Consider the following 54863-nt stretch of genomic DNA (forward strand, 5'->3'; position numbering starts at 1 on the left):
GGACTGTGCCCCACCGGGTCGAAACCCGGTGGGGCACAGTCCTTCGCGGCTCCCGGAAAGGTCCGTTGAGGTACTACTACGCTCAGCCGTCGATGTACTGGCGCATCCCGGGGATGTTCAGGTTGCCGCCGAACTGGGCTGCCTGGACCACCTTGACGTTGGTCATGTAGATGAACGGGATGTTCAGCGGCGGCGGGCTGTCGGGGGTGAACGTCACCGGGAGCAGGCCCAGCAGGTTGCCCGAGATACTCTCGGTGTACATCGTGGTCTTGCCGCCGGTGATCTTCGAGGTCGATCCCTTGGCCGCCTGCACGTGGTAGGTCTTGCCCGACTGCTTGTCCTTCACCGTCTGGTGCAGGTCGCCGATGTCGGTACCGTCGGAGATGACGTACTTGAGCACCTTCTTCGTGGCCCCGCTGGCCGTCCTCACCTCGACGATGCCCTGGTAGTCGGCGCCCTTCAGCGTCAGCGAGCTGGCGTCCAGGTACCAGGGGTCGTCCGGAACCAGAACGTGGTTGTCGACGCCGCCGGTCTTGTCGGTGGCCGCCGGGCAGTCGTCCGGGGACGTGCTGGAACTGGCGGACGGATCGGGCGTGGCCGACGCGGTCGCGTCCTTGGCCGCCTCGGTGGCGTCCCCGGCCGTCTTGGTCGCCTTGTCGGTGGTGTCCTTCACGGTGTCCGTGACCGTCTTGGCCGCCTTGGAAGCGGTGTCCTTGACGGTGTCGGTGGCGCTGCCCTTGTCGGCGGAGCCGGACGAGGAGGACGTACCCGAGGAGGTCGAGGCGGCCGGCGACGACGACTGGGACGCGGAGGGCGTCGGGCTCGCGGACGTGCCGGAGTCCTTCGTACCGCCGGTGAGGACGTCCCCGATCGTGTCACCGATGGTGTCCAGCAGGCCGCCACCGCTGCTCTGGGAGGCCGACGGGGTGGGGGTGGGCGTGGCGGCCGTGTCGCCGCTGCCGGAGCCCGAGTCGGAGGAGCCTGAGGTCGCGGTCGGCTTGGGCGTGGCCTTGTCGTCGGTACCTGAATCCGACGAAGAGGTCTTGCCCGTGTCCTTGCCGGTGTCCTTGGTGCTGTCCTTGCCGGCGTCGGCGGAGGCCGAGGGGGCCGGCGTCGCCGTGCCGGTGGACTCGCTCGCCGACGGCGACGGCGACGCCGAGGCGTCCTTGGAGTCGTCGAGCGCCTTGACGCAGTCCTTGTACTCCGCGGCCTTCTGGCTGTTGGACGTGCCGGCACTGTCCGCGATGGCGAGCGAGGACGTCACGCCCAAGCCCATGAGCACCGCGGTCGGCATCGCCACGGTGGCTATCGCCTTGCCGGCCGGCATGTGGAACCTGGTGAACAGCGGCTTCCTTGGTGCCGCGTGGCGGGGCCCGGTTCTCGCGCGGGACCCGTCCACATCGGTCCCGTGGGTCGCCTCGTCAGCCGGCACTGTGCCTCCCGTTCGCCCCGTTGGCCGGGCTCGTTCCTGTCAGGTCGTTCGGTCCGTGCACTCCGTCCGCCGCGGTGTCGAACGCGGTCTCGGGAGCACCACCGTCTTCCATCCCGGTCTCCTCAGCGGTCTCCGGCTGCGGTGGCGTACCCGGTGCCCAGGCGACACCCATCGCCCCACCGATGAGCGCGAGCAGGAAGCCGACCACGAAGCCCCCGAAGTTGGAGACGGGGATGGACACCAGCCCCAGCAGGATTGCGGCGACGCCCGCGAAGACGTTGATGTGCTTCTGCAGCCAGAGGCTGAAGCCCAGGACGACCAGCAGCACGCCGATGATCAGAGAGCCGGCGCCCGCGGTAGTGGACATCGCCAGCGTCAGGTGGCCGACTTGGAGATGCGCGTACGGGAAGTACATGATCGGAAGGCCAGCGAGCATGACGAACAGACCGGCCCAGAACGGCCGCGTGCCTCGCCAGGCGCGGAACTGCAGCCTCCGGCGGGTGAACTGGCCGGATTCGGCAGCAGGAGTCTCGGCGCTCATGGAAAACAGCTCCCTGGTGCGGCGTTGCTGTGGTGAGGGTGTGTTGCGTTGGGAATGTGGGGGGGCAGTGAAAGGGCGGCCGTATACCGGACAGGCGGGGGGCGCCTTCGGCTCCCCCCGCCCGCTACCGAGTGCCTAGTAGCACTCGACGCCCTCACCGCTGCCCTTGTGCAGCGACATGTGCAGCCCGGGGAGCTTGAAGGTGCCAGCGGTGGTCGCCCACGCCGTCTGCTTCACGCCGGTGAGCTTCGCCGTCTCGGCCTGCTGGCCGAAGCCCGACGGGTTGGCGGCTTCCTTGCCGCCCTTCATGCCGGGGCCCGTGCCGCCCTTGGCCTTGCCCATGCTGCCGGCGGCCACACCGATGTCGATGTTGCCGAACTCAGCGCTCGTCGTGCCGAGGTCGTCGACGTCGATGTACAGGTTCTTGGCGTAGACCTGCCCGTCCTTGTTGCTGCTGTCGCCGGCCTTGAGCGTCAGCGTGACGGTGCCGACCAGCGGCAGGTTCGGTGTCACGACGGACTGGCACATCTTCTGGATGTGCGCTTCGTCGAACGCCGAGACCGCGACGGCGTGACCCGTCTTCTCCCCGCTGAGGGTGTAGCCGGTGTCGAGGGCACCGTACTGGTTGAAGCCCGTGCCCTCGAGCGAGTCCGCGGTGACCTTGAACTCCTGCCCCGACACACTGAACGACGCGGCAAGGGCACCCTGCGCAAGGGCGACACCTATCGCGGCCGTAGCGGCGACGCTGGGCACCATGACCACAGCGAACCGCTTCCATCTGGTCCCGCCACGCACCTGGGACTCCATATTTCCTCCTTCTCGGACGTACATCTCCTGGCCCTCGTTCGCCGCCGATTCGGCGGCTCAGCCGGGCAGGGATGGGAGAAGTGCTACGTCCTCGGGAAGGGGAGCGCCCGATCTCGGTGGCGCGAACCGCGACCGAATCACCGGCGATCACCCCCGAGCGACAACCACTGGTCGCGCCTGACACGCATCACGCACAACCTTGCTGGACAGGCTTCGCCGTACGGCGAAGACCCCCCTGTCCTAGAGCCGGCGCCACTGCCGCCGACTCTGCTCGGTGGGGACCCAGATTGCCTCGTTGACCCGACCGGCTGTCGGGGTACGGGAATGGACCGAGCGTCGCCGATCGTGGTGCATTCTCGCCGCCCGCACAAGGGGGTTCGTTACTGGCTAGTAACGGCCGGATAACCGAAGAACGACCCGGCGGTCTCGGAGTGCGACGCTCGGTGGCATCCAAGGGCAGAACAAAACTATTGATCCTTGGACGGAACCAGACAGATCCGCGCTCTGGTTTTACTGCGAGTAACAGCGGCCGCGTTTACCAAGATTTGGTAAAGCGCGGCCGCCCTGTCGCCGCACCGGCGAATCTTTCACTCCGGCATCACATGCCCGGAAGGTTTAGCGACTGGTCAACAGCCGCTCAGAACAGGGCGCGAGCCAGCGCCCGGCGCGCCCCCACGACCCGCGGGTCCTCCGAGCCGACCACCTCGAAGAGCTCGAGCAGCCGGCGCCGGACGGCGTCCCGGTCGTCACCCACCGTGCGCCGCACGGTCTCGATCAGCCGCCCGAACGCGTCCTCGACGTGCCCGCCCACCAGATCGAGGTCGGCGGCCGCGATCTGCGCCTCGACGTCGCCCGGCTTGTCGGCCGCGTCCCGCCGCACCTGCTGCGGGTCCATGCCCTGCACCCGCTCGAGCAACTCGGCCTGCGCCAGGCCCAGCTTGGCCTCGATGTTGCCCGGGTCGTCATTCAGTACGTTCTTGTACGCCTGGACGGCCCCGCCCAGATCCCCGGCGTCCAGGGCCTGTACGGCGGCCTCCAGCAGGGCGTCGTACGGACCCGCCGGCACCCCCGCCTCCGCCGGTACGCCGCTGCCGGGCTGGGCGTCCGGGTCGACGGCCAGGCCGGTCAGCCCGAAGCGCTGCTCTGCGACCTGCACCAACTGGTCGAGGGTCTCCCGGATCTGCGCCTCGCCGGCGGCGCCCTGGAAGAGCGGCAGCGCCTGTCCCGCGACGACCGCGAAGACGGCCGGGATGCCCTGCACCCCGAACTGCTGCATCAGCATCTGGTTGGCGTCGACGTCGATCTTGGCGAGCAGGATGCGGCCGTTGTATTCGACGGCCAGCCGCTCCAGCACCGGGCTCAGCTGCTTGCAGGGCTGACACCACTCGGCCCAGAAGTCGATGACGACCGGGACCTCGGCGGACCGCTGGAGGACGTCGCGTTCGAAGGTGGCCTCGTCGACATCGATGACGAGATCGGCCGGTGAGACGGCACCGGTGCCGCCGCCCTGCCGGGCGGCCTCGGCGCGTGCCTGCTCCGCCTTGGCCTTGGCGTCCTGGGCCGCCTTCACCGCGGCGAGGTCGACGACGCCGCTCATGGACATGTTCCGTGGCTGCATGCGTCTATCCTCCCCCGTTCCCGCGCGTGTGTGAAAAAGCGTTGTGAAGCCGGTCTGCTGCGTGGCTGCGGCGCCGGGTCCCCACCCACGCCATGTGGTCGTCGCCCGTGCGGTCCCGCGAGCTTTCGCAACGAGCTTTCGCTACGAGTCGTAGCGTAATGCCATCGCGGGTGCGGGCGACACCCCACCCCGGTGATCTCCCTCACGGCCTCACAGGAACCGCCGGTTATGGTCGGGGCATGCAGAGCCACACCCCCGCCGGCCGTCCGGGCCGCCCGCGCAGCGCCGCCGCGGACGCCGCGATCCTGGCCGCGACCCGGGAGGCGCTGGTGGAACTGGGCTGGTCCAAGCTCACCTTGGGAGACGTGGCCACACGGGCCGGGGTTGCGAAAACGACGCTCTATCGCCGCTGGGCGGGCAAGAACGAACTCGTCGTCGACGCGGTGGCCGAACTCTTCGACGAGCTCGAACTCCCCGACCGCGGCAGCCTCTCAGCCGACATCGAGGGCGTGGTCCTCCAGTTCGCGGCCATCCTGGCCCGCCCGGAGGCCAAGAGCGGCCTGATGGCCGCGGTCGCGGAATCGACCCTCGACGACGCCCTGCGCGAACGCGTCCGCGCCTCGATCGTGGACCGCCAGAAACGCCTCGTCCTCGAGGGCCGCGCCCGCGCCCAGGCCCGCGGTGAACTCCCCCCGGAACCCGACCCCGCCGAAGCCGCCCGCACGGCCGACCTCATCTTCGACGTCGTCGCCGGCGCGGTGGTCCACCGCACCCTGGTGAGCGGCAAACCAGCGGACGAGGAATGGGTCCAAAGCTTCACCCGCCTACTACTCCACGGCCTGGCCTCCGCCACCACCACCGGCGATCTCGCGACGTAGCCCCGCGGGCCCCACAGATCCGGTCCGCGAGACATACCCCCGGGACACAGCCCCAGCGACAGCACCGGCCTCGGGTGCAACCCCGGAGCGGGGACCGAAGTGACGGCGGCCCGGGAGCGGGGACGAAGGGACGGCAGCCCCCGAGGGGGGTCGGGGGGCGCAGCCCCGAGGGGGGCGGGGGCGCAGCCCCCCGGGGCGGGCTAGAAGCCCGCCGGCTCCGTGTAGACCCCCCACTCGTCCCGCAGCACCTCGCAGATCTCCCCCAGCGTCGCCTCCGCCCGTACCGCGTCCAGCATGGGCTCGATCATGTTGGTTCCGGAGCGCGCGGCGGTCAGCATGCCGTCCAGAGCCGCACGCACGCGCGCCTCGTCCCGCGCCCCCTTGCGCGCCCCGAGCTCGCGGACCTGCTCCCGCTCCACTTCATGGCTGACCCGCAGGATCTCCAGGTCCCCGGTGACCGACCCGGTGTGGACGTTGACGCCCACCACCCTCTTGTCACCCTTCTCCAGCGCCTGCTGGTAGCGGAAGGCGGACTCGGCGATCTCCCCGGTGAACCAACCGTCCTCGATCCCGCGAAGGATCCCGGAGGTGATCGGCCCGATCGGGTGCTGACCGTCGGGGTGCGCCCGCAGGCCCCGCTCCTTGATCTGGTCGAAGATCTTCTCGGCGTCGGCCTCGATCCGGTCCGTCAGCTGCTCGACGTACCAGGAACCGCCCAGCGGGTCGGCCACGTTGCCGACCCCGGTCTCCTCCATCAGCACCTGTTGCGTCCGCAGCGCGATCTCCGCGGCCTGCTCGGAGGGCAGGGCAAGGGTCTCGTCCAGGGCGTTGGTGTGCAGCGAGTTGGTCCCGCCGAGCACCGCCGCCAGCGCCTCCACGGCCGTACGCACCACGTTGTTGTACGGCTGCTGGGCCGTCAGCGACACCCCGGCGGTCTGCGTGTGGAACCGCAGCCACTGCGCCTTCTCGCTCCTCGCCCCGTACACGTCCCGCATCCACCGCGCCCAGATCCGCCGCGCGGCCCGGAACTTGGCGATCTCCTCGAAGAAGTCGACGTGCGCGTCGAAGAAGAAGGAGAGACCGGGCGCGAAGACGTCCACGTCCAGGCCCCGCGACAGCCCCAGCTCGACGTAGCCGAATCCGTCCGCGAGCGTGTACGCCAGCTCCTGCGCGGCCGTCGAACCGGCCTCCCGGATGTGGTAGCCGGAGACGGACAGCGGCTTGTACGCGGGGATGCCGGCCGCGCAGTACTCCATCAGGTCACCGATCAGCCGCAGATGCGGCTCGGGCTGGAAGAGCCACTCCTTCTGGGCGATGTACTCCTTGAAGATGTCGGTCTGGAGCGTGCCGTTGAGCACCGACACGTCCACGCCCTGCCGCTCGGCGGCGACCAGGTACATGCAGAAGACGGGCACGGCCGGCCCGCTGATGGTCATCGATGTCGTCACGTCGCCCAGCGGAATGTCCTTGAACAGGACCTCCATGTCCGCCGCCGAGTCGATGGCCACCCCGCAGTGCCCGACCTCGCCCAGCGAGCGGGGGTCGTCGGAGTCGCGCCCCATCAGCGTCGGCATGTCGAAGGCGACGGACAGTCCGCCACCGCCGGCGGCCAGGATCATCTTGTAGCGCTCGTTGGTCTGCTCGGCGTTGCCGAACCCGGCGAACTGCCGGATGGTCCACGTGCGCCCGCGATAGCCGGTCGGATACAGGCCGCGCGTGAAGGGGTACTCCCCCGGCCAGCCGATCCGCTCGAAGCCGTCGTACGTGTCCCCCGGCCGGGGTCCGTACACCGGCTCCACGGGATCGCCTGAGAGCGTGGTGAAGTCTGCGTCGCGCTTGCGCGCGGCGTCGTAGCGAGCCTGCCAGCGACGGCGGCCTTCCTCGATGGCGTCAGCGTCCATGCCTTCAAATTTACTAGGACGTCCTAGTAAATGTCGACGGCTGGCCGCCGCGCGGTGCTCGCGCGGCGGTGGAGGCTCATGGTCTGCCCGGCGGACCCTACGCCTTGGCGACGGCCGGAGCCTGGTCCACGGCGCTGGACTCCAGCTCGTGGCTGATCTTCCGCTCGACGAAGAACGCGGCGGTCGGGATCGTCCCCGCGAGCAGCACCCACAGCTGCTTGCCGACCGGCCACTTGGCCTTGGACCCCAGGTCGAAGGCGAAGATCAGGTAGACGACGTACAGCCAGCCGTGGGCGATGGCGACGACACGGGTGAAGTCGGCGGCGCCGTCGATGTGAAGCCCGTACTTCGCGATCATGCTCAGGCACAGCAGCACCAGCAGCACACCGGTGGTGTAGGCCATGACGCGGTAGCGGGTCAGCACGCTCTTTTTCATGCCGTCGAGCGTAACCGCCCGTTCCGGGAGATCTTGTCCCGGGTCGCTCTCGGCTCAGTCCCCGTCGAAGCTCAGTCCTCGTCGAAGTCGTGCGCCGCGATCCTGAGCGGGCGCAGCATCGCGAAGAGCTCCGCGCACTCCTCGGCGTCGTACACCCCGAGGCCGAAGTCCATCGCCATCAGGTCCCGGGTGGCCGCGTCGACCACCTCGCGGCCCTTGTCGGTGATGCTGGCGAGCGTGCCGCGCCCGTCGTTCGGATTGGGCCGCTTGGCCACCAGCCCGGACTTCACCAGCCGGTCGACGGTGTTCGTCACGGAGGTGGGGTGCACCATGAGCCGCTCACCGATCTTGGACATCGCCAGTTCCCCGGCCTTGGAGAAGGTGAGCAGCACCAGCGCCTCGTACCGCGCGAAGGTCAGTCCGTACGGCTTGACCACCGCGTCGACCTCGGCCAGCAGGATCTGGTGCGCCCGCATGATCGAGGTGATGGCCGCCATCGACGGCACGTTTCCCCACCGCTGCTTCCAGAGCTCGTCGGCGCGGGCGATGGGGTCGAAGGGAAGGCTGAGAGGCTTCGGCACGTCACCAGACCCTACCCGCCGGTCACATTCCGGTCAGCTCCGTCTCGGCTTTCGGTCGCCGGGGCTTCCCGGCGCGGACTTCCCGGTGCGGACCGGCCCGGACCGGACCGGCCCGGACCGGCGGTCAGGGACGGCCCGTCCGGCGCAGATGGTGGCGCACCGCCCGCTGGGCCACGGGCCCGAGGTCCTCCAGGGCGGCCACGAGCGCGCCGAGCTGCTCCAGGGCGTCGAGGGCCGCGTGGGCGCCCGCCTCGTCCACGCCCTCGTACAGTTCGATGCCGACGAAGGACGCGGCGATCGCGCGGGCCAGTTTCGCGGGGTCGGTGAACTCACCGAACGGGGTCGCCGCGAGCACCCGTCCGAGCACCTGCTCCATCTCCGCGATCCACAGGTCGAGGCCCGCCGTCGTGGCCGGTCCCAGGGCCTCGTGCGTCTGCGCGCCGGCCAGCAGCTGGCCGAGCAGGGCGACGTGGCCGCCGGCCCGCTCCTCTGCGTGGATCTCCCGGCCCACGGCCAGAAGCTCGGAGAGGGAGGATACGGACGCGAGCCGGGTACGGTGCCGGGCCACCGCGTTCTCCGCGCCGTACCGGCAGGCCGCCGCGAGGAGTTCGTCCACCGAGCCGAAGTGGTAGAAGACCAGCGCCTGATTGACCCCGGCCGCCGCCGCGACCGTACGGGCGGACGTCTTGGCGATCCCCTGCTCGGTGAGGACACGCAGGGCGCCCTCCAGGAGTTTGGTCCTGGTCTCCTGGGCTTTGCCCTGTGACTTGGCCTGGGACTTCGCCTGCTCCGGGCTCATGACCGGTTCTCCAGGGTGCGCAGGACGCACGGGCTGCCGACGGGCGGGGGCGGGGTGCGCCGGCAGCGGCGGGCGGCCGGGGTGCAGGACAGGGGCGCCTTGAAGAGGGCGAGGAAGACACCGACGACGAGGAGCAGCGGGCACAGGAAGGCCACGGCGGCACCGAGCGGGCCGAAGAGGGGAGCGGCGGGACCGAGGCTCAGACCGGTGGCGCAGACGGTGAGCACCAGCGCGCGGACCGCGAGCTCGGCCAGCCAGTTCCGGCGTGCTCGCTCCGGGGTGATGCCGCGCTCGATCCACAGCCTCAGCCGGTCCAGGGACCAGGCCGTCGCCCAGCCCCTGAGGGGGCGCAGCAGCAGCCGGTGGTCGTAGCCGACGAGGAAGCGGACGCCGTCGGCGTCGGGGACACAGCGCCAGTGGTCGATGAAGGCCAGGCGGGACGCCCAGCGTCGCCGCTGCGACGGTTCCTGGGTGCGTTCCCGGAGCTCGTCGAGGTCGGCCCGTATGCGCGTCTCTATGTGGAGCGCTCGGAGCGCCATTGTCGTGTCCCCCTGTCGGTCGGCCGGACCGGCCGTTTGAGCGACCGCTCAACCACCTGCCCACCGGAAGTTACACCTCTTTGAGCAGTCGCTCAAAGAGGTGTGCGTGCGGGCGGACATGAGAAAACCCCGGCACTGGGCCGGGGTTGGGAAGGCGGAGCTAGCCGGCCAGGTGCCGCTCGACCGTCTCCACCTTGGAGGTGAGGCCGTCGGTCACACCGGGACGGATGTCGGCCTTCAGCACCAGCGACACACGTGGGGCGCGTTCCTCGACGACGGCGACGGCACGCTTGACGACGGCCATGACCTCGTCCCACTCGCCCTCGATGGAGGTGAACATCGCGTCGGTGCGGTTGGGCAGGCCCGACTCGCGGACCACGCGGACGGCGTCGGCGACGTACTCCCCCACGTCCTCGCCGACACCCATGGGCGTCACGGAGAAGGCGACGATCATGCGTTCACGACTCCTTCCTTGCGGGCGCGGGCGGCGATGACCGCGTCCTCGGCCTCGCGGCGGAGCCTGCGCTCGGCGATGAAGCCGCCACCGGGGATGATCGAGTAGGCGAAGTACATGGCCCCCGTCCCCTTGTCCCACTTGGTGCGGTTCCAGGCGTCGAGCCAGAAGAGCACGTAGAGGATGAACAGCACGCCGTGGATCGGGCCCAGCACGGGGGCGACGTCGAAGCCGGAGGCGACCGTGTACTTGATCACCGTGCAGGACGCGAGCACGATCCAGGAGATGCCCTCCGGCACGGAGACCAGGCGCAGGCGGCGGATGGCGGAGGCTGTCTTGAGATCCACGGGTCACCTTCGGGGGGAGAGTCGCTGACGACGCGGTCGCCTTGTGAACGGAAGCACAAACTTCGCCCCATTGTGACAAACGACCGCCCGGCCCCCGCGAGAGGGGTCTGTCCGTCCCTCCTGTCCGCCGCTACCTTCACCACGTGGCGATGTTCCGACTCCAGGGAAGCAAGGTGCTCGCCGTCGACATGACCGGCGATGCCGTCAAGGCGAAGAACGGCTCCATGGTCGCGTACGACGGCCAGATGGCCTTCAAGAAGCTGAGCGGGGGCGGTGAGGGTCTGCGGGGGATGGTGACCCGGCGGCTCACCGGCGAGCAGATGACCGTGATGGAGGTGAAGGGCCACGGGACGTGCTGGTTCGCCGACCGGGCCTCGGAGATCAACCTCGTCGCCCTCCAGGGGGACAAGCTGTACGTGGAGTCGAGCAACCTGCTCGCGACCGACGCCGGGCTGCGGACCGGGACGACCTTCACGGGGCTGCGCGGCGCCTCCCAGGGCAACGGGCTGTTCACGACGACCGTCGAGGGGCACGGGCAGGCGGCGATCCTGTCCGACGGGCCGGCGGTCGTGCTCCGCGTCAGCTCCCAGTACCCGCTGATCGTCGACCCGGGCGCCTACATCGCCCACCAGGGCAACGTCCGGCAGTCCTTCCAGTCGGGTGTGACCTTCCGCACCTTCCTGGGAGAGGGCGGCGGCGAGGCCTTCCAGATCCGGTTCGAGGGGGACGGCCTGGTGTACGTACAGCCGAGCGAGCGGAACACGATCGCGGGGGACGTGTGACATGGCGCTCCGCGAGATCAACTCCAAGATGGTCGAGGCCACCGTCGTGCCCGGGCAGCGGCTGTTCAGCCAGCGCGGCGCGATGCTCGCCTACAAGGGCGACGTCTCCTTCACGCCCAACATCCAAGGCGGGCAGGGCGGGATCATGTCGATGCTCGGGCGGCGCGTCGCCGGCGAGGCCACACCCCTCATGACCGTGGAGGGCAGCGGCACCGTCTTCTTCGGGCACGGCGGCCACCACGTCCACGTCATCAACCTCTCCGGCGACACCCTCTACGTGGAGGCGGACCGGCTGCTGGCCTTCGAGGGCACCTTGCAGCAGGGGACGATGTTCATGGGCTCGCAGGGCGGGGTCATGGGCATGGTCCGGGGGCAGGTCACCGGGCAGGGCCTGTTCACGACGACCCTCCAGGGACACGGGGCGGTGGCGGTGATGGCGCACGGCGGGGTCTTCGAGGTCCCGATCACACCGCAGCGGCCCGTACACGTCGACCCGCAGGCGTACGTCGCCCATCACGGCGACGTACGCAACAAGCTGTCCACCGCTCTGGGCTGGCGCGACATGGTGGGGCGCGGCTCCGGCGAGGCGTTCCAGCTGGAGCTCAGCGGCAATGGCACGGTGTTCGTCCAGGCCTCGGAGGAGAAGCTGTGAGCGGGTACGGAACCCCCGGCGGGCCCGTGGTGTACGACCCCATGACGCTGCCCGTCGACGACAACGTGAACAAGTACACCTTCTGCGTGGAGCTCAAGAGCGCTGAGTGGTTCCTCCAGAAGGGGAAGATGATCGCCTACTACGGCGCGATCGAGTTCAGCGGGATCGGGCACGGGCGACTCGACCGACTTGTCCGTACGTCGTTTCATTCGCCTCTGCACGCGAGCGACTGGGTCGTGGCGTCGGGGTCGGGCAAGATGCTGCTCGCCGACCGGGCGTTCGATGTCAATTCGTACGACTTGGACGACGGCAACCTGACCATTCGCTCGGGCAACTTGCTAGCTTTTCAGCCAAGTCTTGCTCTCAAGCAGTCGATCGTGCCGGGTTTTCTGACACTCATCGGAACCGGAAAGTTCGTGGCCGCATCTAACGGTCCGGTGGTGTTCATGGAGCCCCCCATCCGGGTGGACCCGCAGGCGCTCGTCGGCTGGGCCGACTGCCCGTCGCCGTGCCATCACTACGACCATGGGTACCTCACGGGCGTAATGGGCGGTCTACGTGCGATGACAGGGCTCGGCGGGGCCTCTGGGGAGGAGCATCAGTTCGAGTTCGTGGGGGCCGGGACGGTGTTGCTCCAGTCGACCGAGACGCTGATGGCGGAGCAGGCGACGGGGGCGGTTCCGCATCAGCCGGGTGTGCCCGGTGGTGGCGCGGGGTCGCCGGGTGGACACGGAGCGCAACCGCCTGCGGCACCGCGCCTTCCCGGACAGCTGGGGGACCTCCAGCGTCGCTTCGGGCTGTGAGCGGTAGTCTGCGGAGTGTGACGTCGAACGCGTGCGCACAGTCACACCACCCTCACTAGTTCGCATTTCAACATTTTAGGTAGACTTCATTCATGGAGACCGAGACGGCCACGCGCTGGCTGACCGATGCGGAGCAGTGCGCCTGGCGCACACACCTGGAGGTCAACAGGCTGTTGACGTACCAGCTCGAAAAGGACCTCCAGCCGTTCAGCCTGACAATGAACGACTACGAGATCCTGGTGAATCTCTCCGAGTCCGACGACGTGCGGATGCGGATGAGCGACCTCGCGTCCGCGACCCTGCAATCAAAGAGCCGGCTCTCGCACCAGATCACCCGTATGGAGAACGCGAACCTGGTCCGCCGCGAGAACTGCGAGTCGGACCGCCGCGGGCTCTACGCCGTCCTGACCGAGCACGGCATGGAGACGATGAAGAAGGTCGCCCCACATCATGTGGCGTCCGTCAGGAAGCACTTCATCGACCTGCTGTCGCCGGAGGCCCTGACGGAACTGGACAAGGCCCTGAAGCCCATCGCCGACCACCTGCGAGGCCAACGGGGACGCCCCTGACCTGACCGGGGGGCAGTGCAAGCGGCAGGCGGGTGTTCAGGTCTCGCCTGCCGCTTCACCGTTTCAGCGCGGTGGGGTACGGATGGAGCCCAGGACGGCATGCAGGGCCGGAGCCCACCAGAGACCAGGCTCAGCCCCAGACGCCACCCAGGCGCACCCCACGGTGGCGCTGCAAGGGCGCAGCCCCTCGCCAGGGCCCCGGCCAGGGGCCGGGCCAGGGGCCGGGCCAGGGGCCGGGCGCAGCATCCAAGCGGAATACGGGCGCCCCCGAGACGGAGTGCAGGGGCGCAGCCCCGCAGGGGGCAGAGCCCCGCCAGACCCAGTGTGCACAGCCCCGAACGGGTGCACGGGCGCAGCCCCCTGGTGGGGTCGAAGGGGCGCAGCCCCTGGGGGTGGGAATGGGTAGGGGCGGCGGGGGCGAGGAAGCTGCGGCGGGTCAGCCCTCCGTCAGGCTCGCCACCAGTTCGTCCGCCGCGCGGTACGGGTCCAGATCACCCGCCACGATCCGCTCCGCGAGCGCGCCGAGGCGGCGGTCGCCATGGAGGTCGGCGATGCGTTCGCGGAGGGCGGTGACCGCGATGGTCTCGACCTCGCGGGCGGCGCGGACGCGGCGGCGCTCCGCGAGGACACCGCGCTCCTCCATCCAGGCCCGGTGCTTCTCCAGGGCCTCGACGACTTCGTCGACGCCCTCCGCCCGGGCGGCGACCGTCTTGACGATCGGCGGGCGCCAGTCACCGGGGCCCCGGGACTCGCCGAGCCCCAGCATGTGGTTCAGCTCGCGAGCCGTCGCGTCCGCACCGTCACGGTCGGCCTTGTTGACGACGTACACGTCACCGATCTCCAGGATGCCCGCCTTGGCCGCCTGGATGCCGTCGCCCATGCCCGGGGCGAGGAGGACCACCGAGGTGTCCGCCTGGGAGGCGATCTCCACCTCCGACTGGCCCACGCCCACCGTCTCGACCAGGACCACGTCGCAGCCCGCCGCGTCCAGCACACGGATCGCCTGCGGGGCCGCCCAGGCCAGGCCACCCAGGTGTCCCCGGGTGGCCATGGAGCGGATGTACACGCCCGGGTCGGAGGCGTGCTCCGACATGCGGACCCGGTCGCCGAGCAGTGCGCCGCCCGAGAAGGGCGAGGAGGGGTCCACCGCGAGGACCCCCACCCGTTTGCCCTGTTTGCGGTACGCGGTCACCAGCGCCGAGGTGGACGTCGACTTGCCGACGCCCGGGGAGCCGGTGAGACCGACCACGTACGCGTTCCCGGTCAGCGGCGCCAGGGCCGCCATGATCTCCCTGAGCTGCGGAGACGCCCCCTCCACCAGGGAGATCAGCCGGGCCACGGCCCGCGGCCGGCCTTCCCTGGCCTGGGCCACCAGAGAGGAGACGTCCTGCATCACAGCTCCGTTCGCGAAAGGAACCTGAACCTAAGGAACCTGTAGAGATCTACACCGGAAGTGCGCTCAGCCCTATGGCACGCGCACGATCAGCGCGTCACCCTGACCGCCGCCGCCGCACAGCGCCGCCGCGCCGACCCCGCCGCCCCGGCGCTTCAGCTCCAGGGCCAGGTGCAGGACCAGACGGGCGCCGGACATGCCGATCGGGTGACCGAGGGCGATGGCGCCACCGTTGACGTTCACCTTTTCCGTGGACACCCCGAGGTCCTTCATTGACTGCACCGCGACCGCGGCGAAGGCCTCGTTGATCTCGATGAGGTCGAGGTCGGAGACCTCCAGGCCCTCCTTCTTCAGGGCGTGCAGGATCGCGTTGGAGGGCTGGGACTGCAGGGAGTTGTCCGGACCCGCCACGTTGCCGTGCGCGCCGATCTCCGCGATCCAGTCCAGGCCCAGCTCCTGCGCCTTGGCCTTGCTCATCACGACCACGGCCGCGGCGCCGTCGGAGATCTGCGAGGCGGAGCCGGCGGTGATCGTGCCGTCCTTGGCGAAGGCCGGGCGCAGCTTGCCCAGGGACTCCGCCGTGGTGTCGCCGCGGATGCCCTCGTCCTTGCTGAAGACGACCGGCTCGCCCTTGCGCTGCGGGATCTCGACCGGGGTGATCTCGGCCTCGAAGACGCCGTTCTTCTGCGCGGCGGCGGCCCGCTGGTGGGACAGGGCAGCGATCTCGTCCTGCTCGGGACGCTTGATGCCGAGCCGCGTGTTGTGCTTCTCCGTGGACGCGCCCATGGCGATGCCCTCGAAGGAGTCGGTCAGGCCGTCGTACGCCATGGCGTCGAGCATCTCGACGGCGCCGTACTTGAAGCCCTCCCGGGACTTGGGCAGCAGGTGGGGGGCGTTGGTCATGGACTCCTGGCCGCCGGCGACGACGATGTCGAACTCACCCGCGCGGATCAGCTGGTCCGCGAGGGCGATGGCGTCGAGGCCGGACAGACACACCTTGTTGACGGTGAGCGCCGGGACGCTCATCGGGATGCCCGCCTTGACCGCGGCCTGCCGCGCCGGGATCTGGCCCGCACCGGCCTGGAGCACCTGGCCCATGATCACGTACTGCACCTGGTCGCCGCCGATCCCCACACGGTCGAGGGCGGCCTTGATCGCGAAGCCGCCCAGATCGGCCCCGGAGAATGACTTGAGCGAGCCGAGCAGCCGCCCCATCGGGGTACGAGCACCCGCGACGATGACGGAGGTCGTGCTGTTCGATGCTGACATGAGGTGGGATCCCCTTCCAGCTGCACAAAGCTGAGGAGTGAACGAGGGTTTACTTCGAATGTACTGACCGGTACTGCACCCGTCACCCGGCCGTCGGTGTGATCGCGCGCACGTTGCGTAACCACCCGAGGAGCGCTCCACTAACACCATGCTGACGCGAATCGACCACATCGGGATCGCCTGCCACGACCTCGACGCGACCGTCGAGTTCTACCGGGCCACCTACGGCTTCGAGGTGTTCCACACCGAAGTCAACGAGGAGCAGGGCGTGCGCGAGGCCATGCTCAAGATCAACGAGACGTCCGACGGCGGTGCTTCGTACCTCCAGCTCCTCGAACCGACCCGCGAGGACTCCGCAGTCGGCAAGTGGCTGGCGAAGAACGGCGAGGGCGTCCACCACATCGCCTTCGGTACGGCGGATGTCGACGCCGACTCCGCGGACATCCGCGGGAAGGGCGTACGCGTTCTGTACGAGGAGCCACGACGTGGCTCCATGGGGTCGCGGATCACCTTCCTGCACCCCAAGGACTGCCATGGCGTACTGACAGAACTGGTCACATCCGCGCCTGTTGAGTCACCTGAGCACTGACCCTCGTACATGGGGGCCGGTAGGGTTGGGGGCGGTCGTCCCGAAACCGGGGACGACCGGGTCCTGCCGTCAAAGGCAGCGCCTGCCTCCCTCCGGGCGGACGACGCTACCTTTGATCGCAGGACCGCGCCGGGGTCCGGTTTTCGGGGGACGAGCGTCGGGGCAGCAGCCCATGCTCCGCCGTTGATCTGACACCATTCCCCGGGGGCCCCGTTCGGCGGATGGACGGAGCTCGTTTGAACAGGCACGCGACCAGGGGACGGATGGGACCGCGCAGTGCGGGGCTACGAGAGCCAGGAGCGAGAGCCGGCGGCTGACGTCGATCACCTCTCTCGGTTCGAGGCCGAGATGAAGCGGCTGAAGACCGAGCGGGAAAAGGCGATCCAGCATGCCGAGGACCTCGGCTACCAGGTCGAGGTGCTGCGCGCCAAGTTGCACGAGGCGCGCCGCACCATCATGTCCCGGCCCGACTTCGCCGGCGGCGACCTCGGCTATCAGGCCGAGCAGTTGCTGCGCAATGCCCAGATCCAGGCCGACCAGCTGCGCCAGGACGCCGAGCGGGAGCTGAGCCAGGCCCGCGCCCAGACCCAGCGCATCCTTCAGGAGCACGCCGAGCAGGCGGCCCGGCTCCAGGCCGAGCTGCACGCCGAGGCCGTGGCCCGCCGCCAGCAGCTGGACCAGGAGCTCGCCGAGCGGCGCCAGACGGTCGAGTCGCACGTCAACGAGAACGTGGCGTGGGCGGAGCAGCTGCGGGCGCGTACGGAGTCCCAGGCCCGCCGCCTCCTCGAGGAGTCCCGCGCCGAGGCCGAGCAGGCCATGGCCGCCGCCCGCGCCGAGGCCGAACGGCTGACCGCGGAGGCCCGGCAGCGGCTCCAGAGCGACGCCGAGGCGGCCCGCGCGGAGGCCGAGCAGCTCCTGCGCCGCGCCCGCACGGACGCCGAGCGGCTGCTGAACGCCGCCTCCACCCAGGCACAGGAGGCCACCGACCACGCCGAGCAGCTGCGCACCTCCACCGCGACGGAGTCGGACACGGCCCGCCGCCAGGCCGGCGAGCTGAGCCGGGCCGCCGAGCAGCGCATGGCCGAGGCGGACGAGGCCCTGCGCAAGGCACAGGCCGAGGCCGAGAAGCTGGTCACGGAGGCCAAGGAGGCCGCGGCCAAGGCGCTCTCCAGCGCCGAGTCCGCCAACGAGCAGCGCACGCGCACGGCGAAGGAGCAGGTCGCCCGGCTGGTCGAGGAGGCCACCAAGGAGGCCGAGAACACCAGGACCGAGGCCGAGCAGCGGGTCGCGGACGCCCGCGCCGAGGCCGAGAAGATCGTCGCGGAGGCCACCGAGAAGGCCCGTGCGCTCACCGCCGAGGAGAGCGCGACCCAGCTGTCCAAGGCGGCGAAGACCGCCGAGGACGTGCTGAACAAGGCGGCCGAGGAAGCCCGGAAGACCACCAAGGCCGCGGCCGAGGAGGCCGAGCGGATCCGCCGCGAGGCCGAGGCCGAGGCGGACCGGCTGCGCGGCGAGGCGCACGACATCTCCGAGCAGCTCAAGGGTGCGGCGAAGGACGACACCAAGGAGTACCGCGCCAAGACGGTCGAGCTCCAGGAGGAGGCCCGCCGGCTGCGCGGCGAGGCCGAGCAGCTGCGCTCCGACGCGGTCGCCGAGGGCGAGCGCATCCGCGCCGAGGCCCGGCGTGAGGCCGTGGCGCAGATCGAGGAGGCGGCCAGGTCCGCCGAGGAGCTGCTGGCCAAGGCGAAGGCGGACGCGGACGAGCTCCGGCAGAAGGCCACGACGGACAGCGAGAAGGTCCGCACGGAGGCCATCGAGCGGGCGACGACGCTGCGCCGGCAGGCCGAGGAGACCCTGGAGCGCACCCGCGCGGAGGCCGAGCGCTCCCGCGAGGAGGCGGTGGAGCTCGCCGAGACCATCACCTCGAACGCCGAGCAGGCCGCGCGCGAGCTGCGCGACGAGGCCGAGCGGGCGGCCGAGGCCCGGCGTGCGGAGGCCGCCGAGGAGCTGACCCGGCTGCACGGGGAGGCGGAGGCGCGGCTCGCGTCCGCCGAGCAGGCCCTGACGGACGCCCGCGAGGAGGCCGCGCGGATCCGCCGGGAGACCGGCGAGGAGACCGAGCGGCTGCGCGCGGAGGCCGCCGAGCGGATCCGTACGCTCCAGCAGCAGGCGGAGACGGAGGCCGAGCGGCTGCGGGACGAGGCCGCGTCGGACGCGTCCGCGTCCCGGGCTGAGGGCGAGGCCATCGCCGTACGCCTGCGGTCGGAGGCCGCGGCCGAGGCGGAGCGGCTGAAGTCGGAGGCCCAGGACACCGCCGACCGGGTGCGGGCGGAGGCGCAGGCCGCCGCCGAGCGGCTGGCCGCGGAGGCGTCCGAGACGCTGGCCGCCGCCCAGGAGGAGGCTGCCCGCCGTCGCCGCGAGGCCGAGGAGCTGCTCGGTGCCGCGCGCGCCGAGGCCGACCAGGAGCGTGAGCGGGCCCGCGAGCAGAGCGAGGAGCTGCTGGCCTCCGCGCGTCGGCGTGTGGAGGACGCGCAGGCCGAGGCGGTCCGGCTGGTGGAGGAGGCCGACCGGCGCGCCACCGAGATGGTGTCAGCGGCCGAGCTCCACGCCCAGCAGGTCCGGGACTCCGTCGCCGGGCTGCACGAGCAGGCGCAGGAGGAGATCGCCGGCCTGCGCTCCGCCGCCGAGCACGTGGCGGACCGTATGCGCCGGGAGGCCGAGGAGGAGGCGGACCGGGTCCGCGCCGACGCCTACGCCGAGCGGGAGCGGGCGAGCGAGGACGCGGGCCGGCTGCGCCGCGAGGCGCAGAACGAGTCGGAGGCCGCCAAGGCGCTCGCCGAGCGGACGATGGCGGAGGCGATCGCCGAGGCCGAGCGGTTGCGTGCGGACGCGGCGGCGCACGCCCAGCGGGTGCGGACGGAGGCGTCGGACGCGCTGGCCGAGGCCGACCAGTCCGCGGCGCGCGCCCGTGCGGAGGCCCGGGAGGACGCCAACCGGATCCGTTCGGACGCGGCGACGCAGGCGGACACGCTCATCACCGAGGCGCGTAACGAGGCCGAGCGGCTCCAGACCGAGACGATCGCCGAGGCGGAGCGGCTCCAGTCGGAGACGGTCGCCGAGGCCGACCGGGTGCGGGCCGAGGCGGTGGCCAAGGCCGAGAAGCTGATCGCGGACGCCTCCGGCGACGCGGAGCGGCTGCGTGCCGAGGCGGCCGAGACGGTCGGGTCCGCGCAGCAGCACGCGGAGCGGATCCGCACCGAGTCGCAGCGGGTGAAGGCGGACGCGGAGGCGGCGGCCGAGCGGATGGTGTCGGCGGCCCGTGAGGAGGCCGAGCGGACGCTGGACGAGGCCCGCAAGGACGCCAACAAACGGCGTTCGGAGGCGGCCGAGCAGGTCGACACGCTGATCACGGAGACCACGGCCGAGGCCGACAAGCTGCTGACCGAGGCGCAGCAGCAGGCGCAGAAGACCACCGCGGACGCCGAGGCGCAGGCCGACACGATGGTGGGCGTGGCCCGCCAGGAGGCCGAGCGCCTGGTGTCCGAGGCGCGGGTCGAGGGCAACTCGACGGTGGAGAAGGCCCGTACGGACGCGGACGAGCTGCTCGTCGGCGCCCGCCGGGACGCCACCGCGATCAGGGAGCGCGCGGAGGAGCTGCGCGACCGGATCACTGCCGAGATCGAGGGGCTGCACGAGCGGGCCCGCCGTGAGGCGGCCGAGACGATGAAGTCGACCGGCGACCGCTGCGACGCGCTCATCAAGGCCGCCGAGGAGCAGCACGCCAAGGCGCAGGCCAAGGCCAAGGAGATCGTCTCGGAGGCCAACTCCGAGGCGGGCAAGGTCCGTATCGCGGCGGTGAAGAAGGCGGAGGGGCTGCTCAAGGAGGCCGAGCAGAAGAAGGCCTCGCTCGTCAGGGAGGCCGAGGAGCTCAAGGCCGAGGCGATCCGCGAGGCGAGGCGGACGGTCGAGGAGGGCAAGCGCGAGCTGGAGGTCCTGGTGCGCCGGCGCGAGGACATCAACGCCGAGATCTCCCGTGTCCAGGACGTGCTGGAGGCGTTGGAGTCCTTTGAGGCCCCGTCGTCCGGGAAGGACGGCGGAGTCAAGGCGGGTGCCACCGTGGGGCCGCCTCGATCGGGTGGCAAGTCGTCAGACAGCTAGCGGACAGGGTGGGTTCTGATGTCTTCTGGGCGCTTTGGTCCGTCCTCGGCGAGATCATTTGCAACCCGTCCGGGCGTCAGCCACTCAAAAGAGGTGTCATTCTCCAGATCAAACACGTATCCGCTCGATGACACACCGCTTCGGCCCCTAGGATTCGACCTATCACCTCACCGGTCTCATTCGACAGGAACCCCATGAGCGACACTTCCCCCTACGGCTTCGAGCTTGTGCGGCGTGGATACGACCGCGCTCAGGTGGACGAACGAATCTCCAAGCTCGTCTCCGACCGTGACAGCGCTCTCGCCCGCATCACCGCTCTGGAAAAGCGCATCGAAGAGCTCCACCTCGAAACGCAGAACGCCCAGGCCCAGATCACCGACGCGGAGCCGTCGTACGCGGGTCTCGGCGCGCGGGTCGAGAAGATCCTCCGCCTCGCCGAGGAAGAGGCCAAGGATCTGCGTGAGGAGGCCCGGCGCGCGGCCGAGCAGCACCGCGAGCTCGCGGAGTCGGCGGCCCAGCAGGTGCGCAACGACGCGGAATCGTTCGCTGCGGAGCGCAAGGCGAAGGCCGAGGACGAGGGCGTCCGGATCGTCGAGAAGGCCAAGAGTGACGCCTCGCAGCTGCGCTCCGAGGCGCAGAAGGACGCGCAGTCCAAGCGTGAGGAGGCGGACGCCCTCTTCGAGGAGACGCGCGCCAAGGCCGCGCAGGCCGCCGCCGACTTCGAGACGAACCTGGCCAAGCGCCGCGAGCAGTCCGAGCGCGACCTGGCCTCGCGTCAGCAGAAGGCGGAGAAGCGCCTCGCGGAGATCGAGCACCGCGCCGAGCAGCTGCGCCTGGAGGCGGAGAAGCTGCGCACCGACGCCGAGCGCCGTGCCCGCCAGACCGTCGAGACGGCCCAGCGCCAGGCCGAGGACATCGTGGCCGACGCCAACGCCAAGGCCGACCGCATCCGCTCGGAATCCGAGCGCGAGCTCGCGGCGCTCACCAACCGCCGCGACAGCATCAACGCCCAGCTGACGAACGTCCGCGAGATGCTCGCCACGCTCACGGGTGCCGCGGTGGCCGCGGCCGGTTCGCCGGCCGAGGACGAGCCGATCTCCCGCGGGGTCCCGGCCCAGCAGTCCCGGTAACACCCGGACGCTCGGCGACCGAGCACAGTCGAAGCCCTCTGCCACTCCTCCGGTGGCAGGGGGCTTCGTCCCGTTTTAGCTTGGCCGCATGATCGAGCTGGACGGGCTGACCAAGCGGTACGGCGAGACACTGGCGGTCGACGGCCTGAGCTTCGCCGTACGGCCGGGCATCGTCACGGGCTTTCTCGGGCCGAACGGGGCCGGGAAGTCCACGACCATGCGGATGATCCTGGGGCTCGACCATCCCACCGCCGGGGACGTCCGGATCGACGGCAGGCACTACGACCAGCTGAAGGACCCCCTGACGTACATCGGGGCGCTGCTGGACGCCAAGGCCGTGCACGGGGGCCGCAGCGCGTACAACCATCTGCTGTGCCTCGCGCAGAGCAACGGGATCCCGAAGAGCCGGGTGCGTGAGGTGCTGGACACGGTCGGGCTGACCTCGGTGGCGCGGAAGAAGGCCAAGGGGTTCTCGCTGGGGATGGGGCAGCGGCTCGGGATCGCGGGGGCGCTGCTCGGCGATCCGCGGATCCTGATGTTCGACGAGCCGGTCAACGGGCTCGATCCGGAGGGCATCCACTGGATCCGCACCCTGATGAAGTCGCTGGCCGGGCAGGGGCGGACGGTGTTCGTCTCGAGCCATCTGATGAGCGAGATGGCGCTGACCGCCGATCATCTGGTGGTCATCGGGCAGGGGCGGCTGCTGGCCGACACCTCCATGGCCGAGTTCATCCGGCAGAACTCGCGGGCGTACGTCCGGGTCCGCAGTCCGGAACAGCAGCGGCTGCTGGACGTGCTGCACGGGGCCGGGATCACGGTCGTGGAGGCGGGCGGCGGGGCGCTGGAGGTGGACGGCGGCAAGGCCGAGCTCATCGGCGAGCTGGCCGCCGAGCACCGGATCGCGCTGCATGAGCTGAGTCCGCAGCAGGCTTCGCTGGAGGAGGCGTTCATGAGGCTGACGGCGGAGTCGGTGGAGTACCACGCGCACAGCGACACCGCGGCCGTGCCGCAGGGCTGGGGCGCCGACTGCAAGAAGGGCGTGTGACGTCATGGCCGCCGTCGAGGTCGTCCGGTCCGAATGGACCAAGATCCGGTCCGTCGCGTCCACGGTGTGGACGCTGTCCCTCGCCGTGGTCGTCACCATCGCCCTCGGCGTGCTGATCTCGGCGTTGTCGAGGAGCCAGTACGACAGGATGCCCGTCCGGGAGCGGCTCTCCTACGATCCCACCCTGGTCAGCTTCGCGGGCATGACTCTCGGGCAGCTCGCGCTGATCGTGTTCGGCGTGCTGGTCGTGTCCAACGAGTACAGCACCGGCATGATCCGCACCTCGCTGGCGGCCGTACCGCAGCGCGGCACGTTCCTGTTCAGCAAGATCGCTGTGGCCGCCGGGCTCGCGCTGGTCGTGGCCTTCGCCACCAGCTTCGCCGCGTTCTTCCTCGGACAGGCCGTGCTCGGCCCCCACCGGGCGCAGCTGGGCGACCCCGGGGTGCTGCGCGCGGTGATCGGCGGCGGGCTCTACATGACCCTCATCGCCGTGTTCTCCATGGGCGTCGCCGCGATGCTGCGCTCGCCGATGCTGTCGCTGGGCATCCTGATGCCGTTCTTCTTCCTCATCTCCAACATCCTCGGCAACGTCGACGCCACGAAGAAGATCGGCCGCTACCTCCCCGACCAGGCCGGCAGTCGCATCATGCAGGTGGTCCCCCGCCTCGGCGACGACACCCCGTACGGCCCCTGGGGCGGGCTGGGCATCATGGTGCTGTGGGTGGTCGCGGCGGTCGCGGGCGGCTATGTGCTGCTCAGGAAGCGGGATGCCTAGGGTCGTCGGGCCATGGGTGGTCCGGGTCGTTGTGGGGGATTGTGTGGCGCTCGGGGAGCGGGGCGCACAGCGTTCGTAGCTTTACTCTCCCTTGGGCGGAACCGTCAGCGCCCGGATATCCTCCTAACCCTTACGGGGGCGTGTGCCCCGCTGTCCTGAACCTTTCGATGGGTGCGGAGCATGATCGAGGCTGTCGGCCTGACCAAGCGCTACGGCGACAAGACCGCCGTGTACAACCTTTCCTTCCAGGTGCGACCGGGCGCCGTGACCGGCTTCCTCGGGCCCAACGGCTCGGGCAAGTCGACCACCATGCGGATGATCCTCGGCCTGGACAACCCGACCGCGGGCACGGTGACGATCGGCGGCTATCCGTACCGCAAGCTGCCCAACGCACCCCGCCAGGTCGGCGCGCTGCTCGACGCCAAGGCCGTGCACGGCGGCCGGCACGCCCGCAACCACCTGCTGTGCCTGGCCCAGCTGTCGGGCATCCCGGCCCGCCGGGTGGACGAGGTACTCGGGGTCGTCGGCCTTCAGGACGTGGCCAGAAAGCGCTCCAAGGGCTTCTCGCTCGGCATGGGCCAGCGGCTCGGCATCGCGGCCGCGCTGCTCGGCGACCCGCAGGTGCTGCTGTTCGACGAGCCGGTCAACGGCCTCGACCCCGAGGGCATCCTCTGGGTGCGCAACCTGATGAAGGCGCTGGCGGCGGAGGGGCGGACCGTGTTCGTCTCCAGCCACCTGATGAGCGAGATGGCGCTGACCGCCGACCACCTCATCGTCATCGGCCGCGGCCAGCTGCTCGCCGACATGAGCGTGAGGGACTTCATCTCGGCCAACTCGGCCGACTTCGCACGGGTCCGCACCCCGGACACCGAGCCGCAGCTGCGGGAGAAGCTGACCTCCGCACTCACCGAGGCGGGCGGCCACGTGCTGCCGGAGCAGGACGGCGCGCTGCGGGTCACCGGGCTGCCGCTGCCCCGCATCAGCGACCTCGCGCACGAGGCGGACGTACGGCTGTGGGAGCTGTCGCCGCATCAGGCCTCGCTGGAAGAGGCGTACATGCGGATGACCCAGGGCGCCGTGGACTACCGCTCGACCATCGACCAGAAGGCGGGCCTCCATCAGCCGCTGCCGCCCGGCGCCCAGCCGCCCATGCCGGTCCCGGGCCAGGGCCAGCCGGGCTGGTACGCCCCGCCGCCGCCCCAGCAGGGCGGCCAGCCGTTCGCCGCGGCTCCGGGGCAGCCGGTGCCGCCACAGGGCGGGGCGCCCGCCGGGCCGTACGGCGGCCCCGGGGCACCCGCGGGCGCGTACGGCGCTCCCGGAGCCGGTCAGCCGAATCCTTACGCCCAGCCGTCGGCGCAGGCGCCCGCCGCCCCGGCGACCCCGCCCGCGCCGCAGCAGCAGCCCGCGGCCCCGGCCGCCGCTCCGGCCGCAGAATCGCCCAAGCCCACCGCCTCCGCCCCCGCCGACCTGACCAAGCCCGAGGACGCCCGATGAGCACCCACCAGCCCCCGATGCCGCAGGCACCAGCCGCCGCGCCCGAGTGGCAGGCGGCGCCCGGAGCCTCGTATCCCGGATACACCTCGCCGATCCCGGTGGTGCGCACGCACCTCGGGCACGCGATCGCCTCCGAGTGGACGAAGATCAAGTCGGTGCGCTCGACGATATGGACGCTGGGCGTGTTCGTGCTGCTCGTGATCGGCATCGGGCTGGCCGCCGGCGCGCTGGTGTCGAACTCCTCCACGGAGATGGACGGCGAGAACCCGCTCGGCCTGGGCTTCTTCGGGCTGCTGCTGGGCAGCATGTGCATCATGACGCTCGGCGTGCTGACCACGGCCTCGGAGTACGGCACCGGCATGATCCGTACCACGATGGTCGCATGCCCGAGCCGGGGACGGGTGCTCGCGGCGAAGGCGATCGTGTTCTTCGTCGTCGCCTTCGTGGTCACCCTGGCGTCGGCCTCCTTCGTCGCCATGACCCAGGTGTCCATGCTGGGCGGCTCCGGCGCCAAGGACCCGTCCGGCGGGGAGTGGCTGAAGGCCACGGTCGGCGTCAGCCTCTACCTCGCCCTGCTCGGACTGTTCTCGCTCGTGATCGGCTCGATCATCCGGCACTCGGCGGGCGCGATCACCATCATGATCGGTGCCGTGCTCGCCCCGCTGGTGATCGCGCTGTTCATGTTCTCCCAGTCGCTGTCGAACCTGCGCGAGAAGCTGGTCGAGTACTCGATCCCCAACCAGCTGAGCGTCTTCTACTCCAACTCCCTCAGCCAGTCCGGCCCGTCCGGCTGGGACCCGCTGTGGATCATGCTGGGCGTGACGGCCGTCGCGTCCGGCGCGGCGTACGCGCTGCTTCAGAAGCGGGACGTGTGATCCGGAGCTTCTAGAACCTCGGCGCGTTACGGGACCGCAGCACCCGCGTGGTGCGGCGGTCCTTCGCGTTCCAGCACGCCTTGTGCCAGTGGCGGCGGTCGTCGACGCCCGAGTGCTCCGGCCAGGCCACGACATGCGGGACGCCGGAGGCGATCACCTGGTCACAGCCCGGGCAACGGTAGGTCTTGCCCTGCGCGCTGGCCCCGGCCACATGCCGCACGCTCCACTCCTCGCCCCGCCAGTTCTCGGTGGACTGCCATCCGCCGTACCGGTCGGCGCGGTCGTCCTCGGCGCTCCGGCCGGACGCGGCCGTGTCCTTGGGGCCCTTGGGACGATTGCGACGCGGGGACACGGGACACCTCACGGGGCTATAACGGAAGCACGGGTTTATTCCAGCCTACGCGTCACGGACGGGGGTAGGCGTAGGGAACCAACCCCCACAAGTCCCCCTGCCCGCCGACCCATTCTGAAGACAATCCGCAAATCCCTTCGCCAGGCCGTGTCCTCGGCACGTGTCGCACGGTTATGCCGGGTGGGGGAGCTCCGGGTCGGAGCCAAGGAAGCAGGAAATGCGATGCGCGTAGGAAGTTTTGTGCTGGCCGCCCAGTTCCCTGGGCAGGGCCAGGGGGAGGCGCTGCACCGGGCGGTCCGCTCGGCGCAGGTCTCCGAGGAGGCGGGCCTCGACGCGGTCTGGCTGGCCGAGCACCACTTCGTGCCGTACGGCACGTGCCCGTCCGCGGTCACCCTGGCCGCCTTGTTGCTGGGCCGCACCCACCGTATCCGGGTCGGCACGGCGGTCAGCGTGCTGCCCACCGCGCATCCGGTCGCCCTCGGCGAACAGGCCGCGCTGCTGCATGTGACCAGCGGCGGCCGCTTCACGCTCGGCGTGGGGCGCGGCGGCCCGTGGGTGGACCTGGAGGTCTTCGGCGCGGGTCTCGCGGCCTACGAGCACGGATTCCCGGAATCACTCGATCTGCTGGTGCGCTGGCTGCGTGAACCGGCGGTGGCGGCCTCGGGTGAACGGTTCTCCTTTCGTGAGGTCCCCGTCGTACCGCGCCCGTCGGAGGCGCTGACGGACCTCCCCGGTCCCGAGGTCGTCGTCGCCTGCACCTCCCCGTCGAGCGTGCGGCTGGCGGCCGAGCGCGGGCTGCCGATGCTGCTCGGGATGCACGTCGGGGACGAGCAGAAGGCCGAGATGATCGACCTGTGGCGACGGCACGCGCGGGCGGCCGGGCGGCCGGCCGAGGAGATCGCCCACGCGGCCCATGTGTCGGCCGGCGTCTGCCAGATCGCGGACACGCGCACCGACGCGGCGGAGACCCTGCTGAAGGCGATGCCGGGCTGGCTGAAGCAGGGCCTGGACGCCCATGTGACGGTGGACGGCCGGGCCCGGCCGATGCGCGATCCGCTGGCCTACACCGAACTGCTCTGCGGACTGCACCCGGTCGGCACCCCCCGGCTGTGCGTCGACCGCCTCGCGGCGACCTCGGAGCGCACCGGCATCTCCCGCTTCGCCCTGCTCGTGGAGGGCTCCGGGGACCTGGCGGCGACGGAGGAGAACGTACGACGGCTGGGTGCCGAGGTACTGCCTCATCTGCGCTGACCGGGCAACTCGCCTTCCCGGTGTGGGGCTTGCCGCTCCAGTACTGATTGCACCTTCCGCGGGTGGAGCGGCAAGCAACGGCTCACTGCGTCAGCAGTTCGCGGGCTCCGCGTCAGCAGTCCCTGAGGTCCGGGGACTGGTTCAGCAGTTGACTGCGCACCGAGGTGAAGCGGGCCAGACGCGCGTCGGCCGAGGTGTCCAACGGGAACACCGCCACCCGGTGGCAGTTCTGGAACGCAAGCCGCACACCGAAGTGCCGCTGGAGCGCGCCGCGTATGGCGTCACTGGCGAGCGCGCGCAGCAGCTGACCGCGTGCCTGCTCGTCCGGCGGGGGCGTCTGGTTGTCGGCGAAGTCTCCGCCATCCACCTTCAGCTGGGCCACCAGGGAGCTGATCATCTCCCATGCGTAGGGCAGGGAGGTCCGGACGCAGTCGACGAAGGCAGCTTCGTCGACCTCGCCTCGCTCGGCCTGTTCGAGTAGGGCCGGTGAGACGTCGAGCGACATGGGTACTCCTCTCGCACCCCCGAACAGCAGGGGTTGCCGGACAGGTAAGGGAGTTCGCGATACCGAACACGCTGAGTACACATACGGCGACCTCCCGTTTACTACGGTAGGCAACGGACGGTGACGGCACCAGGAGAATGCGTACATGGGCCGATCTCTTTAGGCACACAATCGGCCATGGATGAACGCCTGTTTCCAGGGCGAATCGCGTCGGCGGCGGGGCGTCGAGTAGCGTTGCCGACCATGCGTCTCGTCATTGCCCGGTGCTCGGTCGACTACGCCGGCCGGCTCACCGCCCACCTCCCCACGGCCCCCCGCCTGATCCTGGTCAAGGCGGACGGCAGCGTCTCGATCCACGCGGACGACCGGGCGTACAAGCCCCTCAACTGGATGTCGCCGCCCTGCACGCTGAAGGAGGAGCCGGGCGACTCCGAGGAGACGGCAGGCCTCTGGACCGTCACCAACAAGGCGGGCGAGAAGCTGATCATCACGATGGAGGAGATCCTCCACGACTCCTCGCACGAGCTCGGCGTGGACCCCGGCCTGATCAAGGACGGCGTGGAAGCGCATCTCCAGGAACTGCTCGCCGACCGCATCGAAACGCTCGGCGACGGCTACACGCTGATCCGGCGTGAGTACATGACCGCGATCGGCCCGGTCGACATCCTGTGCCGGGACGCCGACGGCCAGACCGTCGCCGTGGAGATCAAGCGGCGCGGCGAGATCGACGGGGTGGAGCAACTCACCCGCTATCTGGAGCTGTTGAACCGCGATCCGCATCTCGCCCCCGTCCGCGGCATCTTCGCCGCCCAGGAGATCAAGCCGCAGGCCCGCGTACTCGCCACGGACCGCGGCATCGGCTGCCAGGTGCTGGACTACGACGCGCTGCGCGGCATCGAGGACGACAAGCTGCGGCTGTTCTGAGCGGCGTTGCCGTACGTACGCGGGTGGGGGCCGGGCCCGGCAGGGGCCCGGCCCCCACCCGCGTCGGATCACCGCGTCACATCACCGAGCCCGTACCGCTGCTCTGCGGGGCGCTCGCCGAACTGCTCGTCGCCGCCGGGGCGCTGGAGGCGGGGCCACTGGCCGTGTCCGACGTGGACGGAGTGGATGGCGCCGTGTCCGTGGGGGTGGTCGTCGGCGTCTCGGTCGGTGTCGGTGTCGAGGACTTGGTCGGTGTCGAGGACGGAGTCGACCTGGTCGGCGTCGAGGACGGCGTCGACGGCCTGGACGACGTCGGCTTCGACGGGGTGCTGGGCGAACCGCCGTCGCCCGTCGCCTTCGTACCGCTCGGGTCGTCAGAGGGCCGGCTCGGGTCCGGGGTCGGCGTCGGGTCGTCCGCCGTGCCGTACGTGCCGTCGGGGCCGGGATCCGTCGGGCGGCTGACCGCCGCGCCGGTGTCGCCGTGGCCGCCGCTGTCCTTCTTCGGGGTGTCCGCGCCCAGGTCGCCCTCGTCGGTGCCCTCGCTGGCGGACGGGTGGACGCTCACGTTGTTCGCCGGTTTGTCCGCGTTGTCGTTCGAGGCCATGCCGAGGGTCACGATGGTGCCGAGCACGGCGGCGAGCAGCGCGCCCGAGCCGGCCGCGACGAGGTTGCGCCGGGCCGGCCGCCGGATGCCGCCGCCCTGGGCCTTGGGCAGCGGCGCGGTGGCCGCGGCCCGATGGGTGACCAGCGTGTCGTCGGTGGGCAACTGGAGCTGCGGGAACGGGGCCAGGATCCCGCCCGGGGGCGAGGCCGACTCGTCGTAGCGGGCGTCGGGCACCTCCTCGCCCGCCGTCGCTCCGAGCCCGGGCACGTCGCCCGCGCGGTCGGCGACCAGGGCGAGGGCGCGGCGGCCGGCGACGGTGCCGCGCTTGTCCGCGAGGGCGCCGCGCAGGCCGATGGACGCCTCGAGTTCGGCGCGGGCCCGGTCCAGCTGGCCGCCGCAGAGCGCGAAGATGCCCAGTTCATGGTGGAAATAGGCCTGTTCGGTCACCTCTCCGGCGAGCCGGGAGGCCTCGGCGCCGGCGCGCAGCGCCCGCTCCCAGGCGCTCCAGTGCAGTCCGGCGGCGAAGGCGGGCGCGGCGGTGCGGGCGAGCTGGACGGCGATGCTGTCCTCGCCCTCGGCGGGCGGCGTCGTCACCGGCCCCAGGACGGTCAGCGCGGCGAGCACCGCGTCGGCCTCGGCGCACACCCGCTCGGGTGTGACGGAGGGGTGTCCGGCCCACCAGGTGTAGTGCTGGGCGGCGGCGCGGGCGGCGTCCGTGACGTCGTCGGCGTATCCGGCGGTCTCCAGCTGGGTCTGCACGCCGGCCGCGAGGCGGTAGCGGGGGCCGACCGGGGTGACCAGTCCGCAGGAGGTGAGTTCGCCGAGGGCGGCGTCCGCGTGGGTGTCGCCGACCAGCGCGGGCAGGTGTGCCTGGTGCGGGACCTCGCCGCCGAGGGCGACGGCGAAGCGCAGGGTGGCGCGGGCGGAGGCGCTCAGCCGGGAGGCGAGCAGCCGTGCGGGCGCGGCGGCCTCGCCGAGCGACGGGAGGGGCATGTCCCCGCCGTCGTCGGCGTCCGTGTCGAGCGGGGCGTCGAAGGGGGCGTCGACCGGGTGCCGTACGTCCTCGAAGACCCCGAGGTCGTCCACGGCGCCCGCGCTGGCCCGCAGTTGGTCGCGCTGCCTGAGCAGGGCACCGGCCTGGACGAACCGCAGGGGCAGGCCCTCGGACTCGAACCAGAGGTCACCGGCCCAGTTGGCCTCCTCCTCGGTGAGGACGCGGCCGACGGCGCGCTCCAGGATCTCCACTCCCCCGGCGCGGTCCAGCCCGCCGAGGAAGACCTCCTCGATGGCCGACTCGGCGGACGGGGCGGGCACGTCCGGGGTGGCCGTGACGAGGAAGGCGCACTCCGGGGTGGCGTCGAGGAGTTCGTCGAGGGCGGCGCCGCCGAACTCGATGTCGTCCAGGACGACGACCGCCCCGATCTCGCGGACCAGGTCGAGCAACTCGTCCGGCCCCGGGCGGTGCAGGGGTGCGTCGTGGACGGCGTGGCAGAGGTCGTGGAGCAGGTCGGCCGTCGTGCGGTGGAAGCCGGTGAGGCGGATCACGCCGTCGGGGGCGAGGTCCGCGCAGTCCTCGGCGACCAGGTCGAGCAGGGCGGTGCGGCCGGAGCCCGCTGGGCCGGTGAGGCGTACGGAGCGGCCGCGGGCGAGCAGGCGCACCAGGCGCTCGCGTTCGTCCTGGCGTCCCAGGAGCGGCAGCGCGGGCTGGGTGGGCCCGGGCGGTACGGGTGCCCGGGCCGCGCGGTCGTTGGCGGCGCGCTCGGCAGCGGTGAGCTTGGCGGGCCTGCCGGGCTGTTCGCCCGGTGGGCAGGGCTCTATCTCGCTGCCGTCGACCGGATTGACGGTGAGCAGGAAGTCGCCGGTGACGAGTTGCACCGTGCGGGCGAGTGCCGGCGCGCTCTGGCCGAAGTCGTTGGTGAGGGATTCCCTGGGCGGGCGCTGACGCGGCGCGGAGCCGGCAGCGTCATGGCCGTGGTCCTCGGGTCCCCGGTTGATCGGGTCCATAGGTTCTAGCCCCCCAAAAGCGTCGTGTGCCCGTGTCCGGCCCCTCCCGGCCTGCTGCACACCGCGCTGTCGCTTCTGGTCCGGGCCCGCTCGAGGGTTGCGAGGCAGCGGGCGACCGAACCCTAAACCTTCGCACAGTATCTACGACAGTCCGGGGTGGCACGCGGTGCGCGACGTCACAGTCTCGTGAGGATTGCGTGTGACGTGCGGTTCGGCATGACCGCCCGGGTCTCCCCCGTCGCCCGTTTCACACCCGGTCGCGGCGTCCCGCGTTGGGCGTCACACCCGGGGCAGCGACTCCACACCGATGCCGCCCTCGATCGCCAGGATCCGGTGCAGCCGGGTGGCCACCAGCAGGCGCTGCATCTGCGGCGGTACGCCGCGCAGCACCAGGCGCCGGCCGCAGCGGCCGGCCCGCCGGTGGGCACCCATGATCACCCCGAGTCCGGTGGCGTCCCAGGAGTCCAGCTCGGACAGGTCGAGCACCAGGTCGCCGGCTCCGTCGTCGACGGCCGAGTGGAGGACCGTACGGGCGTCCGCCGCGCTGCGGACGTCGAGGCGGCCCCCGACGACCAGCCCGGCGTGGTCGCCCCTGATGTACATATGCGCTCCCCGTGAGTGCGTCTCGTGCTCGGTGATGTCTGTTGATGCAACCTCTGACGGCGTTGAGCGGTCAGAGGTTGCCGTCTGTGAGCGAACCGATACCGAATTCACCCGCGAGGGTGACGCCCCCCGCTCGAGCTCAGTACTTGTAGAAGCCCTGCCCGCTCTTGCGCCCGATGTCACCGGCGTCCACCATCCGGCGCATCAGCTCCGGCGGGGCGAACTTCTCGTCCTGCGACTCGGTGTAGATGTTTCCGGTGGCGTGCAGCAGGATGTCGACGCCCGTCAGGTCGGCCGTGGCGAGCGGGCCCATGGCGTGGCCGAAGCCCAGCTTGCAGGCGATGTCGATGTCCTCGGCGCTGGCGACGCCCGATTCGTACAGCTTCGTCGCCTCGACGACGAGGGCGGAGATGAGCCGGGTGGTGACGAAGCCGGCCACGTCCCGGTTGACGACGATGCAGGTCTTGCCGACGGACTCGGCGAACTCCCGTGCGGTGGCGAGGGTTTCGTCGCTGGTCTTGTAGCCGCGCACCAGCTCGCACAGCTGCATCATCGGGACCGGGGAGAAGAAGTGGGCGCCGACCACGCGCTCCGGGCGCTCCGTCACGGCCGCGATCTTGGTGATCGGGATGGCGGAGGTGTTGGAGGCGAGGACGGTGTCGTCGCGCACGATCTTGTCCAGGGTGCGGAAGATCTCGTGCTTGACTTCGAGCTTCTCGAAGACGGCCTCGACGACGATGTCCGCGTCGGCGACGGCGTGGAGGTCGGTGGTCGCGGTGATACGGGCCAGGGCTGCGTCGGCGTCGTGCGCCTCCAGCTTGCCCTTGCTGACGAACTTGTCGTACGAGGCCTTGATGCCGTCGGTGCCACGCCTGAGTGCCTCGTCGGTGACGTCGCGCAGGACGACCTCCCAGCCCGCCTGAGCGGAGACCTGGGCGATGCCGGATCCCATGAGACCGGCCCCGATGACGGCGAGCTTCCGTGCCACTCCGACTCCCCTTACACGCTGTTTACGGTTGCCTCTTCGGCGGACCATAGCGCTCGTGAGGGGCTGTGTGACCGGTAAGTAATGCGCGTCACGTCCCATTTGACGGACGTCACACCGACAGGGGTCAGAGCTCGCCTCGGACGGCGTAGTTGAGCACCTTCTCGCCCAACAACTCCTCCATGTCGTCGATGAGGTTCAACACCTCTCGTGACACTTCGTTCGGATTACGCCCTTTGAGCATCTCGCGTCCGATGACGGCCATGACCGTACCGTGCACCCAGCTGATCTGACCGGCTATCAGAAAGGGCCGCTCGTCGCCGTCCGCCGCGCCGGTCTCCTCGCGCAGGGTCGCCTCGAGGTTCGCCTGGACCTCCTGCGCGAGGGCCCACAGCCGCGAGCGCAGCGCGGGGGCGTTCTCGATGACCCGCATGAAGGCGGCGTATCCGGACATCAGGCCGATCCGTGGTGATACCACCTCGACCTCCTCGCGCAGTTCACGCAGGACGGCTGCGGCGGCCGACTCCCCCTGGCCGCGACCGCGCACCCAGCGGGCCAGCCGGTCGACCATGCCGCTGGAGCGGTCGAAGAAGAGGTCCTCCTTGGCCGGGAAGTAGTTGTAGACGGTGTTGACGGAGACGTCGGCGGCCTCGGCGATCTCGGCGACGGTCACCGCGTCGAAACCGCGCTCGACGAACAGGCCCGTGGCGACATCCGAGATGTACTGCCGGGTCTGCCGCTTCTTCCGCTCCCTGAGTCCCTCGGCCATGACTCGATCCTAGCTTCTCTGGGGCACCTTAAATTTTGGGGTCATTGCAAAATTTAAGAGCCTCTGCTTTTCTGGTGCCATGACAGCAGTCATCAGCGCGGCCGGACTGGCCCGCACCTTCCAGACCAAGCGCGGCCCGGTGACGGCCGTGCGCGGCATCGACCTCACCGTCCGCGAGGGCGAGATCCTCGGTTTCCTCGGCCCCAACGGCGCCGGCAAGACCACCACGCTCCGGATGCTCACCACGCTGCTGGCCCCCACCGGCGGCACCGCAACGGTCGCGGGCCACGACCTCGCCACCGATCCGGCCGGTGTGCGGAAGGCATGCGGGTACGTGGCCCAGTCCGGCGGCGTCGACCCGCAGATCTCCGTGTACGAGGAGCTGGTCACCCAGGGCCGCCTGTACTGCCTGACGAAGGAACAGGCGGAGCGTCGGGCGGAGGAGTTGGCGCACGACCTGGGCCTGACCGAGCTGCTCGACCGCAAGGCGGGGTCCCTCTCCGGCGGGCAGCGGCGCCGTCTGGACATCGCGATGGGCCTCACCCACCGCCCGAGGATCCTCTTCCTCGACGAACCGACCACGGGCCTCGACCCCGGCAGCCGGGCCGACCTGTGGGACCTCGTCCGCCGCCTGCGCGACGAACTCGGTACGACGGTCTTCCTCACCACCCACTACCTCGACGAGGCGGACGCCCTCGCCGACCGGCTGGTCGTCGTCGACCGGGGCGTGGTCGTGGCCGAGGGCACGCCGAGCGCCCTCAAGCTCGAGTACGGCGGCTCGATCGACGCCTCGCTCCAGGACACCTTCCTCGCCATCACCGGCCGCGGGCCCTCCCCGGCCGACACCGCCCCCGTAGCCGTATAGGACCGCCAGGATGCTTCTTCACGACACCGCGCTGATCTACGGCCGCTACCTGCGCCAGTCCCTGCGCTCCCGTTTCGCGCTGCTGTTCGGTGTGCTGATGCCGCTGCTGTACCTGCTCTTCTTCGGCCCGCTGCTCACCGATCTGCCGCTCGGTGGACGGGGCAGCTCCTGGCAGGTGCTGGTGCCCGGACTGCTGCTCCAACTCGGCCTGTTCGGAGCCGCGTTCGCGGGCTTCGCGGTCATCATCGAGAACGGGCAAGGGGTGGTGGAGCGGATGCGGGTCACACCGGTCAGCCGGCTGGCACTGCTCCTGGGGCGGGTGCTGCGCGACGCCACCGTCTTCGTCTTCCAGGCCGTGCTGCTCGTGCTCGCGGCCGTGGTCATGGGCCTGCGCGCACCGCTGCCCGGCGTCCTCATCGGCTTCGCGTTCGTCGCCCTGCTGACGATCTCGCTGGCCTCGCTGTCGTACGCGCTGGCGATGAAGGTCCGCACCCCAGCGGAGTTCGGACCGACGATCAACGCCCTGACCATGCCGTCCATGCTGCTGTCCGGGCTGATGCTGCCGATGACCCTCGCGCCCGCCTGGCTGGACGTGCTCTCCCACTTCGTCCCGTTCCGCTATCTGGTGGACGCGGTGCGCGACGCGTACGTGGGCTCGTACACGACCGCCCACATGCTGTACGGCGCCGTGGTGGCCGTCGGCTTCGCCGCGCTGGCCGTGACAGTGGGCACACGGGTCTTCCGGACGTCCGGGGCGTAGGGCCTGCCCGGCGGGTCAGTCCGGCGAGTCAGCCCGGCGGGTCAGCCGCACGAAATGAACGGTGCGGCTCTGCCGACCCGAGCGGGGTCTGGTGCGTACAGATGAGGGCGTCTCCGGCCTGATTCGCCGGGCAGGCCCTGGCCTACGCTGACCTCATGGTCAATCTGACGCGCATCTACACCAGGACCGGCGACCGGGGCACCACCGCCCTCGGCGACATGAGCCGGGTCGCCAAGACCGACCTCAGGATCTCGGCGTACGCGGACGCCAACGAGGCGAACGCGGTGATCGGCACGGCGATCGCGCTGGGGCACCTGGACGAGGAGATCGTCAAGGTCCTCACCCGCGTGCAGAACGACCTGTTCGACGTGGGCGCGGACCTGTCGACGCCGGTGGTGGAGGAGCCCGAGTTCCCGCCGCTGCGGGTCGAGCAGTTCTACATCGACCGGCTCGAGGCGGACTGCGACCACTTCAACGAGCAACTGGAGAAGCTGCGGTCGTTCATCCTGCCCGGCGGCACGCCCGGCGCGGCCCTGCTGCACCAGGCGTGCACGGTCGTGCGCAGGGCCGAGCGCTCGACTTGGGCCGCCCTGGAGGTACACGGCGAGGTGATGAACCCGCTCACGGCCACCTACCTCAACCGCCTCTCGGACCTGCTGTTCATCCTGGCCCGCACGGCGAACAAGGAGACGGGGGACGTGCTGTGGGTGCCGGGCGGGGAGCGTTAGCGCTCACGCTTGGGGAACAGCGTGTAGCTGCCGGCGATGGCCACGTTGATGCCGATCAGCCACAGCATGCGCTGCTGCCACTCCCGCAGTGAGCCGGTTCCGCCGGCGCCGCCGACGTACCAGACCGCGGCCTGCAACAAGGCGATGGCGACCAGCGCCGCGAGGATCCAGCGGCCCGCGACCCTCCATTCGTGGAGGGCGCGGGCCGTGCCGTACTTCGGGGGCCGAACAGGAGGCGGGCCGCCCGCGAAACGGTGGGCGGCCCGGGCGTCCGCCCACTGGAGAGTGGAATGACCGAGGCCGACGGTGAAGCCGATGTACACGGCGGCCAGGCCGTGCCGCCAGTCGGGCTCGGCGCCGTTCTTCAGGTCGACCGCCGTGACGACGAACAGCACGACCTCCAGGAGTGGCTCGCACAGCAGCAGCGCGAGGCCCACGCGGGGCATCCGGAAGACGTAACGGAACACCAGCCCCGCGGCCAGCAGCACCCAGAAGGCCACCTCACAGGCGACGACCAGTCCGACGATCACGGCTCGCTCCCTTCGCTCACCTCACCAGGCTCGCCCGGATGCCCGCGCGGATCGTCGTCGCCGGTGACGAACCCGCGGTAATCGAAAGATGCAGCCCGAGACCCTTCCGGAGGAGCACGCGGGCGGCGTCGGCCCCGTGTTGGATGGGGCCATGCCCGTACCGCTCCCCCGTCCGCACCGCGACGACGTGCTCATCGCCGTGGGCGGGCTGCTCGGGGGGCTGCTGCTGTGGACGCTGGGCATCTTTCCGCGCGTGCCCTCGGACGACCTGGTGCTGTGGCCGCAGCGCTGGGCGGCCCTGGTGCCGCTGGCCGTGACCGCCGCGTGCGAGCCGCTGCGCCGCACCCGGCCCCGGGCCGGTCTGCTGATCGGCACGGCGGCGCTGGTCGTGGACACGGTGACCCTGGGCAGCATCGTCACGATCGTGCTGTACACGGACCTGATGTACGCGGCCGTCCTGTACGGCAGCCCCGCGGCCGCCCGCCGCATCCCGTGGATCACCGGTCTGCTCACGGTGACCGGCGGGGTGGTGCCGGCCGCGCTCTGGCGCGATCCGCAAGGACTGCTGATCGGCGTGGGCGTCGGAGTCGTGGCGCTCGCCCCCGCCGCGACCGGCTGGGTGGTGCGCAACCATCGCGACGCCGCCGAGGCCGCCCGGCTGCGCGCCGAGCAGACCGCGCTGCTCGCCGAGATGGACCGGGTCCAGGCGGTCACCGCCGAGCGGGCGCGGATGGCGCGGGAGCTGCACGACCTGGTCGCGGGCCATCTGTCGGCGATCGCCATCCACTCCACGGCCGCGCTGTCCATCGACGAACCCGACACCTCGAAGCGGGCCCTGTCCGTCATCCGGGAGAACAGCGTGGCCGGTCTCGCCGAGATGCGGCGGCTGATCGGCATCCTCCGCGAGACGGACGACGCGCCGGCCGCGACCCCGACCCTCGACGGTCTCACCGCCCTGGTGGACGGCGCCCGCGCGAACGGCCTCGACGTCCGGCTCGACGCCGAGCCCGGCCGGGTGCCCGTCCCGGTCGGGCTGGCCGCCTACCGGATCGTGCAGGAGTCGCTGACCAACGCGCTGAAGCATGCCGCGCACGGCCGCGTCCACGTGGTGCTGAAGCGGTGCGACGGCGCCCTGCGGGTCCGGGTGAGCAGCCCGTACGCCGACGCCGACGAACCCCGTGCCCCCGGCTCCGGCGCCGGTCTCACCGGCATGCGGGAACGTACCGCGCTGCTGGGCGGCAGTTTCGACGCCGGGCCCGACGGCACGCTGTGGACCGTCCGCGCCACCCTCCCCGTGACCGAAGGAGGCCCCGAGTGATCCGTGTCCTGGTCGCCGAGGACCAGTCGGCCGTCCGCTCCGGGCTGGTGCTCATCCTGGGCAGCGCGCCCGACATCGAGGTGGTCGGGGAGGCGGCGGACGGCGTACAGGCGGTGGCGCTGGCCCGGGAGCTCAGGCCGGACCTGGTGCTGATGGACGTGCAGATGCCCCGGCTGGACGGGGTGTCGGCGACCCGGGAGGTGGTCGCGGAGCGGCTCGCGGACGTGCTCGTGCTGACCACCTTCGACCTCGACGAGTACGTCTTCGGGGCGCTGCGGGCCGGAGCGGCCGGCTTCCTTCTGAAGAACGCGGAGGCGAAGGATCTGCTGGAGGCCGTGCGGACGGTGGCGCGTGGAGAGGGGATCGTGGCCCCCGCGGTCACGCGGCGGCTGATCGCCGAGTTCGCCGCCCGGCCGGCGCGGGAGCCGTCCGTCGACCCGGCGGTGCTGGAGGCGTTGACGCGCCGCGAGCGCGAGGTGCTGGCGTGCGTCGGTGAGGGGTTGTCGAACGCCCAGATCGCGGCGCGGCTGGAGATGGCCGAGGGGACGGTGAAGACCCACGTCAGCCGCCTGCTGGGCAAGCTGGAGCTGCGCAGCCGGGTGCAAGCGGCCGTGTTGGCGCAGGAGTTGGGGATCTAGCACTACGCGAGGCCAAGTGGTCCAGACCTATTGACCGGTGGTCCAGACCTTTCTATTCTCGCGGCACCGTGGGCATGAAGGCTCAGTCATGCCCCTGACATCCCCACAGAGGAGGCGCAGCATGCGCTTCGTACACAGAGCCGCGGCAGGGTTCGCGACCCTGTTGCTCCCCGTGGCCGGGCTGGTCGGCCTCGCGGGCCCCGCCCAGGCCGCCACGACCGCGACCGCCACCTACGCCAAGGCGTCGGACTGGGGCACCGGCTTCGAGGGCAGGTGGACGGTGAAGAACACCGGCACCACGGCCATCAGCTCCTGGACCGTCGAGTGGGACTTCCCCTCCGGCACGTCGGTCACCTCGGCCTGGGACGCGGACGTCACGTCCTCCGGCACCCACTGGACCGCGAAGAACAAGTCCTACAACGGCAGCCTCGCCCCCGGCGCCTCCGTCTCCTTCGGCTTCAACGGCGCGGGCTCCGGCTCGCCGTCCAACTGCAAGCTGAACGGCGACAGCTGCGACGGCACGACGGTCCCCGGCGACGCGGCGCCCTCCGCACCCGGCACACCGACCGCCTCGGGCATCACCGACACCTCGGTGAAGCTCAGCTGGAGCGCGGCCACCGACGACAAGGGCGTCAAGAACTACGACGTCCTGCGGGACGGGGCGAAGGTCGCCACCGTGACCACCACCTCGTACACCGACACCGGCCTGAGCGCCGGCACCGACTACTCCTACACCGTTCAGGCCCGCGACACCGCCGACCAGACCGGCCCGGTCAGCGGCGCGGCCGCCGTGCACACCACCGGGGGCACCACCACTCCCCCGACCGCCGGCTCCAAGGTCAAGCTCGGGTACTTCACCGAGTGGGGCATCTACGGGCGCAACTACAACGTCAAGAATCTGGTGACCTCCGGCTCGGCGTCCAAGATCACGCACATCAACTACGCCTTCGGCAACGTCACCGGCGGCAAGTGCGCGATCGGCGACTCCTACGCCGACTACGACAAGGCCTTCACCGCCGACCAGTCCGTCAGCGGCGTCGCCGACACCTGGGACCAGCCGCTGCGCGGCAACTTCAACCAGCTGCGTGAGCTGAAGGCCAAGTACCCGAACATCAAGGTGCTGTGGTCCTTCGGCGGCTGGACCTGGTCCGGCGGCTTCGGCGAGGCGGCCAAGGACCCGGCGGCCTTCGCGCAGTCCTGTTACGACCTGGTCGAGGACCCGCGCTGGGCCGATGTGTTCGACGGCATCGACATCGACTGGGAGTACCCGAACGCCTGCGGGCTGAGCTGCGACACCAGCGGTGCCGCCGCCTACAAGAACGTGATGGCCGCGCTGCGCGCCAAGTTCGGCTCGAACAACCTGGTCACCGCGGCGGTCACGGCCGACGGCTCCTCCGGCGGCAAGATCGACGCGGCCGACTACGCCGGCGCCGCGAGCTCCGTCGACTGGTACAACGTGATGACGTACGACTTCTTCGGCGCCTGGGACGCGCAGGGCCCCACCGCCCCGCACTCCCCGCTCACCTCGTACAGCGGCATCCCGAAGGCCGGCTTCACCACGGCCGACGCGATCGCCAAGTACAAGGCCAAGGGCGTGCCCGCGAGCAAGCTGCTCATCGGCATCGGCTTCTACGGCCGAGGCTGGACCGGCGTCACCCAGGACGCCCCGGGCGGCACGGCCACGGGCCCGGCCGCGGGCACGTACGAGCAGGGCATCGAGGACTACAAGGTGCTCAAGACGTCCTGCCCGGCCACCGGCACCGTCGCGGGCACGGCGTACGCCCACTGCGGCAGCAACTGGTGGTCCTACGACACTCCCGCCACCATCGGCACCAAGATGTCGTGGGCCAAGACCCAGGGGCTGGGCGGCGCGTTCTTCTGGGAGTTCAGCGGTGACACCACGAGCGGCGAGCTGGTGAGCGCCATCAACAGCGGACTGTCGTAAGCCAGGACCTGGGCGACCAGGACCTGAGCGACGTCGACGCTCCCCCGGACTTCGTCCGGGGGACCCCCACCCAGCGAGTGAATGTGGCTACGCCACATTCACTCGCTGTCCGGGCGGGGCTGCCTCCAGCCACGCGAGGAAACCTGTCAGCGCGTCGTCGCTCATGGCGAGTTCCAGGCGCGTGCCCCGGTGCGTACAGGCGAGGACGACGGCGTCGGAGAGCAGGGCCAGCTCCTCCTCACCCTCGGGAAGGCGGCGGCCGGCCACTTCGATCTGCGCCCGCTCCAGGACGCGGCGCGGGCGGGGGGCGTAGGAGAAGACGCGGTACCACTCGATGCGGTCGCCGTTGTAGCGGGCGACGCCGTAGCTCCAGCCCTTGCCGCCGGTGTCGGGTTTCTCCGGCACGTCCCAGCGCAGGGAGCAGTCGAAGGTGCCGCCGGAGCGCTGGATCAGTCTGCGGCGCAGGCCGAACAGGAACAGTCCCACCACCACGAGTACGACCACGATCCCGCACACAGTCAGAGCGAGGACCATCGGCACCGACCTCCTCGTCTCCTAGGTAACGGAACGTAAAAAAGACCCTGATTCACCTCAGCCGCGGCCGGCACCGGATCGCTCCGGTCCCAGCCGCGGCTGAGGTGCGTCATCGCGCGCTCTCCCAGAGCCTAAAGGGCCTGGGAGGGGCCTCCAGTTCAGCGCGCCGTCGCGGCGCGCAGGCGGACGTCCGCCCGACGCTCGGCGGTGGCGTCGCCTTCGGCCTTCGCGCGCTCGAGCTCGCGCTCCACGCGCTGGACATCGATCTCGTCCGACAGCTCGGCGATCTCGGCCAGCAGCGACAGCTTGTCGTCCGCGAACGAGATGAAACCGCCGTGCACCGCGGCGACGACCGTTCCACCATCACTCGTACGGATGGTCACCGGGCCCGACTCCAGCACACCGAGCAGCGGCTGGTGACCGGGCATGACGCCGATGTCGCCGGACGTGGTGCGCGCGACGACCAGGGTGGCCTCGCCGGACCAGACCTGGCGGTCCGCGGCGACCAGCTCGACGTGCAGCTCAGCAGCCAAGGGTGGCTCCTCGGGTCACCACCCGGCGGTTGTGCCGGGTGTGGGGTCAATTCTAGTAGGCGTGGCGAGAGGGGCAGGACACACCCCACCGGGGTGCGTCCCCGCCCCTCTCACGGGCGAGCGCGGGGCTCAGGAGACGCCCAGCTCCTTCGCGTTCTTCTTCAGGTCCTCGAGACCACCGCACATGAAGAACGCCTGCTCCGGGAAGTGGTCGTACTCACCGTCGCAGATCGCGTTGAACGCGGCGATCGACTCGTCCAGCGGCACGTCCGACCCGTCCACACCGGTGAACTGCTTGGCGGCGTGGGTGTTCTGGGACAGGAAGCGCTCCACGCGACGGGCACGGTGGACGACGAGCTTGTCCTCCTCGCCGAGCTCGTCGATACCGAGGATCGCGATGATGTCCTGGAGGTCCTTGTACTTCTGGAGGATCGTCTTCACGCGCATGGCCGCGTTGTAGTGGTCCTGCGCGATGTAGCGCGGGTCCAGGATCCGGGACGTGGAGTCCAGCGGGTCCACGGCCGGGTAGATGCCCTTCTCCGAGATCGGACGGGAGAGCACCGTCGTCGCGTCGAGGTGGGCGAAGGTGGTGGCCGGCGCCGGGTCGGTCAGGTCGTCCGCGGGGACGTAGATCGCCTGCATCGAGGTGATCGAGTGACCGCGGGTCGAGGTGATGCGCTCCTGGAGCTGACCCATCTCGTCCGCCAGGTTCGGCTGGTAACCCACCGCGGACGGCATACGGCCGAGCAGCGTGGAGACCTCGGAACCGGCCTGGGTGAAGCGGAAGATGTTGTCGATGAAGAACAGCACGTCCTGCTTCTGGACGTCGCGGAAGTACTCCGCCATCGTCAGACCGGCCAGGGCGACGCGCAGACGGGTGCCCGGGGGCTCGTCCATCTGACCGAAGACCAGCGCGGTCTTGTCCAGAACGCCGGACTCTTCCATCTCCGCGATGAGGTCGTTGCCCTCACGGGTGCGCTCGCCGACGCCCGCGAAGACGGAGACGCCCTCGTGGAGGTTGGCGACACGCATGATCATTTCCTGGATCAGCACGGTCTTGCCGACACCGGCGCCACCGAACAGACCGATCTTGCCGCCCTTGACGTACGGGGTCAGCAGGTCGACGACCTTCAGGCCGGTCTCGAACATCTCGGTCTTCGACTCGAGCTGGTCGAAGGCGGGGGCCTTGCGGTGGATGGTCCAGCGCTCACCGTCGTAGGACTCGTCGCTGTTCAGCACCTCACCGAGGGTGTTGAACACCTTGCCCTTGGTGAAGTCGCCGACCGGGACGGAGATGCCCGCGCCGGTGTCGGTCACCGCGGCCTGGCGGACCAGACCGTCGGTGGGCTGCATGGAGATCGCGCGGACCAGGCCGTCACCCAGGTGCTGGGCGACCTCCAGGGTCAGCGTCTTCTTCTCGCCCGCGTTCGCCGGGTCGGCGACCTCGACGTGGAGGGCGTTGTACATCTCGGGCATCGCGTCGACGGGGAACTCCACGTCGACGACCGGGCCGATGACCCGGGCGACGCGGCCCGTAGCCGTCGCGGTCTCAACAGTGGTGGTCATTAGCGGTCACTCCCCGCGGTCGCGTCGGCCAGGGCGCTCGCGCCTCCGACGATCTCGCTGATTTCCTGGGTGATTTCGGCCTGGCGGGCCTGGTTGGCAAGCCGGGTGAGCGTCTCGATGAGCTCACCGGCGTTGTCCGTGGCCGACTTCATCGCGCGCCGCGTGGCGGCGTGCTTCGAAGCGGCCGACTGGAGCAGCGCGTTGTAGATACGGCTCTCGACGTACCGCGGCAGCAGGGCGTCGAGGACGTCCTCCGCCGACGGCTCGAAGTCGTACAGCGGGAGGATCTCGCCCTGCGGCTTCTCCTCCGCCACCTCTTCGAGGCGCAGCGGCAGCAGGCGGGCGTCGAGCGCCGTCTGCGTCATCATCGAGACGAACTCGGTGAAGACGATGTGGAGTTCGTCCACGCCGCCGTCCGCCGTCTCCTTCTCGATCGCCTCGATCAGCGGCGCCGCGACCTTCTTGGCGTCCGCGTACGAGGGCTCGTCGGTGAAGCCCGTCCACGACTCCGTGACCTTGCGCTCACGGAACTTGTAGTGGGCCAGACCGCGGCGGCCGACGATGTACGTGTCGACCTCCTTGCCCTCGCGCTCCAGGCGCTCGGTCAGCTGCTCCGCAGCCTTGATGGCGTTGGAGTTGAAGGCGCCGGCCAGACCGCGGTCGCTCGTGAGGAGCAGGACCGCGGCACGGGTCGGGTTCTCCGCCTCCGTGGTGAGCGGGTGCTTGGTGTTCGAACCGGTACCGACCGCCGTGACCGCTCGGGTGAGCTCGGTCGCGTACGGCGTGGAGGCCGCCACCTTGCGCTGCGCCTTGACGACGCGCGAGGCGGCGATCATCTCCATCGCCTTCGTGATCTTCTTGGTCGCGGAGACGGATCGGATGCGACGCTTGTAGACCCGGAGCTGGGCTCCCATGAGTCAGGTCCCTTCCGTCGTCACTTGCCGGAGGTGGCCGGGGCGTCCTCGCCGAGCAGCTTGCCGTCCGACGTCTCGAACTGCTTCTTGAACTCCGCGATCGCGTCGGCGATGGCCTGGAGGGTGTCGTCGGACATCTTGCCGCCCTCCTTGATGGAGGTCATGAGGCCCTGCTCCTTGCGGTGCAGGTACTCCAGCAGTTCGCGCTCGAAGCGGCGGATGTCGGCGACCGGGACGTCGTCCATCTTGCCGGTGGTGCCGGCCCACACGGAGACGACCTGGTCCTCGGTGGCCATCGGCTCGTACTGGGCCTGCTTCAGCAGCTCGACCATGCGCTGACCGCGCTCCAGCTGCGCCTTCGACGCGGCGTCCAGGTCGGAACCGAAGGCGGCGAACGCCTCCAGCTCACGGAACTGGGCGAGGTCCACGCGCAGCCGGCCGGAGACCTGGCGCATCGCCTTGTGCTGGGCCGAGCCACCGACGCGGGAGACCGAGATACCGACGTTCAGGGCCGGACGCTGGCCGGCGTTGAACAGGTCGGACTCCAGGAAGCACTGGCCGTCGGTGATGGAGATGACGTTGGTCGGGATGAACGCCGAGACGTCGTTGGCCTTGGTCTCGACGATCGGCAGACCGGTCATCGAGCCGGCACCCATGTCGTCGGAGAGCTTGGCGCAGCGCTCCAGCAGCCGGGAGTGCAGGTAGAAGACGTCACCCGGGTAGGCCTCACGGCCCGGCGGGCGGCGCAGCAGCAGCGACACGGCGCGGTAGGCGTCGGCCTGCTTCGACAGGTCGTCGAAGATGATCAGGACGTGCTTGCCCTCGTACATCCACTGCTGACCGATGGCCGAACCGGTGTACGGCGCCAGGTACTTGAAGCCGGCCGGGTCGGACGCCGGGGCGGCGACGATGGTCGTGTACTCGAGGGCGTTGTTCTCCTCCAGCGCGCGGCGCACGCCGGCGATGGTGGAGCCCTTCTGGCCGATGGCGACGTAGATGCAGCGGACCTGCTTCTTCGGGTCGCCCGAGCGCCAGTTGTCGCGCTGGTTGATGATCGTGTCGATGGCCAGAGCGGTCTTGCCGGTCTGGCGGTCACCGATGATCAGCTGACGCTGACCACGGCCGATCGGGGTCATCGCGTCGACGGCCTTGTAGCCGGTCTCCATCGGCTCGTGCACCGACTTGCGCTGCATGACCGTGGGGGCCTGCAGCTCGAGGGCGCGGCGGCCGGACGTCTCGATCTCGCCGAGGCCGTCGATCGGGTTGCCGAGCGGGTCGACGACGCGGCCGAGGTAACCCTCACCGACTCCGACGGAGAGGACCTCACCGGTACGCGTGACCGGCTGCCCCTCCTCGATACCGCTGAACTCGCCGAGGACGATGGCACCGATCTCGCGCTCCTCGAGGTTGAGGGCGAGGCCGAGGGTGCCGTCCTCGAACTTCAGCAGCTCGTTGGCCATGGCGGAGGGAAGACCCTCCACCTTGGCGATGCCGTCGCCGGCAAAGGTGACCGTGCCGACCTCCTCGCGCGAGGCCGCGTCCGGCTTGTACGACTGGACGAAGTTCTCCAGCGCGTCCCGGATCTCCTCCGGCCGGATCGTGAGCTCCGCCATCTGGGTTCCCTGCTCTCCTTGTTGGGCCCGAAGTTTCACTTGGGGGGTTGGGGGACTCCCCCCAATAAGAGGTGAATCCTCTGCACGGCCCAACCAGGGCCGTCGTGTACGTCTTGCGTGTTGAGTTGCGGCTAGCTCGCCATGCGGCGGGCGGCGTCTTCCAGCCGGTCCGCGAGGGAGCCGTTGATGACCTCGTCACCGACCTGCACCCGGATCCCGCCGACGACCTCGGGGTCGACGTCCAGGTTGAGGTGCATCCGACGGCCGTAGAGCTTCGCGAGAGCGGCGCCCAGGCGCTGCTTCTGCGTGTCGCTCAGCGGCACCGCCGAGGTGACGACGGCGACCGCCCGGTCGCGGCGCTCGGCGGCGAGCCTGGACAGGGACTCGAGTCCCGCCTCCAGGCTACGTCCCCGCGGCGCGGTCACAAGGCGCGTCACCAGACGCTCGGTGGTCACCTTGGCCCGGCCGCCGAGCAGCCGGTGCAGCAGCTCGACCTTGGCGGAGGCGGTGGCCTTGCGGTCGGTCAGCGCGGCGCGCAGCTCGGTGTTCGAGGAGACGATCCGGCCGAACCGGAACAGCTCGTCCTCGACGTCGTCGAGCGTGCCCGCCCGCTGCGCGGCGGTGAGGTCGGCGATGTTCGCCAGCTCCTCCAGCGCGTCCACCAGGTCGCGGGTCTGCGACCAGCGGGAGCGCGCCAGGCCGGACACCAGGTCGGCGGCGGCACCACTGACCTGGCCGCCGATCAGGCGCTGGACGAGCGTGGCCTTGGCCTCGCCGGACTGCGCCGGATCGGTGAGGACCCGACGCAGCGACACCTCGCGGTCGAGCAGCGCGGTGACGGCCGCCAGCTCGTCGGCGAGCTGCGTCGCGTCCACGGACGTGGCGTCCGTCAGCGCGTCGAGCCGCTCACGTGCGGCTGCCAGTGCCTCGCGGCTCGCTCCGTTCATCGCGTGGCCTCGGCCTTCTCCTCGAGCTCGTCGAGGAAGCGGTCGATCACACGGCTCTGGCGGGCGTGGTCCTCGAGGGACTCGCCGACGAGCTTGCCGGCCAGTTCGGTGGCGAGCTTGCCGACGTCCTGACGGAGCGCGGACGCGGCGGCCTTGCGGTCGGCCTCGATCTGGGCGTGACCGGCGGTGATGATTTCCTCACGCTGCCGCTGGCCCTCGGCGCGCATCTCGGTGATGAGCGCGGCACCCTGCTCCTGAGCCTCCTGGCGCAGGCGCGCGGCCTCGTGCCGGGCCTCGGCGAGCTGAGCCTTGTACTGCTCGAGGACGCTGTGGGCCTCGGTCTGCGCGGCCTCGGCCTTCTCGATACCGCCCTCGATCGCCTCGCGGCGCTGCTCCAGAACCTTGTTGATGTTCGGAAGGAGCTTCTTGGCGAGGAAGCCGAAGACGATGACGAAGGCGATCAGGCCGATGACGAGCTCTGGGATCGGCGGGATGAGGGGGTTTTCGGCCTCCTCCGCCGCCAGCAGAACCAGGGGGCTCATATCAGTGCCTTTCGTCTAATGGTGCGCGACGGTCGGTCAGGAGGTCGGGTAGACGAACGGCATGACCAGACCGATCAGGGCGAGCGCCTCACAGAAGGCGAAGCCCAGGATCTGGTTGGCGCGGATCAGGCCGGCCGCCTCGGGCTGGCGGGCGAGGGCCTGGGTGCCGTTACCGAAGATGATGCCGACGCCGACGCCGGGGCCGATCGCGGCGAGGCCGTAACCGATGGAGCCGAGGTTGCCCTTGATCTGGGTGGCGGCGAGGGTGGCCTGCGCAAGAGCGGACATGCCGGTTCTTCCTTCTCTTTCAAGGACCGGTGGGGGTTGGCCACCGGATGTCTGGGTGGGTGGTCGGGGTGCTCAGTGGTGCTCGGCGAGCGCGCCCTGGATGTAGCTGCAGGTCAGCAGTACGAAGACATACGCCTGGACAGCCTGGATGAAGAGCTCGAAGGCGGTCATCACGATGACCATCACGAACGAGACGCCGGAGTAGGCGATGCCGATGCCGTTCAGCATGTACCAGCTGGCGATCGTGAAGAGCAGCAGCAGCGTGTGCCCGGCGAACATGTTCGCGAAGAGTCGCACGGCGTGCGTGAAGGGCCGCACCAGCAGGTTCGAGAAGAACTCGATCGTCATCGACAGCGGGAGCACCCCGCCGAGCGTCTTGTCGTAGCCGGTGAAGTTCTTGAAGGCGCCGACGAAGCCCTGCCGCTTGAAGGTCAGGGAGACCCAGAGGATGTAGACGATGCCGGCCAGGGCCGCGGGGTACGAGATGATCGCCGTCACCGGGAAGGCGGCGACCGGGATGATCGACCAGAGGTTCATCATCCAGACGAAGAAGAACAGCGAGACGACGAGCGGGACGTACTTCTCGCCTTCCTTCTTGCCGATGGTCTCGTAGACGACCCCGCGCCGGATGAAGTCGTAGCCGGCCTCGGCGACCATCTGGACCTTGCCCGGGACGACCTTCGGGCGTGCGAAGGCTGCCCAGAAGAAGCCGACGATGATGATCGACCCGAGCAGCGCCAGCAGCATTGTCTTGTTGAAGTACACGTTGCTGTCCGCGTCACCCAGGAGCGGCTTGAACAGGAACGAGTGCAGGCCCGGAGCCGGGAAGCCGCACCCGTCGAACAGGTGGCAGCTCGTGTCGAAAGCGAGCGTCTGCGTCGGGTCAGCACTCACCGCGGGCTCCTTCATCGTGGCGCATAGGTACGGCAACCTCGTTGTGTCGGCGCGACGCGGGGCCGCGGTTCGGCACGGGACTGGTGTTACGGATGTGGGGGCGGCTGTGGGGCATCTCGCCTCGCGATTGAGCAGGCGTCAGCTCGGATGCCCGCGCCCGCGATGCCGCAGTTGGCACCGGACGATAGCAGGATCTCTCGTGCGCCTTTATCCCGGGCCTACCTCTCACGACGAGTGCCCCGACTTCTGGGGCTTGTCACCCTTCGTGGAGGCGCTCGAATCGGGTTCGACGTAGAGGATCTTGGCCTTCATGTGGGCACGCGTCTGCGCGGCCATCCACGTCAGGGTGGCGACCACGAGCACGATGGCGAAGGCACGGGAGTTGAACAACGTCGTGTTCTTGAAGGCTGCGAGGAAGATGAACAGCAGCAGCAGTTGGGCCGCGTAGAGCATCAGGCCCATCATCTGGAACAGCTGCGGAAATGATTTGGCGGTGCGCTGCAGGACGTAGAGGCCGATCCCCATGAAGAGGATCACGATCACCGTCGCGACGGCCGCCCCGATCGCACCCTTGCCGCCCGCGACCACGCCGCTCACGACGGCGGCGATCACGCCGACGGCGGCCGTGGGTACGGCGGCCTGGGCCAACATCCGGGCGTCATTGGACGGCATGGCGGCAACTCCGCTTTCGCAGGGGGCAGGGTGTCGTCATGGACGAGCGTAGTCCCGGTCTGAGTGTTCGAGACCTCACGCCAAGGGACCGTCGCATCGCGGCCCTTCGGCTCTATCCGGGGTTCTCGTGAACCGTATCACAAACTATTTGATGAGGTCTTTACCTGGCAGGTGTGCTTGCTGTCACACATGAGAGTGACAGTGCGCGTCTGTGCAGAAACCGGGGTGTCTTGTCTGGTATTAGGGGGCTTTGTTCCCCCACGACTTGGCAATGCTCTAGTCAGATTCTTACCTTGAGCCGCCGCCGACGCGGGACCGCGAACGGGCGCCGATGGCGGTCGCTCCGTTGACCCGGGTCACCGCGGCGGCGACCGGAGCGGGGTGCGTCGCGGCGTCCTCCTCGCCGTGTTCGACGGCCTGCGCGTGCTGTTCGTGCGTCGCGGCCGCGCGGCGGCGCCGGTACCGCGGCGGCACGATGTGCTCGGCCCAGCGCGGGGCACGCGGGGTGAACCGCGGCAGCAGGAGCAGCACGAGGCCGATCGCGCTGAGGAACACCACCCCGAGCACGATCCACATCGACGCGGAGTTCACCGAGTAGGCCAGCGCGCCGAAGCCGATCAGCGCCGACCAGAAGTACATGATCAGCACGGCCCGGCTGTGCGAGTGGCCGATCTCCAGCAGCCGGTGGTGCAGGTGCCCGCGGTCGGCTGCGAACGGCGACTGACCGCGCCAGGTGCGGCGCACGATGGCCAGGACCAGGTCGGCGGCCGGCACGGCGATGATCGTCAGCGGCAGCAGCAGCGGGATGTAGACCGGCACCGTCTGGTGCACGGCCGCCTTCTCGGACCCCGCGTACAGGTTCAGCGCGTCCGGGTCGACCTGCCCGGTGATCGAGATCGCGCCCGCCGCCAGCACCAGCCCGATCAGCATCGAGCCGGAGTCGCCCATGAAGATCCGCGCCGGGTGCATGTTGTGCGGCAGGAAGCCCAGGCACATGCCCATCAGGATCGCCGAGAACAGCGTGCCCGGGGCGGCGGCCTCGATGCCGTACGAGTACCAGATCCGGTAGGCGTACAGGAAGAACGCGGCGGCGGCGATGCACACCATGCCGGCGGCGAGGCCGTCGAGGCCGTCGACGAAGTTGACCGCGTTGATCGTGATGACCACCAGCGCCACCGTCAGCAGCGTGCCCTGCCACTGGGTGAGCGCCACGTTCCCGACGCTCGGGATGGGCAGCCACAGGATCGTCAGACCCTGCATGACCATCACGCCGGCGGCGATCATCTGACCGCCCAGCTTGATCAGGGCGTCGATCTCGAACTTGTCGTCCAGGACGCCGATCAGCCAGATCAGGGCCGCCCCGGAGAGCAGGGCACGCGGTTCGTTGGACTTGGTGAACGCCTCACTGAGGTTCGTGAGATGGTCCGCGACCAGCAGACCCGCGCACAGGCCGAAGAACATGGCGATACCGCCGAGCCGCGGAGTGGGTTCCCGGTGCACGTCACGGGCCCTGATCTCCGGCATCGCCCCGGCCACGATCGCGAACTTCCGTACCGGCCCTGTCAGCAGATACGTCACCGCGGCCGTGATGCAGAGCGTCAGCAGGTATTCACGCACGGGCTTCCCCACAGGTCTCGCTGGCCATCTCAGCCCCACACCCTAGCGACGTACGCATATCTGTGGGGACTGCCGGGTAGCGACGATGGTTGCACGTAAGGCTGTGTGCTCGGGCGCACGTCGGCGTCTACGAGGGTGCGGCTACCCGCGCTCAGCCGGAATACGGCCCGGATACGGCGGGAATCCACCCACCAGTTCCCGCACCTCGTCCCGCGTCGCCGTGAGCTGTGTCGCACCGCGCAGCACACCGGCGAGCAGCGCCGCGATCCGCGCCATCTCGGGTTCGCCCATGCCCTGCGTGGTCACCGCGGCCGTGCCCAGGCGCAGGCCGCGGGCGTCGCCGTGCGGCAGCGCGCAGCAGTCCAGGACCATTCCGGCGGCGGCGAGCCGGCCGCGGGCGGTGCGCCCGTCGACGCCGAGCGGGGCCGGGTCGGCGGTGATCAGGTGGGTGTCGGTGCCGCCGGTGGTGACGACGAGGCCCTCGGCGGCGAGCCCGTCGGCCAGCACCCGCGCGTTGGCGACCACCTGATGGGCGTACGCGGTGAACGCCGGTGTCGCCGCCTCGCCGAACGCCACGGCCTTCGCGGCGATGGTGTGCATCTGCGCGCCGCCCTGGGTGAAGGGGAACACGGCCCGGTCGACGCGCTCGGCCAGTTCGGTGCCGCACAGGATCATCCCGCCGCGGGGACCGCGCAGCACCTTGTGGGTGGTGGCGCACACGATGTCGGCGTACGGCACCGGGCTGGGCGCCGCTCGGCCGGCGACCAGCCCTATGGGGTGCGCGGCGTCCGCGATCAAATAGGCCCCGGCCTCGTCGGCGACCTCGCGGAAGAAGGCGTAGTCGATGTGGCGCGGGTAGGCGATCGACCCGCACACGATCGCCTTGGGCCGGTGCGCGCGGGCCAGGGCCCGCACCTGGTCGTGATCGATGAGCCCGGTCTCCGCGTCCACCCCGTACCCGACGAAGTCGAACCAGCGGCCGGAGAAGTTGGCGGGCGAGCCGTGGGTGAGATGGCCGCCGTGAGGCAGCCCGAGGGCGAGAACGGTGTCACCGGGCCGCAGCAGGGCGGCATAGGCCGCGAGCACGGCCGACGATCCCGAGTGCGCCTGTACGTTCGCGTGCTCGGCCCCGAACAGCCGCTTGGCCCGGTCGACCGCGAGGCGCTCCGCGACGTCGACGATCTCGCAGCCGCCGTGGTGCCGGGCACCCGGATACCCCTCCGCGTACTTGTTCGCCAACGGCGACCCGAGCGCGGCCAGCACCGCCGGTGACGTGAAGTTCTCCGCGGCGATCAGCTGCAACGTCGTCGACTGCCGCTCCGCCTCACCCAGCAGTATCCCGGCCAGCTCCGGGTCCTGCCGCCGCAGGACATCGGCCTCGAGGGTATGGGTGACCGACATGACACACTCCGGGCGGTCGACGGTGACGTGAGTCCAATGTAGGCCCGGGACGAACACCCTGCGCGGCATCCCCCCACCGAGCCCACACCACCGTGGACAACCGGCCACACGGTCCTGGCGGGGGCGCGGACCCCGGCCATGCGGTCCTGGTGGGGATGCAGACCCCGGCCATGCGGTCCTGGTGGGGGCGCGGACCCCGGCCATGCGGTCCTGGTGGGGGCGCAGACCCGGCGGGGTGCAGAGGCGGTGGCCCCGCAGGGGTCCTGGGGGGCGGCAGCCCCCGGCGGGGCGCAGGGGCGGAGCCCACGGCAGGGTTGCAGGGGCGGAGCCCCCCGCGGGTTCGGAGACGTAGCCCCCTGGGGGTCGAAGGGGCGGAGCCCCGCAGGGGTCCTGGGGGCGGCAGCCCCCGGCGGGGTGCAGAGGCGGCAGCCCCGCAAAGGTCCTGAGGGCGCAGCCCCGCAGGGGTGCAGAGGCGCAGCACGGCGGGGGTTCAGGGGGCGTAGCCCCCTGGTGGGGTCGAAGGGGCGGAGCCCCTGGGGACGGGGAGGGAAGGGGCGGCGGGGGCGGACCCATGCGGCCGCCGCGACCGGCAGGCCGCTACGTCCGCGCCGGTACGCCGGTCAACGCCGTCACCACCGGATCCAGCGCCTCGTGTATCTCGTCGCCGATCGAGCGGAAGAACGGCAGGGGCGCGCCGTACGGGTCGTACACCTCGTCCGCCTCCGCGGTCGGCGCCAGCAGCCACCCCCGCAGCGCGGCCGCCGCCCGGACCAGCGCACGCGCACGCGCGACCAGCCCGTACTCCAGCGGAGGCAGCGTCGCCGGGTCTATGGCCCGCACCAGGCGGGTGAACTCCTTCAGGGTGAACGTGCGCAGGCCGGCCGAGTGCCCCATGGAGATCACCTGCGCCCGGTGGTCCCGCGTGGCGGTCAGCACCAGGTCCGCCATGATCACGTGCTCGTCCAACAGCTCCCGCCCGACGAAGCCGGAGGCGTCCGCGCCGAAGTCGGCCAGGACGGCCTCCGCGTTGGCCTCCATGGGCGCGCCCTCATGACCCCAGGTGCCCGCGCTCTCCACGATCAGCCCGCCGCCCAGTACGCCGAGCCGCTCCGCCACGAAATGGCGGGTCAGCCGCTCGGTGATCGGCGAGCGGCACACGTTGCCGGTGCTGACGTGGAGGATGCGGAAGGTGTCGCGCGGAAACCCGAACGTCGTCGTCTCTTCCGCGTTGTATCCACCGCCGCCTATGCCACGCCCCGCGTCAGGGGCCGTCAATTCGCCACCTCGAGGTCGGGTACGACCTTCCGCAGCTCGTCCGGTGAGATCGCGCCCTCGCGCAGCAGCAGCGGCACCTCGCCGGTGACGTCGACGATGGACGACGGCACGTTGCCCGGGGTGGGGCCGCCGTCGAGGTAGACGGAGACGGAGTCGCCCAGCATCTCCTGCGCGGCGTCGCAGTTCTCCGGCGCCGGGTGCCCGGTGAGGTTGGCCGAGGAGACGGCCATCGGGCCGACGTCCGTCAGCAGCTCGATCGCGACCGGGTGCAGCGGCATGCGCACGGCAACCGTGCCACGGGTGTCCCCCAGGTCCCACTGGAGGGACGGCTGGTGCTTGGCGACCAGCGTGAGGGCCCCCGGCCAGAACGCGTCGACCAGCTCCCAGGCCAGCTCGGAGAAGTCGGTGACGAGACCGTGGAGCGTGTTCGGGGAGCCGATCAGCACAGGGGTGGGCATGTTGCGGCCCCGGCCCTTGGCGTCGAGCAGGTCGGCCACCGCCTGCGAGGAGAACGCGTCGGCGCCGATGCCGTACACGGTGTCGGTGGGCAGCACCACGAGTTCGCCCCGGCGGACGGCGGACGCGGCCTCGCGCAGACCGGTCACGCGGTCGGTCGCGTCATTGGTGTCGTATCGCCGTGCCATGTCTAGCGGGCCTCCTCGTACACGTGCTGCTGGTGGGGATGAGTCGTGGTGGTCACGGCAGCGCCTTGCGCGCGGTCGCGAACCGGGGACGGTTGTTGAGGTCCGGGTGGTCGGCCGCGTCGGCCCAGCCCCGCTCCTCGGTGAAGATCCACGGCACCTGTCCGCCCTGCGTGTCGGCGTGCTCGATGACGACGACGCCGCCGGGACGCAGCAGCCGGTGTGCCGTGCGCTCCAGGCCACGGATGAGGTCGAGGCCGTCCTCCCCGGAGAACAACGCCAGCTCGGGGTCGTAGTCGCGGGCCTCGGGGGCGACGTACTCCCATTCGGTGAGCGGGATGTACGGCGGGTTGGAGATGACCAGGTCGACCTGGCCGTCGAGGTCCTGGAAGGCGTCCAGGGCGTTGCCCTGGCGCAGGTCGACCCTGGACCCCTCCACGTTCTTGCGGGTCCACCGGAGCGCCTCCTCGGACAGCTCCACGGCGTGCACACGGGAGCGCGGGACCTCCTGGGCGAGGGCGAGCGCGATGGCGCCGGATCCGGTGCACAGGTCGACGATGCTCGGCTCGACCACGTCCATGGCGCGCACCGCGTCTATGGCCCAGCCGACCACGGACTCGGTCTCGGGCCGGGGCACGAACACGCCCGGCCCGACCTGTAGTTCGAGGTACCGGAAGTAGGCCCGCCCGGTGATGTGCTGGAGCGGCTCGCGCTGCTCACGCCGGGCGATGACCTCCCAGTAGCGGGCGTCGAAGTCGGAGTCCTTCACCGAGTGCAG

General features: G+C 70.4%; 55 protein-coding genes (1 of these 55 running past the window's edge). 20 read left to right on the plus strand and 35 right to left on the minus strand.

Annotated features, from left to right (window positions below):
- Window positions 1-82 precede the first annotated feature (82 nt).
- The 4 genes from ACWGJM_RS34830 to ACWGJM_RS34845 form a co-directional block, all read right to left on the minus strand.
- The gene (locus ACWGJM_RS34830; RefSeq protein ID WP_453415759.1) at window positions 83-1432 is read right to left on the minus strand and encodes a hypothetical protein; all 1350 of its coding nucleotides are present in this window, start codon (window positions 1430-1432) and stop codon (window positions 83-85) included.
- Window positions 1422-1973, minus strand: coding sequence for a DUF6114 domain-containing protein (locus ACWGJM_RS34835; protein ID WP_453415760.1), 552 nt, complete (start codon window positions 1971-1973; stop codon window positions 1422-1424). The genes ACWGJM_RS34830 and ACWGJM_RS34835 overlap by 11 nt, the downstream gene beginning before the upstream one ends.
- Window positions 1974-2108: 135 nt before the next feature.
- Complete coding sequence (locus tag ACWGJM_RS34840) at window positions 2109-2780, minus strand: DUF6230 family protein (protein WP_453415761.1); 672 nt, start codon at window positions 2778-2780, stop codon at window positions 2109-2111.
- 637 nt (window positions 2781-3417) lie between these two features.
- Complete coding sequence (locus ACWGJM_RS34845; protein WP_453415762.1) at window positions 3418-4398, minus strand: tetratricopeptide repeat protein; 981 nt, start codon at window positions 4396-4398, stop codon at window positions 3418-3420.
- A gap of 239 nt (window positions 4399-4637) precedes the next feature.
- On the opposite strand from ACWGJM_RS34845, the gene ACWGJM_RS34850 reads away from it, so the two are divergent.
- A complete protein-coding gene (locus tag ACWGJM_RS34850) occupies window positions 4638-5276 on the plus strand; it encodes a TetR/AcrR family transcriptional regulator (protein ID WP_453415763.1) in 639 nt (212 codons plus the stop codon).
- Window positions 5277-5476: 200 nt separating this feature from the next.
- Here the strand turns inward: ACWGJM_RS34850 and ACWGJM_RS34855 are convergent, their stop codons facing one another.
- From ACWGJM_RS34855 to ACWGJM_RS34885, 7 genes are all read right to left on the minus strand, one after another.
- Window positions 5477-7177 carry an acyl-CoA mutase large subunit family protein gene (locus ACWGJM_RS34855; protein WP_453415764.1) on the minus strand — a complete coding sequence of 567 codons (1701 nt, stop codon included), beginning with the start codon at window positions 7175-7177 and terminating at the stop codon, window positions 5477-5479.
- A gap of 97 nt (window positions 7178-7274) precedes the next feature.
- On the minus strand, window positions 7275-7613 hold the full coding sequence (locus ACWGJM_RS34860; protein WP_453415765.1) for a DUF3817 domain-containing protein: 339 nt from the start codon (window positions 7611-7613) through the stop codon (window positions 7275-7277).
- 71 nt (window positions 7614-7684) lie between these two features.
- Window positions 7685-8194, minus strand: coding sequence for a MarR family winged helix-turn-helix transcriptional regulator (locus ACWGJM_RS34865; RefSeq protein ID WP_132853431.1), 510 nt, complete (start codon window positions 8192-8194; stop codon window positions 7685-7687).
- Between the two features lie 124 nt (window positions 8195-8318).
- Complete coding sequence (locus tag ACWGJM_RS34870) at window positions 8319-8993, minus strand: TetR/AcrR family transcriptional regulator (RefSeq protein ID WP_453415766.1); 675 nt, start codon at window positions 8991-8993, stop codon at window positions 8319-8321.
- A complete protein-coding gene (locus ACWGJM_RS34875) occupies window positions 8990-9532 on the minus strand; it encodes a hypothetical protein (RefSeq protein ID WP_453415767.1) in 543 nt (180 codons plus the stop codon). Before ACWGJM_RS34875 ends, ACWGJM_RS34870 begins: the two co-directional genes overlap by 4 nt.
- 160 nt (window positions 9533-9692) lie before the next feature.
- Complete coding sequence (locus tag ACWGJM_RS34880) at window positions 9693-9986, minus strand: MTH1187 family thiamine-binding protein (RefSeq protein WP_453415768.1); 294 nt, start codon at window positions 9984-9986, stop codon at window positions 9693-9695.
- A complete protein-coding gene (locus ACWGJM_RS34885; RefSeq protein ID WP_453415769.1) occupies window positions 9983-10333 on the minus strand; it encodes a DUF3817 domain-containing protein in 351 nt (116 codons plus the stop codon). Before ACWGJM_RS34885 ends, ACWGJM_RS34880 begins: the two co-directional genes overlap by 4 nt.
- 149 nt (window positions 10334-10482) lie before the next feature.
- Between ACWGJM_RS34885 and ACWGJM_RS34890 the strand changes: the two genes are divergently transcribed.
- The 4 genes from ACWGJM_RS34890 to ACWGJM_RS34905 all read left to right on the plus strand — a co-directional run bounded on the left by ACWGJM_RS34890 (window position 10483) and on the right by ACWGJM_RS34905 (window position 13139).
- Window positions 10483-11115: an AIM24 family protein gene (locus ACWGJM_RS34890; protein WP_453415827.1), complete on the plus strand. Its 633-nt coding sequence runs from the start codon at window positions 10483-10485 to the stop codon at window positions 11113-11115.
- A gap of 1 nt (window position 11116) precedes the next feature.
- Window positions 11117-11767: an AIM24 family protein gene (locus ACWGJM_RS34895; protein ID WP_453415770.1), complete on the plus strand. Its 651-nt coding sequence runs from the start codon at window positions 11117-11119 to the stop codon at window positions 11765-11767.
- Window positions 11764-12570 (plus strand): AIM24 family protein, encoded by an 807-nt coding sequence (locus tag ACWGJM_RS34900; protein WP_453415771.1) that lies wholly within the window; start codon window positions 11764-11766, stop codon window positions 12568-12570. Before ACWGJM_RS34895 ends, ACWGJM_RS34900 begins: the two co-directional genes overlap by 4 nt.
- Before the next feature lie 92 nt (window positions 12571-12662).
- Complete coding sequence (locus tag ACWGJM_RS34905) at window positions 12663-13139, plus strand: MarR family winged helix-turn-helix transcriptional regulator (protein WP_453415772.1); 477 nt, start codon at window positions 12663-12665, stop codon at window positions 13137-13139.
- A gap of 436 nt (window positions 13140-13575) precedes the next feature.
- Here ACWGJM_RS34905 and meaB read toward each other — a convergent pair whose 3' ends face one another.
- On the minus strand, window positions 13576-14532 hold the full coding sequence (gene meaB, locus ACWGJM_RS34910) for a methylmalonyl Co-A mutase-associated GTPase MeaB (protein WP_453415773.1): 957 nt from the start codon (window positions 14530-14532) through the stop codon (window positions 13576-13578).
- 72 nt (window positions 14533-14604) lie between these two features.
- The gene (locus ACWGJM_RS34915; protein ID WP_453415774.1) at window positions 14605-15801 is read right to left on the minus strand and encodes an acetyl-CoA C-acetyltransferase; all 1197 of its coding nucleotides are present in this window, start codon (window positions 15799-15801) and stop codon (window positions 14605-14607) included.
- A 148-nt stretch (window positions 15802-15949) separates the two neighbouring features.
- Here ACWGJM_RS34915 and mce point away from each other — a divergent pair, with 148 nt between their 5' ends.
- The 7 genes from mce to ACWGJM_RS34950 all read left to right on the plus strand — a co-directional run bounded on the left by mce (window position 15950) and on the right by ACWGJM_RS34950 (window position 25867).
- Complete coding sequence (gene mce, locus ACWGJM_RS34920; RefSeq protein ID WP_453415775.1) at window positions 15950-16390, plus strand: methylmalonyl-CoA epimerase; 441 nt, start codon at window positions 15950-15952, stop codon at window positions 16388-16390.
- 276 nt (window positions 16391-16666) lie between these two features.
- Window positions 16667-20548: a polarized growth protein Scy gene (gene scy, locus ACWGJM_RS34925; protein ID WP_453415776.1), complete on the plus strand. Its 3882-nt coding sequence runs from the start codon at window positions 16667-16669 to the stop codon at window positions 20546-20548.
- 194 nt (window positions 20549-20742) lie between these two features.
- Window positions 20743-21678 carry a coiled-coil domain-containing protein gene (locus ACWGJM_RS34930; RefSeq protein WP_361810090.1) on the plus strand — a complete coding sequence of 312 codons (936 nt, stop codon included), beginning with the start codon at window positions 20743-20745 and terminating at the stop codon, window positions 21676-21678.
- 88 nt (window positions 21679-21766) lie between these two features.
- Window positions 21767-22723 (plus strand): ABC transporter ATP-binding protein, encoded by a 957-nt coding sequence (locus ACWGJM_RS34935; protein ID WP_453415777.1) that lies wholly within the window; start codon window positions 21767-21769, stop codon window positions 22721-22723.
- A gap of 4 nt (window positions 22724-22727) precedes the next feature.
- Window positions 22728-23498 carry an ABC transporter permease gene (locus ACWGJM_RS34940; RefSeq protein ID WP_453415778.1) on the plus strand — a complete coding sequence of 257 codons (771 nt, stop codon included), beginning with the start codon at window positions 22728-22730 and terminating at the stop codon, window positions 23496-23498.
- A gap of 180 nt (window positions 23499-23678) precedes the next feature.
- Window positions 23679-24992, plus strand: coding sequence for an ABC transporter ATP-binding protein (locus ACWGJM_RS34945; protein WP_453415779.1), 1314 nt, complete (start codon window positions 23679-23681; stop codon window positions 24990-24992).
- The gene (locus tag ACWGJM_RS34950; RefSeq protein WP_453415780.1) at window positions 24989-25867 is read left to right on the plus strand and encodes an ABC transporter permease subunit; all 879 of its coding nucleotides are present in this window, start codon (window positions 24989-24991) and stop codon (window positions 25865-25867) included. The genes ACWGJM_RS34945 and ACWGJM_RS34950 overlap by 4 nt, the downstream gene beginning before the upstream one ends.
- A 10-nt stretch (window positions 25868-25877) precedes the next feature.
- Here ACWGJM_RS34950 and ACWGJM_RS34955 read toward each other — a convergent pair whose 3' ends face one another.
- A complete protein-coding gene (locus ACWGJM_RS34955) occupies window positions 25878-26219 on the minus strand; it encodes an ATP/GTP-binding protein (RefSeq protein WP_453415781.1) in 342 nt (113 codons plus the stop codon).
- 222 nt (window positions 26220-26441) lie between these two features.
- Here ACWGJM_RS34955 and ACWGJM_RS34960 point away from each other — a divergent pair, with 222 nt between their 5' ends.
- A complete protein-coding gene (locus ACWGJM_RS34960) occupies window positions 26442-27470 on the plus strand; it encodes an LLM class flavin-dependent oxidoreductase (RefSeq protein ID WP_453415782.1) in 1029 nt (342 codons plus the stop codon).
- Window positions 27471-27582: 112 nt separating this feature from the next.
- On the opposite strand, the gene ACWGJM_RS34965 is transcribed toward ACWGJM_RS34960, so the two are convergent.
- On the minus strand, window positions 27583-27975 hold the full coding sequence (locus ACWGJM_RS34965) for an SCO5389 family protein (RefSeq protein ID WP_453415783.1): 393 nt from the start codon (window positions 27973-27975) through the stop codon (window positions 27583-27585).
- A gap of 243 nt (window positions 27976-28218) precedes the next feature.
- Between ACWGJM_RS34965 and nucS the strand changes: the two genes are divergently transcribed.
- Window positions 28219-28899, plus strand: a complete 681-nt coding sequence (nucS, locus tag ACWGJM_RS34970) for an endonuclease NucS (protein ID WP_453415784.1) — start codon at window positions 28219-28221, stop codon at window positions 28897-28899.
- 76 nt (window positions 28900-28975) lie between these two features.
- On the opposite strand, the gene ACWGJM_RS34975 is transcribed toward nucS, so the two are convergent.
- The 4 genes from ACWGJM_RS34975 to ACWGJM_RS34990 form a co-directional block, all read right to left on the minus strand.
- A complete protein-coding gene (locus ACWGJM_RS34975) occupies window positions 28976-31507 on the minus strand; it encodes an ATP-binding protein (RefSeq protein ID WP_453415785.1) in 2532 nt (843 codons plus the stop codon).
- Window positions 31508-31786: 279 nt separating this feature from the next.
- Window positions 31787-32110, minus strand: a complete 324-nt coding sequence (locus ACWGJM_RS34980) for an STAS domain-containing protein (protein WP_453415786.1) — start codon at window positions 32108-32110, stop codon at window positions 31787-31789.
- Window positions 32111-32249: 139 nt separating this feature from the next.
- Entirely contained in the window at window positions 32250-33098 is an 849-nt protein-coding gene (locus ACWGJM_RS34985) for a 3-hydroxyacyl-CoA dehydrogenase family protein (protein WP_453415787.1), read from the minus strand.
- Between the two features lie 124 nt (window positions 33099-33222).
- Entirely contained in the window at window positions 33223-33864 is a 642-nt protein-coding gene (locus tag ACWGJM_RS34990; RefSeq protein ID WP_453415788.1) for a TetR/AcrR family transcriptional regulator, read from the minus strand.
- A 79-nt stretch (window positions 33865-33943) separates the two neighbouring features.
- On the opposite strand from ACWGJM_RS34990, the gene ACWGJM_RS34995 reads away from it, so the two are divergent.
- The 3 genes from ACWGJM_RS34995 to ACWGJM_RS35005 all read left to right on the plus strand — a co-directional run bounded on the left by ACWGJM_RS34995 (window position 33944) and on the right by ACWGJM_RS35005 (window position 36217).
- Window positions 33944-34729: an ABC transporter ATP-binding protein gene (locus tag ACWGJM_RS34995; protein WP_453415789.1), complete on the plus strand. Its 786-nt coding sequence runs from the start codon at window positions 33944-33946 to the stop codon at window positions 34727-34729.
- A 10-nt stretch (window positions 34730-34739) separates the two neighbouring features.
- Window positions 34740-35489 (plus strand): ABC transporter permease, encoded by a 750-nt coding sequence (locus tag ACWGJM_RS35000; RefSeq protein WP_453415790.1) that lies wholly within the window; start codon window positions 34740-34742, stop codon window positions 35487-35489.
- A 155-nt stretch (window positions 35490-35644) separates the two neighbouring features.
- Entirely contained in the window at window positions 35645-36217 is a 573-nt protein-coding gene (locus tag ACWGJM_RS35005) for a cob(I)yrinic acid a,c-diamide adenosyltransferase (protein WP_453415791.1), read from the plus strand.
- Here the strand turns inward: ACWGJM_RS35005 and ACWGJM_RS35010 are convergent.
- The gene (locus ACWGJM_RS35010; protein WP_453415792.1) at window positions 36214-36747 is read right to left on the minus strand and encodes a hypothetical protein; all 534 of its coding nucleotides are present in this window, start codon (window positions 36745-36747) and stop codon (window positions 36214-36216) included. The genes ACWGJM_RS35005 and ACWGJM_RS35010 overlap by 4 nt on opposite strands.
- Window positions 36748-36898: 151 nt before the next feature.
- On the opposite strand from ACWGJM_RS35010, the gene ACWGJM_RS35015 reads away from it, so the two are divergent.
- The 3 genes from ACWGJM_RS35015 (at window position 36899) to ACWGJM_RS35025 (ending at window position 40648) form a co-directional block, all read left to right on the plus strand.
- On the plus strand, window positions 36899-38065 hold the full coding sequence (locus tag ACWGJM_RS35015; RefSeq protein WP_453415793.1) for a sensor histidine kinase: 1167 nt from the start codon (window positions 36899-36901) through the stop codon (window positions 38063-38065).
- On the plus strand, window positions 38062-38703 hold the full coding sequence (locus ACWGJM_RS35020; protein ID WP_453415794.1) for a response regulator: 642 nt from the start codon (window positions 38062-38064) through the stop codon (window positions 38701-38703). The genes ACWGJM_RS35015 and ACWGJM_RS35020 overlap by 4 nt, the downstream gene beginning before the upstream one ends.
- A gap of 121 nt (window positions 38704-38824) precedes the next feature.
- Entirely contained in the window at window positions 38825-40648 is a 1824-nt protein-coding gene (locus ACWGJM_RS35025) for a glycosyl hydrolase family 18 protein (protein ID WP_453415795.1), read from the plus strand.
- A gap of 87 nt (window positions 40649-40735) precedes the next feature.
- On the opposite strand, the gene ACWGJM_RS35030 is transcribed toward ACWGJM_RS35025, so the two are convergent.
- The 15 genes from ACWGJM_RS35030 to prmC form a co-directional block, all read right to left on the minus strand.
- Window positions 40736-41182, minus strand: coding sequence for a DUF2550 domain-containing protein (locus ACWGJM_RS35030; RefSeq protein ID WP_453415796.1), 447 nt, complete (start codon window positions 41180-41182; stop codon window positions 40736-40738).
- Window positions 41183-41340: 158 nt separating this feature from the next.
- A complete protein-coding gene (locus tag ACWGJM_RS35035; RefSeq protein ID WP_132853399.1) occupies window positions 41341-41715 on the minus strand; it encodes a F0F1 ATP synthase subunit epsilon in 375 nt (124 codons plus the stop codon).
- A 129-nt stretch (window positions 41716-41844) separates the two neighbouring features.
- Window positions 41845-43281 (minus strand): F0F1 ATP synthase subunit beta, encoded by a 1437-nt coding sequence (gene atpD, locus ACWGJM_RS35040; protein ID WP_453415797.1) that lies wholly within the window; start codon window positions 43279-43281, stop codon window positions 41845-41847.
- Window positions 43281-44195 (minus strand): F0F1 ATP synthase subunit gamma, encoded by a 915-nt coding sequence (locus ACWGJM_RS35045; protein WP_453415798.1) that lies wholly within the window; start codon window positions 44193-44195, stop codon window positions 43281-43283. Before ACWGJM_RS35045 ends, atpD begins: the two co-directional genes overlap by 1 nt.
- Before the next feature lie 20 nt (window positions 44196-44215).
- Complete coding sequence (gene atpA / locus ACWGJM_RS35050) at window positions 44216-45808, minus strand: F0F1 ATP synthase subunit alpha (RefSeq protein WP_453415799.1); 1593 nt, start codon at window positions 45806-45808, stop codon at window positions 44216-44218.
- A gap of 131 nt (window positions 45809-45939) precedes the next feature.
- Window positions 45940-46755, minus strand: a complete 816-nt coding sequence (locus tag ACWGJM_RS35055) for a F0F1 ATP synthase subunit delta (RefSeq protein WP_453415800.1) — start codon at window positions 46753-46755, stop codon at window positions 45940-45942.
- The gene (locus tag ACWGJM_RS35060) at window positions 46752-47297 is read right to left on the minus strand and encodes a F0F1 ATP synthase subunit B (protein WP_361454544.1); all 546 of its coding nucleotides are present in this window, start codon (window positions 47295-47297) and stop codon (window positions 46752-46754) included. The genes ACWGJM_RS35055 and ACWGJM_RS35060 overlap by 4 nt, the downstream gene beginning before the upstream one ends.
- Window positions 47298-47333: 36 nt before the next feature.
- Window positions 47334-47585, minus strand: coding sequence for an ATP synthase subunit c family protein (locus tag ACWGJM_RS35065; protein ID WP_361454547.1), 252 nt, complete (start codon window positions 47583-47585; stop codon window positions 47334-47336).
- A 72-nt stretch (window positions 47586-47657) separates the two neighbouring features.
- Window positions 47658-48494 (minus strand): F0F1 ATP synthase subunit A, encoded by an 837-nt coding sequence (gene atpB, locus ACWGJM_RS35070; protein ID WP_453415801.1) that lies wholly within the window; start codon window positions 48492-48494, stop codon window positions 47658-47660.
- 210 nt (window positions 48495-48704) lie between these two features.
- Complete coding sequence (locus ACWGJM_RS35075; RefSeq protein WP_453415802.1) at window positions 48705-49151, minus strand: hypothetical protein; 447 nt, start codon at window positions 49149-49151, stop codon at window positions 48705-48707.
- A 288-nt stretch (window positions 49152-49439) separates the two neighbouring features.
- Entirely contained in the window at window positions 49440-50768 is a 1329-nt protein-coding gene (locus ACWGJM_RS35080) for an MraY family glycosyltransferase (RefSeq protein ID WP_453415803.1), read from the minus strand.
- A gap of 141 nt (window positions 50769-50909) precedes the next feature.
- Window positions 50910-52169, minus strand: coding sequence for a serine hydroxymethyltransferase (locus ACWGJM_RS35085; protein WP_453415804.1), 1260 nt, complete (start codon window positions 52167-52169; stop codon window positions 50910-50912).
- 597 nt (window positions 52170-52766) lie between these two features.
- Entirely contained in the window at window positions 52767-53444 is a 678-nt protein-coding gene (locus ACWGJM_RS35090; protein WP_453415805.1) for an arsenate reductase/protein-tyrosine-phosphatase family protein, read from the minus strand.
- Window positions 53441-54088: an L-threonylcarbamoyladenylate synthase gene (locus ACWGJM_RS35095; RefSeq protein ID WP_453415806.1), complete on the minus strand. Its 648-nt coding sequence runs from the start codon at window positions 54086-54088 to the stop codon at window positions 53441-53443. The genes ACWGJM_RS35090 and ACWGJM_RS35095 overlap by 4 nt, the downstream gene beginning before the upstream one ends.
- A gap of 52 nt (window positions 54089-54140) precedes the next feature.
- On the minus strand, window positions 54141-54863 hold the 3' portion of the coding sequence (gene prmC, locus ACWGJM_RS35100; RefSeq protein WP_453415807.1) for a peptide chain release factor N(5)-glutamine methyltransferase. The gene runs 117 nt beyond the window's last position; 723 of the gene's 840 nt are visible here — the last part of the coding sequence; the start codon falls outside the window, past its right edge — the gene reads right to left on this strand; it ends in the stop codon at window positions 54141-54143.

This window comes from Streptomyces sp. NPDC054834, from assembly GCF_053611185.1.

Excerpts from the sequence above, each read along its gene's own strand:
- ACWGJM_RS34870 (WP_453415766.1), bottom strand. The coding sequence starts at position 8,993 with ATGAGCCCGGAGCAGGCGAAGTCCCAGGCCAAGTCACAGGGCAAAGCC.
- ACWGJM_RS34880 (WP_453415768.1), bottom strand. The coding sequence starts at position 9,986 with ATGATCGTCGCCTTCTCCGTGACGCCCATGGGTGTCGGCGAGGACGTG.
- ACWGJM_RS34860 (WP_453415765.1), bottom strand. The coding sequence starts at position 7,613 with ATGAAAAAGAGCGTGCTGACCCGCTACCGCGTCATGGCCTACACCACC.
- ACWGJM_RS35015 (WP_453415793.1), top strand. The coding sequence starts at position 36,899 with ATGCCCGTACCGCTCCCCCGTCCGCACCGCGACGACGTGCTCATCGCC.
- nucS (WP_453415784.1), top strand. The coding sequence starts at position 28,219 with ATGCGTCTCGTCATTGCCCGGTGCTCGGTCGACTACGCCGGCCGGCTC.
- ACWGJM_RS34995 (WP_453415789.1), top strand. The coding sequence starts at position 33,944 with ATGACAGCAGTCATCAGCGCGGCCGGACTGGCCCGCACCTTCCAGACC.
- ACWGJM_RS34845 (WP_453415762.1), bottom strand. The coding sequence starts at position 4,398 with ATGCAGCCACGGAACATGTCCATGAGCGGCGTCGTCGACCTCGCCGCG.
- ACWGJM_RS34915 (WP_453415774.1), bottom strand. The coding sequence starts at position 15,801 with ATGTCAGCATCGAACAGCACGACCTCCGTCATCGTCGCGGGTGCTCGT.
- ACWGJM_RS34975 (WP_453415785.1), bottom strand. The coding sequence starts at position 31,507 with ATGGACCCGATCAACCGGGGACCCGAGGACCACGGCCATGACGCTGCC.
- ACWGJM_RS34940 (WP_453415778.1), top strand. The coding sequence starts at position 22,728 with ATGGCCGCCGTCGAGGTCGTCCGGTCCGAATGGACCAAGATCCGGTCC.
- ACWGJM_RS34930 (WP_361810090.1), top strand. The coding sequence starts at position 20,743 with ATGAGCGACACTTCCCCCTACGGCTTCGAGCTTGTGCGGCGTGGATAC.
- meaB (WP_453415773.1), bottom strand. The coding sequence starts at position 14,532 with ATGCAGGACGTCTCCTCTCTGGTGGCCCAGGCCAGGGAAGGCCGGCCG.
- ACWGJM_RS34945 (WP_453415779.1), top strand. The coding sequence starts at position 23,679 with ATGATCGAGGCTGTCGGCCTGACCAAGCGCTACGGCGACAAGACCGCC.
- ACWGJM_RS34960 (WP_453415782.1), top strand. The coding sequence starts at position 26,442 with ATGCGCGTAGGAAGTTTTGTGCTGGCCGCCCAGTTCCCTGGGCAGGGC.
- atpA (WP_453415799.1), bottom strand. The coding sequence starts at position 45,808 with ATGGCGGAGCTCACGATCCGGCCGGAGGAGATCCGGGACGCGCTGGAG.
- ACWGJM_RS34980 (WP_453415786.1), bottom strand. The coding sequence starts at position 32,110 with ATGTACATCAGGGGCGACCACGCCGGGCTGGTCGTCGGGGGCCGCCTC.
- ACWGJM_RS34950 (WP_453415780.1), top strand. The coding sequence starts at position 24,989 with ATGAGCACCCACCAGCCCCCGATGCCGCAGGCACCAGCCGCCGCGCCC.
- ACWGJM_RS35055 (WP_453415800.1), bottom strand. The coding sequence starts at position 46,755 with ATGAACGGAGCGAGCCGCGAGGCACTGGCAGCCGCACGTGAGCGGCTC.
- mce (WP_453415775.1), top strand. The coding sequence starts at position 15,950 with ATGCTGACGCGAATCGACCACATCGGGATCGCCTGCCACGACCTCGAC.
- ACWGJM_RS34990 (WP_453415788.1), bottom strand. The coding sequence starts at position 33,864 with ATGGCCGAGGGACTCAGGGAGCGGAAGAAGCGGCAGACCCGGCAGTAC.
- ACWGJM_RS35065 (WP_361454547.1), bottom strand. The coding sequence starts at position 47,585 with ATGTCCGCTCTTGCGCAGGCCACCCTCGCCGCCACCCAGATCAAGGGC.
- ACWGJM_RS35000 (WP_453415790.1), top strand. The coding sequence starts at position 34,740 with ATGCTTCTTCACGACACCGCGCTGATCTACGGCCGCTACCTGCGCCAG.
- atpB (WP_453415801.1), bottom strand. The coding sequence starts at position 48,494 with ATGAAGGAGCCCGCGGTGAGTGCTGACCCGACGCAGACGCTCGCTTTC.
- ACWGJM_RS34895 (WP_453415770.1), top strand. The coding sequence starts at position 11,117 with ATGGCGCTCCGCGAGATCAACTCCAAGATGGTCGAGGCCACCGTCGTG.
- ACWGJM_RS34935 (WP_453415777.1), top strand. The coding sequence starts at position 21,767 with ATGATCGAGCTGGACGGGCTGACCAAGCGGTACGGCGAGACACTGGCG.
- ACWGJM_RS35075 (WP_453415802.1), bottom strand. The coding sequence starts at position 49,151 with ATGCCGTCCAATGACGCCCGGATGTTGGCCCAGGCCGCCGTACCCACG.
- ACWGJM_RS34855 (WP_453415764.1), bottom strand. The coding sequence starts at position 7,177 with ATGGACGCTGACGCCATCGAGGAAGGCCGCCGTCGCTGGCAGGCTCGC.
- ACWGJM_RS35030 (WP_453415796.1), bottom strand. The coding sequence starts at position 41,182 with ATGGTCCTCGCTCTGACTGTGTGCGGGATCGTGGTCGTACTCGTGGTG.
- ACWGJM_RS35045 (WP_453415798.1), bottom strand. The coding sequence starts at position 44,195 with ATGGGAGCCCAGCTCCGGGTCTACAAGCGTCGCATCCGATCCGTCTCC.
- ACWGJM_RS35085 (WP_453415804.1), bottom strand. The coding sequence starts at position 52,169 with ATGTCGGTCACCCATACCCTCGAGGCCGATGTCCTGCGGCGGCAGGAC.
- ACWGJM_RS34840 (WP_453415761.1), bottom strand. The coding sequence starts at position 2,780 with ATGGAGTCCCAGGTGCGTGGCGGGACCAGATGGAAGCGGTTCGCTGTG.
- ACWGJM_RS34835 (WP_453415760.1), bottom strand. The coding sequence starts at position 1,973 with ATGAGCGCCGAGACTCCTGCTGCCGAATCCGGCCAGTTCACCCGCCGG.
- atpD (WP_453415797.1), bottom strand. The coding sequence starts at position 43,281 with ATGACCACCACTGTTGAGACCGCGACGGCTACGGGCCGCGTCGCCCGG.
- ACWGJM_RS34890 (WP_453415827.1), top strand. The coding sequence starts at position 10,483 with ATGTTCCGACTCCAGGGAAGCAAGGTGCTCGCCGTCGACATGACCGGC.
- ACWGJM_RS35025 (WP_453415795.1), top strand. The coding sequence starts at position 38,825 with ATGCGCTTCGTACACAGAGCCGCGGCAGGGTTCGCGACCCTGTTGCTC.
- ACWGJM_RS34875 (WP_453415767.1), bottom strand. The coding sequence starts at position 9,532 with ATGGCGCTCCGAGCGCTCCACATAGAGACGCGCATACGGGCCGACCTC.
- ACWGJM_RS35095 (WP_453415806.1), bottom strand. The coding sequence starts at position 54,088 with ATGGCACGGCGATACGACACCAATGACGCGACCGACCGCGTGACCGGT.
- ACWGJM_RS35005 (WP_453415791.1), top strand. The coding sequence starts at position 35,645 with ATGGTCAATCTGACGCGCATCTACACCAGGACCGGCGACCGGGGCACC.
- ACWGJM_RS34905 (WP_453415772.1), top strand. The coding sequence starts at position 12,663 with ATGGAGACCGAGACGGCCACGCGCTGGCTGACCGATGCGGAGCAGTGC.
- ACWGJM_RS34965 (WP_453415783.1), bottom strand. The coding sequence starts at position 27,975 with ATGTCGCTCGACGTCTCACCGGCCCTACTCGAACAGGCCGAGCGAGGC.
- ACWGJM_RS35060 (WP_361454544.1), bottom strand. The coding sequence starts at position 47,297 with ATGAGCCCCCTGGTTCTGCTGGCGGCGGAGGAGGCCGAAAACCCCCTC.
- ACWGJM_RS34850 (WP_453415763.1), top strand. The coding sequence starts at position 4,638 with ATGCAGAGCCACACCCCCGCCGGCCGTCCGGGCCGCCCGCGCAGCGCC.